Here is a 42726-nt window from a genome sequence, read left to right on the forward strand (position 1 = left end):
TATCTCTCTTTAGAAAATCACCGATTAATGAACAGCTACGATAATAAGCCGAAAAATAAATACCCCAATCATAAATGGCGTAGAAAATTAATATTATTCATGTCATCTATTACATTAATTTATATTTTTATTACCGTCTATTTATTAAGTATTGGTCGGTAAACTCGGAAATCAAACATGAAAAAATTATTTTATGCCATTGGCTGGCTTAGCGTGATGGTTATCCTTTTATTACTCAGTTTAACTATTGCGGTGGCATTTTCATGGCCGACAATAGGCGGTTTATTACTATTTATTTGCCTATTACTGTTGTTATTATTGCTGCGTGTGGCAATGGCATTCATGCCAGAAATAATGAATAAACTGCGCTGGTTAAATAAATTCTGGCGGAAAGGAAATAACCGTCTGGAATATTTACTCTATCAGCACTGGAGACAAGGAGGATATTTACAAAGTTGGCGTCGATTCCGTTCACTGTTACACCGTAACGAACCCGTTCCACCGTGGTTTCTGGTGGTAGGGGAACGGGGCAATGGTAAACAGAAGTTGTTAACACGCTGCAATGTGGTGCCCATGACGGGGAAAAATCTGCCAGCGCTGACAGAAAACACCTTTACCTGTCGCTGGTGGTTCTTCCGCCGGGCAATGTACATGGTTGTTTCCGGCCGTTATACCGAAGGTCAATCCCTGTACCGGCAAGCCTGGTTGCGTCTAATCAGTTGGATCGCACAAGTACGTAAACCCGCTGGCGTACTCGTTTGCTTATCGGTGGAACAGTTGCTAAACAGCGACAATAGAGCGCTCTATATCGCCGCACGTCAGGTACGTGCTCAGTTGGAACCATTACAGATACGTCTGGAACGCCGCTTACCCATCTGGCTGATCCTTACCCACAGCGAAACATTGCCGGGGTTTGACCATTGGTGCACCCAACTGTCAGTAGAACAACATGCTGAATTGCTAGGCGATTTTATCGAGCATCATACGGTGGGTAATGTCACCGACGTGCTGGATAAGAGCATGAACACCATTGTTAACACGTTGAAAATGATGCGCCTTAAGTTGCTCAATCAGCAACGGCAGCAACCCAATGCAGAAATCTTAGCGTTACCAGAAACGGTAGCTCAACTGCAACCTGCACTGGGTTGTTACTTGAATGCACTGTTCGACCAAGACCATTATCTGGAGCATGGTCTGTTGCGTGGCCTGTTTTTTACCGCCGAGCATCAAACTGCTGGCGTTTTCAGCCAACGTTTGTTGGGAGAATACCTGCCAGATCAAGTTCAACATAGCCAAGATCAACGTAGTCATAGCGTATTGCTGACCGGCTGGCGGACATTGACCAAACGCGTATGCGTTAGCCTACTCAGTTTGATGCTGGTGTACGGTGTCGGCAATGCATTGATGACGACCTGGCGTGGCGTTACGCAACTTGAAAATATCCATGAGGCAGACCCGCTTGAGCGGAGTTACTTGCGCTACCAAAAAGTTGAATACTGGTTGCAGGAAACCTTGCCATCTCTGTTTTTCTATCCGGTCACCCATACGATGGAACAACGGATGGCGCAGCAATACCAGCAACAAGCACCTGTTGGTGCATTCAACCCGGAGTCGGTAGCAACACACTTACTAGCACGTTTCCATAACGCGGAAACACCGCAAAAACGACTGTTGGTTTTACATTGGGCACGCTTTATTAACATAGAACAGGCAATGACACATGGCGCTACGCTAGAAACTTTACAGCGTATGCCTGCTTATTCAGCTTCACTATTAAGTGGTGAAAACGATCCTTTATCCGCGGAACAACGCGTCGCACTTCGTCTGGCGCAATATCGCCAAGGCAATGCACAGCAAGCATTTGATCAGTGGCGAAATGTATTGCAAACACTACTAGAAGATAGCAATAACTGGCAGTGGCTATTAGCCGACGAACAACCGACTGGCACGCATTCGCTGACACTGGCTGATTTCTGGCCGCTCGCCAGCGATGATGTTGCCACAATTAACACACGTATTCGTGGTATCTATACCCAAGCAGGTGAGCAAGATATTCAGGCAACCTTAGGAGAACTGGCACAAGCCCTTAACAGACCGGCATTCTTTACTCCTTTACAGCGCTCGTTTTATCAACAGTATCAAAATCAGCGCCAATCAGAGTGGTTAGCATTCGCTCAGACTATGCCTCAAGGAGAGATGTTAGTTCGAGGCAAGAAAAACTGGCAAGCGCTGATATTAGCAGCGGGCCAATATGACAGCCCCTATATCACCTTTCTGACCCAGCTAGAACGTGATTTATCCACGATAGAGCAGGCGGATCGGCAGCCTTGGTTACAGACACAGCAGCGTTTATGGCAACTGCATGGTTATGTGCAAAAAAGTGGCATGATGCAACGAGTCTCGCTAGGGAATTTCTCTGTGCGCCAGCGCATCATGTCATGGCTTGGAATTTCACCGCAGATCTCGGTACGGCTGGATGATACCGCGCTGACACGCTATCGCACCTACCGACAGGCGGTGCAGTTAAATAGCCAACGCGAGTTGCTCAGTGATATGGAAACCGAGGTGTTGGTTAAAAATGCGCTAAATAACGAGAAAGGAGAGTTGGATGATAGCGGTTTACGCGCATTGTTTAACCGTTTCACCCTGTGGCGCCATGAGACTGAAAGCAAACAGAGTGCAGGGGTAAATGAAACCTTATGGCGGCTCTATCAGGGTGATGCGCATCTGGTACTGCGTTACGCCTTCTTAAGTGCTGCCAGCCGCTTGCAAACTCAGTGGGAAAGCAAAGTGATTTGGCCGATGGAAAAATTGAGCAGACAGGAACTGTTTGATGGCCGGGAATTGAACGCGCGTTTGTATGAATACAGCAACGCATTTGTACGGGATACCGCAGAGTATGCGCTGGATATCCGTCCTGAAGGGATTAAACGTCAGGAAATAGAGGATGTAGTCTTTCCGTTTAGCGACGATTTCATTTTCTATATCAATAACCTCATTCAACCGAATGACCTACTTTCAGCGACATCGGATATTCGCCGTCGTCTGCAAGAGAAACTCGCCTTATTGGAAAGCGAACAGCAACTGACGACAGCACAGCAGGAACCGGAGCAAGAACAGAAGCCATCGGCGGAAGTAACCATTGTCAGTCAGCCGGCGACCGCTAACCGGGGGGCAAAAGTATTGCCAGTAGGCAGTTCAGTGACGTTGAGTTGTGATGATGGCGTACAGCAGCTTAAGAGTATGAATTTCAATGACAGCATGACGCTGCACTGGAGCCCAGGAACATGCGGTAAAGTACAAATTGATATCTATTTTCCTCGCTTTACCCTAAGCAAAAGTTACGTTGGCTCCGATGGTTTGCTGCAATTTATGCACGCTTTCTCTCGCGGTGAACTGACATTAGCAGCTCAAGCGTTCCCGCAACGGCGGGATGAATTAAGTGCGCTGGGTATCAATAACATCACTGTGCGCTATCAAGTCAGCGAAAGCACAGCGGTTTCAACACTCTACCAACAATGGCAGCAACATCAGCAACAACAAACGGCGTTATTGGAACAACGCAACCGACTGGATAGCCAGTTGTTAAATTTAAGTGAACCTACAGTGGCAAAGGGAACTCTCTCTACTTTGCCATCACAGATCACCACCCATTGGAACGAATTAAGGAAACCTAAAAGTGAGTAATTATCTTAAACAGATCGTCAGTAAATTAACGGTAGAAGCGCGTCAGTGCCTTGACGAGGCGGTTAATCTGGCAGTACGGCGCACCCATCATGAAGTGGAAATTGAACATTTGCTGTTGGCTTTGTTTGAAAAACAGCTTCCGACGATGGAGCAAGTGTGTCACCACGGCGGTATTGATGGCATGACATTGTTGAATGCTTGCCAACGGTCACTGGCATTATTACGCAGTGGTAATCATCGTCCGCCGGTGCTGGCTACCAACTTAACTGAATGGATGGAACAGACCTGGATGTACGCCAGTACTCACTGGGGAGCATCACAGATTACCGCTCAAGTACTGATTGTGGCCCTGATCATGAATCCGTCACTGCACCATTCTCTTACCTCAGAGCTGCAACAAGCGTTACAGGGTAACACCGATGGGATAGAACCGTGGTTGCGTACACAGACAAATACGACACCACAACACATTACGGCACCTGTTGGGGATAATACTCAATCCGCACTGGCACAATACACGCATCACCTGACACAAGCAGCGCGTGATAACAAACTCGATCCGGTTTTAGGACGTGAACGAGAGATTCGTCAGTTGATTGACGTGCTATTACGTCGTCGCCAAAACAACCCGCTGTTAACCGGTGAAGCCGGTGTCGGCAAAACCGCGCTGATTGAAGGGCTTGCTCAGCGGATCGTGGATGGCCGTGTACCGAAAGTTTTGGCACAAGCCGAACTATTTACGCTAGATATGGGGCTGTTACAAGCGGGTGCCAGCGTAAAAGGTGAGTTTGAAAGCCGCTTGCAAAAATTATTGGATGAAGTGAAGAAGTATCCCACCCCGGTGATTCTGTTTATCGATGAAGCGCATACGCTGATTGGCGCAGGTGGTCAAGCCGGACAAAATGATGCGGCTAATCTGTTGAAACCCGCGCTGGCACGTGGCGAATTACGGGCAATTGCGGCAACCACCTGGTCTGAATATAAGAAGTATTTTGAAAAAGACGCCGCGTTAGCACGTCGTTTCCAGTTGATCAAAGTCGAAGAACCTTCGCTAGAACTGGCAATCGCCATGTTGCGGGCCATAACACCCGCAATGGAAAAGCATCATAACGTCAAAGTACTTGCAGAGGCAGTCACGGAAGCGGTTACATTAGCCAACCGTTATATCACTGGACGTCAGTTACCGGATAAATCAGTTAGCCTGTTAGATAGCGCCTGTGCCCGCGTTGCCGTTTCACAGACCGATGAACCGGCACCGATTGAAGATCTGCGAGCCATGTTGGCAAACATTGCTGCCGAACAGGAAGCCCTGTTACGTGAAGGCGGCCATGAAACTCAGTTACAGAAATTGGCGCAGCGTCAGGCTAAATTGCAGGCATCACTGGCAGAAATTTTGCCGGAATATCACGCTCAACGTCAGTTGGTCAATGACATCCTCGCCCGTGACGAACACGACGAACGGCTACCTGTGTTACGTGCAGAACTGCATCAGCGCCACCATCAGCACGCTTATGTCTTTGACTGTGTTGATGCCGCCTGTGTAGCGGACATTGTTGCTGGTTGGACAGGGATACCCCTTGGTCGAATGGTCGAAAATGAGCGTGATGTGTTGCGTCAGTTGGAAACCCGTCTCGGCCAACGGGTTATGGGGCAAGATCATGCGCTCAGCCAGATAGCACGTCAAATTCGGATTGCTAAAGTACAACTTGCCGATCCGATCAAACCTACCGGAGTATTTATGCTCGCAGGGCCTTCCGGTGTAGGGAAAACCGAGACCGCCTTAGCGCTGGCTCATGAGTTGTATGGTGGTGAACATCATCTGATCACAATTAACATGTCGGAATATCAGGAAGCTCATTCGGTTTCCGGCCTGAAAGGTTCTCCTCCAGGCTACGTCGGTTATGGACAAGGTGGTGTATTGACCGAAGCAGTTCGACGTCAACCTTACAGCGTCGTGCTACTTGATGAAGTGGAGAAAGCTCACCCCGATGTGCTGGAACTGTTCTTTCAGGTGTTCGATAAAGGCATGATGGAAGATGCCGAAGGGCAACAGATTAACTTTCGCAATACGCTAATTATCCTGACCACAAATGCGGCATCAGATTTGGTAATGCGGGCCGCCATGCACGGCGTAAAAGAGCAGGGGGAAAATCGCCCGGCCACCCTGGAAGATATTCAGGAGATTATCCGACCAGAGCTACAACGTATTTTTACGCCAGCATTTTTAGGTCGTTTGCAGGTTATTCCTTATCTGCCGGTACAGGGCGAAGTTCTGCATGCCATTGTGCACCATAAACTGAATAAAATTGTCACACGTTATCGTCAATCAACCCAATGTGAATTGCACTATAGCGACACGCTGGTGGATTTTATCGCTAAAGGATGCCAGATCGCGGAAAGCGGTGCTCGTGAAATTGATAATCTGTTAACCCAGTTTGTCCTGCCGTTGTTATCAGATCAATTGCTATTAGGTGGCGTGCCAGTCAATCAGGATGTCTGGATGGATGTTATAGACGGTCAAATACAGCTACGATCAGACCAAAAGAAACTATCACTATCTAATATTATCAACTAAGGGTAGCAAACACTTATCTCTGCTATTATTATCTTACAATGTAACATCAGTGTTACGAAATGAGATCCCGATGAAAATGAAAAAGATAGTGATCTTCTGGTTTATCTTTACATTGGTCAATTTCGCGCTGGCACTGTTAAACCTACAGGTACGGGATGTGTGGAGTCTGTCATCACTAGTGTGGTTTCCGGCAGGCTTGTTACAAGGCATTTTTTGCGCCAGAGCACCGCGGTACTGGCCTGTCTGGTTAATCACAGGTGCCTTGATTTCGCTGACTGCCAGTCAGTGGTATGGAAGGCCAGTCAACGTATCGCTGACCTTTTCCAGCATCAATATGATGATGCTGGTAGCAACAGCGCTGATCTGGCAGTTTTTTTACGGTGTCATGTGGGCACCGAAGCGGACGAGGGACATCATTAACCTGACCGTACTCTGTTCGTTAAGTGGCATCATTGAGCGATTTATCGCGAAATCGATACTTTATCTATTTGGTTATCCTACCGACATATCGGTTTCATTGCCGATTGTCGTAGGCTCAGTGTTGAGTTATCTACCACTTACGTTGTTTGTTATCTACTACATCACCCACGAGAAAAATGAGGTTGGGAACTGGAAAACCTACGGTTTATGTCTGGTGGCCCTATTTGCCATGACAGCATTGTTCATCAGTCCACCACCGGAAGCCGGGAAAATACACTGGCAAGGTATCGCACTGCTGTTTTCTTTCAGTTTGCCGATGCTGCTAGCATTCAGCGGTAATCTGCTGGCATTAAGCAGCTTTTTATCCCTGTGTACGGTGGGGATCATCAGTGCCACCATTTTTGGTCTTGGCCCATTCTCATCGCCGTTAACCCATCTCCAACAAAATGTGCAGATAGCGGCTTGGTACAGTACAGCGTTAACGTTACCTGCGTTGTTATGCTGTAGCTGTTTATCCAACATAATCAATGCATTACATCGGCGTAAAGCGCGTTTTCTGTTAATGAGAGCGATGCTGGATCAAGAACAGGTTAATTGCTTTCGGTTAAGCGCCAAAGGACATTTGTACTGGCATCATAATAGTGCTGCCTGGATGCGGTTCGGGAAAGCACCTGCCTCCTGGTCGCAATTGATGGCTTGGGTACATCAGGAAGATCGGCACAAAATCGAACAGCTTAAAAATTCTGTCTCGCAAATCCCGCAGACACTAAAAGTTCGGATTGCCGATGGCAAAGGCGAATTTAACCTGATCATTATCGCTTTAATTGTCCATGTGGGAGAAAATGCCGGTTTTATTGAAGGAACGATACGTGAAATAAAGAGTAAATAAAAAATAGTCAATAATCTGGAGAAATAACCCATGCCCAGACAAGTCATTATTGCCGACGATCATCCGGTATTTTTATTAGGACTACGTACGATACTGGCAACATTGCCGGAGAATTACCAGATTGTGGGGGAAGCCCATGATGTCACTTCACTTTTCTCTCTGCTGGAGGAAAAAGAAGCGGATATGCTGATTACGGATTTCATTATGCCGGGTAATAACCAGATCGACGGTCTGAGGATGATTAGCCGAATACGGGAACAGTATCCGAATTTGCCGATTGTGGTGATTACGATGATCAACGACCGAAAAATAATAGCTTCATTGATTGACTACAAAGTAAAAGCGATTTTGAACAAAAACAGCTTATCCCATGAGCTGGTAAAAGGGTTGTACAGTACAACCGGACGTTATGAACCCTATTTAAGTGAACAATTTCTCGAATCACCGGACGAAGAAGTTGTAAAAACGCTAACCAGTAAAGAGTTGGAAGTGATTAAACTGTTGGGACAAGGGTTGAGTGTGAATGATATTGCTGCGCGTTTATACCGGACTAAGCAGACGATCAGCGCCCAAAAAATCAGCGCAATGAAAAAACTCGGGTTAGATAGCGAAGCCGCGCTTTATAATTATTTGCATCAGATTGGGCTGGGGCTGTAAGCCATGAAGTGCCGGTGCAAAGCATGGCGATGGTTTACCCCGTTGGTATTACTGTTACCGCTATCTGGCTGGAGTCTCAACCTCTTCGAATACCGCAATGCGCAAGAATTGCCGGCAAATGGATTACCGGTGGAGTTTTATTCAAATATCACGCAAGAATCGCAGGAATTTTTGCCGTTGCCCATTAAAGAGCAAGCGGTTCTTCCCTCACGCTTCCCGACATTAAAAGTCGGCATTCTCTGCTGTATCGGTGCACCACTGGTGATCCATCGTTGGGACGGCAAGTTGGAAGGAATTTATGCTGATTATCTGCGCTTGATTGAAACTGTGCTGAAAAGGCCGGTGGAAGTACGGCTATTTGGCAACTGGGAATCAGCTTATAAAGCGTTGCAACGTGGCGATATCCAGTTGTTATCGAATTCCGCCTCCTCACAATCAGGAAATGAAGCCAATGACACTTACCCGATTCTGGTACAACCACTTGCCCTGATGATGCGCAAAGAACAAGTCAATATGCCATTTGCCAACATGAATATTATGGCGGCACCCAGCAGTGATCCGAATGTCATTAAGCAATTACGTAAACATTACCGCACTATTTTAATAGCCAAAAATCAGCAAGAGGGGATACAGGCCGTCGTGGATGGCGAAATGGATGCCTATCTGGACGGACAAAGCCAGATTGCCTATTTACTGGCTTTTCGTCCGTTTACCGGATTGACTTACCGCCGGGATATTTCATTCGGGGAACGATATGATTTTCTTGGTCACAGCGGTGATGGCATAGTTGAAGCGGTAAATCTGATCCTGACATCCATTCCTCATGCCATTAGAAATAAAGTTTATGAACGTTGGATTTCTGGACTGGCGTTGGGTAACAACAACGACGCCGCTATTTTTTCAGCTCAGGAAAAAGCCTGGATTAAAAAAAATCCTGTCATCAATGTGGCACTGAATCGCAATACACCGCCTTATTCCTTTCTGGATAAAAACGGTCAAATCACCGGGCTGGATGTGGACATTTTACGCTTGCTGGGAGAAAAAAGTGGCATCATCTTTAATTTTATCCCAACAGATGGTGCAGTAGGCATTAAAAAGCGGTTAGAAGATGGCGAAGCGCAAATGACCTCGATGCTCAACACGCCCGAACGTAACCGTTGGCTCTCTTTCAGTCATCCCTACGGTACCGTGGAATGGGTGATGATCACGCGCAATGAGCGTAATGCGCCTTATGAGTTTGAACAACTTAAACACCATCGGGTGGCAATTCAGCGCGGCAACGCACTTTTATCACTCTTAAAACAGTATCCAGAGATTTTTATCATCGAAGTTGACAGCGTGACACAAGGTATTGATATGGTACTGGCCGGAGCGGCAGATGCCACTTTTGACAGCCTGATCAGTGCTGATTACCTACAAGCAAGCCGCTACGGTGCCAATATTTCTATTCAATTCTTTAAAGGCTCATTGCAACCGGAACAATACGCCGTCATACCGGCCTATCCTCAACTGGTAGACATATTAAATAAAAGCATTGATGCACTGCCACCAAATGAACTGCGGGTATTACGGTTGAAGTGGTTATCCATGGCAAATGTCACGCCTTATGATGACAATAAAATCTCTCCTTGGGTGAAGCTGTGGGGAGGGGCATTATTTGTAATTGCATTAAGCTCGGCTTTTTGGGGCAGTTATCTTGCACACCAGATCAAACGACGTAAAATCGCGGAAAGCAACTTACAGAATTTACTGGCGTACTGGGAAACACTCTTTAATAACATGCCTACGCCAATGTTTGTCTGCGATCCCACCATGTGCATCACGGCGGCTAACCTCTATTTCCGGCATGAAATGGGCTCTGTTGGATCTGAGGTGATTGGCCGCAGTCTTTTTTCCCTATGCTTTTTAAAACCGGTCGATGAGCAAGAGATCAGTCTAATTTTTCTACGCTGTTTGGAAGGTGCTCCTGTACATTTTTCTGATCGCAACATTGTTATTCAAGGACAGGATAAAGATGTCTATTTGTGGCTCGAAAGTTATAGCAATACCGAAGGCGTTGTTCAGGGGATCATTGGCGGCTGGTTTGATGTGACCGAACGTAAATTGTTGGCTCAGGAACTACGCCAGGAACGTGATAAGGCGGAACTCGCCAGCCTGGAGAAATCAGATTTTCTGGCCCACATGAGCCATGAGATCCGTACACCGCTCCAAGCCATTATCGGTATTCTTGATCTGGAGGTAAAAAAGCAAACTCAGCCATCCACGCCATTACATATCGCCTGGCAGGCTGCCATATCCTTGCAAGGAATCATCGGTGATGTACTGGATTTCTCCAAGATAGAATCAGGGCGAATGGTGCTAAATCTCAAGCCGGAATCATTGCAGGTGATTCTGGAAAATTGCGTAGCTACTTTTAGCCATCGGGCAAAGGAAAAAGAGTTATTTTTCACCTATCAGTTTGATTTGCCGTCTGAATATTATCATCTACTGGACGCAACACGCGTAACCCAGATCATCAATAACCTGTTGGGCAATGCGATTAAATTTACCGAACAGGGTGGTGTACAGATCAGCGCCAGCTATCAGCTTATTCCAGAGAGTCAGCAAGATGAAATCACGCTGGTGGTTGCTGATACTGGTTGCGGCATTCCAGAAACCATGTATGAAGCGGTTTTACTGCCCTATGTACAGGTGACACAACATAATGGCGGTAAAACCGGTACGGGGTTGGGATTACCTATTTCTGTACAGCTAGTTGAATTAATGGGCGGCAATCTGAAAATCACGGGTGCGCCCAGTGGTGGTGCGCAGGTTACCGTGGTGTTACCGCTGACGCGCACGATTATTGAAAAAGAGGCGATAAGCGAAAAAACCGAAAACATTGAGACGGAGCTTCATGAATCTTTGAATATCTTAGTGGTTGATGATTTACCTGCCAATTTACAGGTGTTGTCATTACAGTTAGCCCCATCGGGCCATCGTATCGCGCTAACTGAAAGCGGTGAACAAGCCATGAAGCTGGTGGAGGAGGGCTATTTCGATATCGTGCTGACAGATTGCCAGATGCCGATGATGAATGGTTACCAGCTGGCTCAGTTACTGAGAAAACATGAACGATTACGGCAATTACCGCCATTTATTATCCTGGGCTGTACCGCGAACGCGTTCTCTACCGAACAGGCTCGTTGTTTGGAAGCGGGAATGAATGGTGTATTAATCAAACCACTAGTGCAAAGCAAATTGCTGGCAGAAATTACCCGTTATTACCGACAAATCAATGAGGAAGCAACATTAACATTCGATGAGATTCAAGCATTGGCTCAGCAAAATGTGGCTGTAGAGTACCAGTTACTTAGCGCAATACAGCAAGGGATGTCGGAAGATATTGCCGAATTACAACAACAAGAAAATCAACAATGCCATGAAAAAGTCGTGCATCACGCCCATCGTATGAAAGGCGCTTTTGCGCTGATGCAATATCAGCAAGGAATACGTGTCTGCTTGCGGATTGAAAAAAGTGAGCAGTGTGATGTGAAAATAATAGCCGTTTTATTAACTCGTGCGGAATATTTCCAACAGCAAATTAAGCAGAAATTGGGGGAATTGCATAGTTAGAAATCAAATGAAACGACACAGAAAAACCTTAGCTTGAAAATATAAATGCAATTTTTGTCATCGTAAAAATTGGAAAAAACACCATTTTGACGTACATTGCTCTCACATTATCTAACGGGTATACATCTAAGGAAGGTATTCTCTATGAATACAGCCACAGTTAGCAACTTTATCCTGACTAGTGCATTAACACATGCTGAAAAAACCATTCATGAATACGAAGTTATGAGTTTGAATAACCGAGACTCAGAAGTTTTCTTCAATGCATTGGTTAAATCGGTTCGCTTCAATAAAAAGCTGGCAGATGCCTTCGAAGAACATAATCAACGTGTGATCAATAAATAACCGATAATTATTTAAATCTATTATTAGGACAATAATCATTGAGGATTTTTTATGCGTGCTTTATATTTTTTCCCTATTTTCTTATTTTTATCTTCTTGTTCAATAAATCTCCCACCTTATGAACGGGAAGCCCGACATTATGTTTATCGCTCTAATGATGATTTTGACCCTAATTTTGAAACACATGTAAATAATTCTATTAAGCTTATGACGCCATTCTTTGAACAATTTTATCGAGAAGGAGTTAAGGATAGAATGAATAACATCAGTTCACATGAATTTGAGAAAAAAATTAATTATTTTAAGAGTGATAATTTAATTCAAGAAATCGGCATGTCCGAAATATTCATTTCACCCAAAATACACACAAAAGAAATCAACAATAGTCAGATTTCAAATAAGAAGAAAAAAGCATTAATTAACGGAATCATCAATTCTTACGAGGCCGGTTACTATGGCAAGTAAGAAAATTAACTATGAACTTATAAGCATAATGGAAGCGGGGGAGAGGGAATTAACGATGGACACAATAAACTATTCAGCATTTAGAACTCACTTCGCCAGCCCCTTAGATAAAGTGAACGACAATCACAAGCCAATTCTGATTACTCATCAGAATGGCAAGCCAGCGATCGCCCTACGTTTGGAAGATTTTCAAGCCTACGAAGAAACAGCCTATTTAATGGCTAGCCCGAAAAACGCGGCACATTTAAATCAGGCAATTGCTGAAGTGGAAGCAGGGAGAATGATTGAAAAAGGGCTATTGAAAGAATGATTTTATCTTGGACTGAAATGGTAAAGGCAACCCTTTGATGGAGAACCTTTAAAACATAATTGTCGGGTTATTGGTCTAGACGTATTAATCGAGAGCATCGTCTGGTTTACAAGGTAACAGATGATGCAATCATTATCGTGCTCTTATAGGAACTTTGCCTTTAAAATTTTCTTTCAGAAACAGGGGTATCATTAATCTTGTATTCAACATATCAATAATGTCACTCTGTACGTCAAGAAGATATGGGTAAGCAGAATTGCCAATATTGCGATAAACAACATACTGCATCTCAGAACACCCTGTACTTGTCAGACAGTAAACCGTGTTCGTTAGTGATACGATTAAGTTCTTCCATTCCTGCCTTATTCTCACGTTTCCAGCGTTCAGACTCAACGGCTTTCAGTTCCGAAATTAGTGCTTTAGTCAGCACTGCTGATAAGTTAAGCCCTACCTGTCTCGCTTGTTGATACAGTTCAGGTGCAACGGTCACGCTCACTGTTTTCTTTAATCTGATTTGCGTTGCTGGCATGTTAACCCCTGTATGAAACACGTTATTTTACACTTGTAATTATAGCAAGCTTTTTTATATAAGGACGGCAGAAAAGAGTCAATACATCTAATCCAAAGGACATACCCGAATAATATGACCATCGGGATCTTCAACGAGGAAAGTACGACCAAAAATTTCAGTGTGGGGTTCCTTCACAATCTTGATATCGGGTTTCTTCTGCCATTCTTCAAATAAGCGATCTACATCTTCTCCAGATGGCAACATAATACCGATCTCAGAGAACCGAGGAGTAGAGGCATCTGGCGTTGTTCCGCCTGACCAAATAGCGAATAGTGCTTCACCGCCGGCGGCAAATGCCACATAACGAGGGCTCGAAAATACCGGCTTAGCATTGAAAATCGTCTCGTAGAAGACCGTCGAACATTCAATATCAGATACGTAAACAAGTTGAAGGTTAGGCTTGGGGGATACTGTCATCATGTAATTCTCATCTAAGTTAGATTCAATAAGAGAGTAAAAGCAAATCAATATGTAACATTTGTTACCGGATTGCGCTTGTATCATAGTAATATAATGTTAGCAGGCTGTATATACATACATATGTAAATTGATGTGGGAATTCTGGGATATGGAGATGTCTAAGATCGAATCTTGTGGGGAAAACATGAGAGTTACCTCTTGCGCTTTGTATAAGGATTCAACATCCATATCCAAACCGGTAACTCTCAACCTTCCAAAGTGCTTTGTCAGATCTGATAAGACTAGCGACAGTTAATCGTCAAGGGAATTTTTCATCCTATTTTGAGTATATTCAATCAATTCTTCAATTTCTAAGCTAGGGGTTGTACCACAATGAATATCACAGAACAATATCGGGTTAGATCCTTTCGACGAATAAAAACCTTGGATATCTTTTAAATTTGATTCCCTAGCTGCACATAAAGCTCGTAAAATTCTTTTTAACCTTTCTTTATCACTTTCGTTATTAATAAAGTTCTCAAGATTCGCTCTACCACCGTGGGAAATCTGAAAGAAATGATTACCACTATTATTACTGGTATCAATGCGTTTCATCTTAATAATAGTAGCGTCATCATTACGATCTATACCATTGCTACCTTGAAATGAAAATTTAGCATTAAAAACGTCTAAGTATACGCTTGGCAAGCCATAACTACGATCACAGTTTTTAAAAACACTTTTAATAGAATTGTTTAGATTCATTGGCTTATACGCTATATTATCAAGCATATATACATATCCGCCTTTCGCTTCGCGAGAATTTCTTGTTTCTGCTTCGGTAAGATTAATAATTTCACCATTTCCTAATTGTATGTGAGCCATCTCATAATCCCCTTTTACTTGTCAAAAAAATGTGTATTTTCACATAAAAGATAAGAAAAATTCGTATTCATATCACGATTAAATATTCATTTTATGACAAATCAGAAAATATACTGACTTACAGGATTTTATTTAGTGAATAACTGAAAAACAGAAAGAAGAATTAGCGGCGCTAATAGCAATAGCGTACATTCAGGCGGCCTTGGGATCATTGTTAATGTGGGTCAGACGGTATTCGGTTTTTTCACCCGTTTCTACCAAGACGACTTCTATCATCCAGTCACCATCCTCTAGCGGACGGAGCAATTTCCCTACTTCATATTTTGGCCCAAACGCCCCAAAGCTCTTTATCGTGCCAACAGGTATAGATAGTGTCGTTATCATGGCCGTCCCTCGTTATTTAAATTCACTGATAGTGTAGTATTTTGAGAATATTGTTTCAAGAACGACTTTCGAGAATACTAACCCCTTGATGTTGTGTTGTGCTAATTTGACTGTTCCCAACGTAGGACCTGTTAGCCAATAACTAATTTAATCATAAATATAGCGATTAATAAGATTTTCGAGTAATTCCTGTTGCCCACTTCGATGTTTAGGTTCCTGAACCAATGTTTCTGCATAGTAAGCCACTTCATCAAGTGTCATTTTTCCTTCAAGAATATTTCTACCTAACTCACTATTCCAACCAGAATAACGCTGAGCGACATACTCATCTAATTTACCGTCTACTAATATTTTCACCGCGCTCTTTAATGATAAAGCCATCGTATCGATGGCACCGATATGCCCATAAAACAGATCATCAATATCAATACTTTGACGGCGAACTTTTGCATCGAAATTTAAACCGCCCGTGGTAAAGCCACCGGCTTTTAAGATTTCATACATTACAAGAGAATTCTCTTCGACACTATTTGGAAATTGATCGGTATCCCAACCCAATTGAGCATCCCCGCGATTCGCATCAATAGAGCCCAATATTCCCAATGCAATCGCGGTGGCAACTTCATGTTGAAATGAGTGTCCAGCTAATGTGGCATGGTTAGCTTCAATATTCACCTTAATTTCATTTTCTAAACCAAACTGCTTTAGGAAACCATAAACAGTCGCTACATCATAATCATATTGGTGTTTAGTCGGCTCCTGAGGTTTAGGTTCAATTAGCAATGTTCCCTGAAAACCAATTTTATATTTGTAATCCACAACCATTTGCATAAAACGACCGATTTGTTCTCTTTCTTGACGTAAATCTGTATTGAGCAAACTTTCATAGCCTTCACGTCCGCCCCACAGTACATAATTTTCACCACCTAGCTTTTTAGTGATTTGCATAACTTGACATACTTGTGCTGATGCATAAGCGAAAATATTGAGATCTGGATTAGTTGACGCACCGGCAGCATAACGAGGATGTGTAAAACAGTTTGCCGTTCCCCATAATAATTTAACGCCAGTTTCTGCTTGTTTATCTGCAAGAATATCGGACATGACACCCAAATTATAAATATATTCTTTTAAGGAACAACCTTCAGGGGCAACATCAATATCGTGGAAACAATAAAAAGGAATATTGAGTTTGTAGAAAAATTCAAAAGCAACATCAGCTTTAAGCTTCGCCAGTTCTAAAGCATCACCTCCTTTTTGCCAAAAACGCTCAAATGCCCCAGAACCAAACATATCAGTACCATCCCAACAAAAATTGTGCCAATAGCAGACGGCAAAACGCAGATGATCTTTCATCTTTTTGCCTAGAATAATCTCTTCGGGGTTGTAGTGACGGAAAGCTAATGGATTATTACTTTGCCTACCTTCGTAACTAATTCTATTTACTCTCTCAAAATACCGGTGCATATCAGCCTCTCTCTAATATATACCCGTCATCTTTCAAGTTGCTTCTTTGTTGGCTGCACTCTCTCACCCTGGTCACATAGTTTGCTATGCTCCCGGGGATTCGCTCCCTTGCCGCCGCGATGCATCTTGAAATCCATAGGGTATAGACATATGTGTATATAAAATTTTGTTCATCAATGTCGCTATTTTCAATTGCGTTATTTTATTTCTTCATTAAGATTCTTGTTAATTGTGTGATTTATCTCATAAATTGGCATTAATTTAACCCTGAAAATAGAAAAATAATTATGATTAAATAAGGGCATCAATAATGAACAGACGATACCATATAACACTATTATTTAACGCTAATAAAGCTTATGATCGTCAGGTGATAGAAGGAATAGGTGAATATTTACAGGAATTTCAATGTAATTGGGATATCTTCATTGAAGAAGATTTCACTACTAAATTAAATAGCCTGAAAACCTTACAGAGTGATGGAATTATTGCTGATTTTGATGATATAGAAATTCAACGTTTTTTCAGCCCGTTAGAGATTCCTGTTATCGGTGTCGGTGGCTCTTATCACCAAGAAAGTCATTATCCCGCCGCGCATTATATTGCAACAAATAACTTTGCTTTAATAGAAAGTGCGTTTAATCACTTAAAAGATAAAGGTATTAAACGCTTTGCATTTTATGGTTTACCTCAGACAAGTGGTAAACGATGGGCAATAGAACGTGAATACGCTTTCCGACAATTAGTCGAAAAAGAAAAATATCAAGGTGTGATATATCAAGGAATGGAGACGACACCGGAAGATTGGTTTTATGCGCAAAATAGATTAAAAGATTGGCTCCAAACTTTACCCCCAAATACCGGCATTATCGCGGTAACGGACGCCCGAGCTCGACATATTTTAGCCGCATGTGAATATCTAAATATTCCTATTCCTGAAAAAATCTGTGTTATAGGTATAGATAATGAAGAAATAGCCCGTTTTCTTTCACGTACGGCACTCTCTTCCGTTGTGCAGGGGACACAGCAAATGGGCTACCAGGCAGCAAAATTGCTTCATAAACTTCTTAAAGGCTACGTTCCTAAAAAATACCACCGCCAATTAATTCCCCCGTTAAAGGTTATAGCAAGGCAATCGACAGATTTTCGGGCATTAAATGATCCCGCGGTTATTCAAGCAATGCATTATATTCGTCATCACGCGTGTAAAGGGATAAGAGTTGAACAAGTTATTGATGCTATTGGTATGTCACGTTCTAATCTTGAAAACCGTTTTAAAAGTGAATTTGGACAAACAATTCATACTATTATTCATAATGAGAAATTAGATAAGGTAAAAAATCTTTTAATCCATACCTCTATTTCAATCAGTGAAATTGTTACCGTTTGCGGCTATTCTTCTTTACATTATTTTCACTCCATGTTCAAACGAAATTATAATATGACCCCTAAAGAGTATCGAGATAAATATAAAATTACCAAAAAGAGTTAAATAAGCCACCCTCAAACAAATAGGGTAGCTTTTAATTTAATTAGATATCTTCGCCGTTCGTTGCTATAACTTTCTTATACCAAGAAAAACTCTTTTTCTTATAACGTACAAAATCCCCATTTCCATTATCATCAACATTGACATAAATAAACCCGTATCGTTTACGATATTCACCGGTCGAAAAAGAGACACAATCGATACATCCCCATGAAGTATAACCGAGGATATCAACACCATCGAATAAAATAGATTTTTTAATTTCAGATAAGTGTGATGCTAAATATTCAATACGATAATCATCATTGATAACACCATTTTGAGGTAATTTATCAACGGAACCTAGCCCATTTTCAACGATAAAAATGGGTTTTTGATAACGCTCATATAACTCAGATAAACTGTATCGAATACCTATAGGATCAATTTGCCATTCCCATTCAGAGGATTTTAAATAAGGATTGTCTCTTCCTTTTTCGAAGAAGGAGAGGGATTGGCTATTTTTTTCTAACATTTCTGTGGATGAAGAGACGATATTACTCATATAATAGCTTATCGCTAAATAATCAGCGCAACCTTCCTTTAACCAATTTAAATCATCATCTTCAATATGAAGTTCTATCTTTTTTCTTTCCCATTCTTTAATAAGATAAGATGGATAATATCCACGAAGTTGAACATCGCTAAAAAGATATTTCTGACGCATGGCTTGTTGTGCATATAAAACATCTTCCGGCTTACAGCTCGCTGGATATAATGGCGACATATGGATCATGCCGCCAATTTTAAAATTAGGATTTATTTCATGGCCTAATTTGACAACCTTTGCGCTAGCAACAAATTGATGATGAATAGTCTGATACATAACCTGTTCTGGATTGTCATAATCCTGATAAATCACACCTGAATTACAATAACCAAATAGTGGATATTGCCAATTTATTTGGTTATTAATTTCATTAAATGTAATCCAGTATTTGACTTTATTTTTATATCTTTCCATAACCGTCAAACTAAAATTCATGAAAAAGTTTATTAATTTTCGGTTATGCCAACCGCCATATTCCTTAACCAAATGATAAGGCATTTCAAAGTGAGATAAGGTAATAATGGGTTCAATATTATATTTCAATAATTCATCAATAAGATCATCGTAAAATTTTAAGCCAGCTTCGTTAGGTTGTAATTCATCACCATGAGGAAAAATTCTTGACCAAGCAATTGATGTCCTAAAACATTTGAATCCCATTTCTGCAAATAGTGCAATGTCATCTTTATAATGGGAATAAAATTTCACACCTTGATGATTAGGATAGATTTTATTTTCCTCAATACCATGAGTTATGACACGATTAACGCCGTGCTCTCCTTTTGTCATAACATCAGCAATGCTCATTCCTTTACCATCTTGATTCCAATAACCTTCAACTTGATTAGCGGCAACCGCGCCGCCCCATAAGAAACCGGTGGGGAATTTATTCTTCATAAGTAACTCCTGATTATTATCTTCATCAAAAATCTTTCTTAGTTAAAGATAATAGAATTAATCGAGTTAGGTTCCAAATAAATAGACCAAATATCATTATTATAACTAATATTTATTTTTTGCTTTTCTTTATAAGAGTTATTTATATTCACCACAAGGGAACCTGTTTTATTCTCGAAAGCAACGGCATTTCCTGACATACTACCTTCTAATTCAATATGTTGCGCATCAGGCAAAATTAAACCAGAAAAATGACGCATGACATAATACTCTGGATTATATATCACTTCATTTATTCCTTTTGGAATACTTATCATGCTATTCTGTTTCCAGCCCCAACTACTTTCTCCACCTGAATGCAGCACCATATTCCAGTACAAATAACCATTAGCACCATTGGTTAAATAATGCCTGAAAAGGGTAAAGACATAATGAGCATATTCCCAACTATTATGACCATCACCACACTCATTTTCAGTTTGATAATATCTTAATTCTGGATAGCTTTGTACCGTTCTTTGAATAGCATTTTTTCCTTGCCATTGATAACCAACGCCTTTTATATATTTATAGGCGTCTATGTCACGCAATACACAATTTGCATAATCATCATAATCCTGTCCAATTTCTTTAGAGAACTCAGGGGCATTAATAGTACCTAGCCAAATCTCAGCTTTTACATTATTTTGTTCAAATTTCGGACCGAGATATTTTTTTATAAACTCTCTTAACTGTTCACCGCTCCACACACAAGAAGGAAATTTTTGATCCGCAGCAACTTCATTCTGGATATGAATTTGATCAATTGAAATACCTTCTTTCTGATACTCTTCGATAAATTTTGCAAAATATAAAGCATATGCATTCTGGCTTTGAACATCGCTTTTTAATCTGCCAAAATTATAGACTTGGTGAGTCTTAAGCCATACCGGCGGACTCCACGGTGAAGCAGATATTTTTAAATTTTGTTGTCTTTTTAACGCTTCCTTTATATAGGGAATCAGTAAATTTCTATCTCTTTGAATCGAAAAGTGTGCCATATTATAATCATCTTCAATATCATTTAAACTATACCAAGAAATGGCATAATCGCTGGCACCAATAGGTATTCTGGCTAATGTTAATTTGCATTCACCATCTGGCGAAAATAACTTATCTAACACAGTTTTTTTATTTTCTTTATCCAGATCTAATAAAGCTTTCATCCCAAGTTCATTAAAACAACCGCCAAAGCCATCTAATTTTCGACCTCGATTATTAGTGATAATTAAATTAGCCTTCTCATCTGTTTTTATGATCGACAATCCTTCTTTCCATTGTTCTTTATTATTTGTATAGATAACTTTAATCATGATTTATTATTTCCCATAAAAGTATTAATTTATTGAAATTAATTAAACATAATTATCTTAATATTAGTATTATGTTATTTCACAAATGGTTTAACTTAATTGTTTTTTTTGAGTTTCATCACATATCTTTTTTCTAAGTTATTCTTTTATTATATACTAACCACTTTTGCCACCATAAAAAGGAAATTTTATGTCTCTCGTACCATTTAAACAGGTTGATGTATTCACTCACCGACCCTTTAAGGGAAATCCCGTTGCCGTTGTTATGGATGCTCAAGAACTTTCATCAATACAGATGCAGGGCATTGCCAACTGGACCAACCTTTCTGAAACCACTTTTATCCTTCCGGCAGAAAATCCATTAGCAGATTATCGTGTCCGAATTTTCACACCCGGTAGCGAACTTCCCTTTGCTGGTCATCCTACAATCGGTACCGCACATGCTCTTCTTGAAGCCGGTTTAATTCAGATAAGAGAAGGGCGTATTGTGCAGGAATGTGGGGCGGGACTGATTACATTAAACGTTACCGAAAGGGATGGAGGTCAGAAATTAATCACTATCGAACTACCAGAACCAACCATCACACCGCTTAGTTCCGAGCAGATAGATCGCCTCGAAAATATTCTAGGCTGCCAGTTAGATCGCGCGCTAACACCCGCACTTATCGATGTGGGAGCTCGCTGGATTGTTGCTCATACCACTGGAGCAGAAGCTGTGCTGGCAACAAAACCCGACTATGCCAGATTGCTTGAACACGACACGCAAATGAACATAACCGGCGTTTGTCTGTACGGTGCCTATCGTGAGGGAGCAGAGGCTGACATTGAAGTACGCTCTTTCGCCCCATCATGCGGTGTCAATGAAGACCCAGTTTGCGGTAGTGGCAACGGCAGTGTTGCTGCATTTATGCGCCACCACAAAGTAGCAATGATTGACGATAAAATCGTTCATTCATCACAAGGCAAAAAACTTGGCCGTCAGGGAAGTGTATGGCTTAGCCATGCTGATGGTAAGATTTTTGTCGGCGGTAGTGCTGTGACTTGTATCAATGGCACCATCACAATTTAAAAAAATTATCAGCCCTAATATGCACAATATCTTACGTAAAATTTCTCATTAGATAATTCAGAAAGGCCGCTTATTTTGTCGGAAAACAGATGTTTTCCGACAAGCAATATTGATTCCAATTCTCCCTAATTATGCTAGAAAATCGCGTAGAGTAATAAGATTATACCCTATGGATTTCAAGATGCATCGCGGCGGCAAGGGAGCATAGATAACGATGTGACCGGGGTGAGTGAGTGCAGCCAACAAAGAAGCAACTTGAAAGACGGCGGGTATATATATACTTTATTAGTACAGAATAATAATGTTAGGAAGTCAGACCATGACGAAACAAGCTGTTTTTACGATGAAATTAGAACCTGAACTACGTGCCGAATTTATGGCTGAAGCCGAAGCTGCTCACCGCCCAGCCTCACAGGTGCTACGCGAACTCATGCGCGAGTTTATTCAACGCCAACGTGAGGAACGAGAATACGATAAATTCCTATGTCACAAGGTAGAAGCAGGGCGAGCCTCAATGCGTGCTGGTTTGGGCCAACCTAATGATGAGGTCGAAGCCGAGTTTGCCGCACGGCGTGCCAATGTGGTGAACCAAGCGTGAAAGTTATCTGGACACCAGAAGCGAAGCAAGACCGCGCTGACGTGTGGGACTACATCGCAGCCGATAATCCATACGCGGCAGCCAGAATGGATGAACAGTTTAGTGATGCAGCATCCAATCTTGCACGACATCCCATGCTTGGCCGGCCGGGGAAAATGCCAGGCACTCGTGAGCTGTTTCCAAACGAGAGTTATCGCCTGGTATATGAGATCAACGGAGAAATAGTATGGATATTGACGCTTATCCATACAGCCAGACAGTGGCCACCTATGCACAAAATGAAGTAGTAGCGAAAACCATTGACGATAAACGCGAAACTTTACTTATCAATGCCTGTCACTGATAAAAGGTAGAGTAAAAGAGCTAGACCGTAGCGAATATTAAAAAACTAAACAACCACCTACTAATACACCCTATGGATTATTAGATAATTCAGAAAGGCCGCTTATTTTGTCGGAAAACAGATGTTTTCCGATAGTAATTGAATGGTACGGGGAATGGGTCATTAGTAGATCCCTAATTCCTGAGCCTGATTAGCTAATGCCTTCATAGCCTCCATACTCTCAGCATTACGCTGCTTTTTATATTCCATCAGATCAGCAAAACGAATACGCCGATGTCGGCCTGTTTTATGGAAAGGAAGACAACCATCTTCCAGAAGTTTAACCATATGAGGCCGCGATACATTCAATATGTTTGCGGCTTCTTGAGTGGTTAGCTCGGCATGAACAGGAACAATTTGCACTGCATTACCTGAAGCGAGTTCACTCAAGATTTGCACTAGCATAGTAAGCGCAGATGTAGGCACTTCAATTTGATGAGATTTATGATCATCACTAATAATTGAAATCTGCTGAGTTTCAAGTTTTGTTGAAAGGAACGCTGAAAGTTCACGCAGCCCCTTTCCAGCTATTTCACTTTCGCGTTTAGCCGGAAGATTTATATCAGAGAAAGTGGAAGTAATCATGTTGCACCTGTTAGTCATTCATTTTGACTTAGCACATTAAACAAAATAAACGAAAATCGCAATAAACGTAACACAATTGTTTTAAGCAGAATCTGATACGTTTTTCGCAATAACCATTTCCAAGGCAACTCTTCTCGGAGAAAGAACCAGATTTAGCATATCGTTCGAAAAACACCAAACCTGCAATCAATAATGATTTTAAACCCACATTAAATAATTCCATCCTGACTTCAAGCCAAGATTAAATGATAATGAATCCACGTTATTTGATAATGAAAATGCCCTTTTTTGACGGATATACTCAATACCGTAAAACAGATTTTTGAATTAATGGTGATATCGAAACCAACACTCTATAAATATATCGATGCAGCAAGGCCATGAAAACTCTGTTTATATTTTACGGATGTTTAAAAATTATAAGTAACGGATTGAATTAATCACTATTGAATTAATTCACATTGAAATATTCGAATATTGTAATGCTCTATGAAACATAGAAACAAACCCACGACCATTTAAAAATCATCTAATTATTAACTAAACTTAAGGAGTATGTATGAGTAATAAATTTTTTTCTTTATTGCCGGCCACATTATTTTTCTTTTCCTCGTTTTCCATAGGAGCAATTCAGGAAACGAGAATGATTAACTTTGAAAATAAAATTTCATTACCAAAAAGTACAGAAGAGCAACTATATAAACTTGGGAACGAGCTGTATAGCGCATCTGTTGACAAGTTGTATTCTGCAAAATATTGGGGCAAGTATGGTACTTTTTCAAAGGTTGGTATGGAGGTTCAGGGAAGTCTAGCTTATGGAATGGCTCTGGCTAGTTCATCAGATCTTGACATTGCATTTGTTTATAAATACAACAATGGCGAATCTATGAACAGACTCAGCCCGATTGAACTAAAGGCTGATGCTGTCAATGTATTCAAGGAAGTTTTTGGTAGTAGGTATAATTATACTATTAAGATTCCCGTAGTAAATTTAAGTAACAGTGCAGAAGATATCGATATTGCATTTTTCAACGTTCTGAACAAATCAACACTTTTATGCTCTATCGATAAAAGGTGTTCTGAATTGAACTATGGAAAAGATCCTGCCACATCAGAATGGTATCGTTCAGAACGTCTTAGCCTATACTCCGAACTTGATAATGTTTTCAGTAAAAAAACACCTAAAAGAGAGATAATTAATCGTTCAGGAAAAATATTAAAAGTATGGCGGGAGAAAATTTTTTCCGATCAAGATGTGAAAATACCCTCGATTGCCTTAGTGACTATGATTTACGATTTCAGTAAGGACAAGGGCACTACATATAATTACAATAAATCCACAGATACTCTTCGTGATGTAACCAGCTATGGTATTACTAAGTATTTTAAGAATGATAAATGTGAAGGTGCTCCAAATGCAAAGATTGACTTGCCTGTATATCAGCAAGATAGAAACCTCTTAAGTAGATTAAATTCATCACAACGTATGAATACCTGTCTGAAATTAGTTGAATTTAATAAAGCACTTATAAAGGCAACATCGGCTCATGTAAGCGAAGCTGATTCGGTTAAAATTCTTGAGCCTTTTATTGGTCAGTTTTAAATAAGGTGCCCAAAAATAGTTATGCAGGTATGAGATCAGTATAGCAAATAAAACCTCATCTCCGGCTTTGTTGAATAAATCAGTCCAGGAAAACAATTCTTCCTGGACTATACCTTATAGATTTCAAGATGCATCGCGACGGCAAAGGAACGAATCCCCGGGAGCATAGCAAACTATGTGACCGGGGTGAGTGAGTGCAGCCAACAAAGAGGCAACTTGAAAGATGACGGGTATATATATTTTGTCGGGACGACTACCCATGCCCGTATCCTGATGATTCCAGAGTGTTATCGGGCCAATTCTTATCAAATTGGCCTGAAACAGAGATGATGCTTTTCAACAAAAACAGAATTTTTTGTAAAATGCTTCAACGGATGGTGTCACCGCAGTCATATGCATCGCACCATGTATCATTCCCTCAATAGTTTCAATCTGCACGGACACACCGGCATCTCTTAATTGCTGAGCATAAGCTTCGCCTTCACTTCTTAGCGGATCGTATTCGCAAAGCAAAATAGTTGCATCTGGCAATCCTTCAAAATGCGTTAAATGAGAAGGTGAGATAAGTGGATTTGTTCTGCTGTTGTGCTCATTAATGTATGCCTGCCAAAAGAATGCCATCATCTGTTTTGTCAATACATAACCTTCACCATATTTATCGTATGAATCCGTTTCCATTGATGCATCTAAAGCTGGATAGAATAGCAATTGATGGCAAATAGCAGGCCCTTCTTGGTTTCGCGACATCAAACAAGCGGCAACGGCAAGATTACCACCTGCGCTATCACCACCGACCGCAATTTGTTGCCTATTGATACCAAACTTTTCCGCATTATCAGTGACATAGCATAGAGCCGCATAGAAATCCGTTAGGGGTACCGGAAAAGGGTTTTCTGGGGCAAGCCGATAGTCTACCGAGAAAATAACGCAACCCATTGATTCCGCCAGCTTACGGCAAGGGCGATCCCAAGCATCAAGACTTCCTAAACACCACCCGCCGCCATGAGCATAAACCAGCGCGGGTTTATCACTCATCTTTTCTTTTCCATAGGGTACATACATGCGAACCGGAATAGGGAAACCATCCTCTGCGAGGACAGTAAAGCTGCTATTATATGTCGCATCGTTCCATTCGCCCTGTTGCTGGATAAGAGCATGCTCAAGAACGATTCGAAGTTGTTCCAGGGGGGAATCTTCTCCTATTGCAATTTCAGACGTGGAAGCAAGCCATTTTTCAACATTTTTATCAAGTGGCATGATAATGATTCCTCTGTAAAAAGGTGATTGCCTGATGGCAAAATTATTCGGGCATTATTCAGTAACAAAATGCCCACAGTTAGTGATAATTGCGCTGTCTATATTCGATGACACTTTTTTCATTGTGAGATAAGTGCATCTCGTGTCGCGTACTCAGCTCCAATAGTTAAAACCAGCATAGATAATTGTATACGAGCAAGACGCTGATAGTAATGAGAATAAAAAAAGACCACCGGAGAAAAAGACCTTTTAAACGGTCTTTTTTGTTTCTTTTCTCAACAAAGAAAGCTACTATAAGACTTATTAACAAGTCTTTTGGAGTGTTTTTATGGCCAACATAATTCTGTCAGATATTAGCGCAAGCATTAGTGAACTTAAAAAGAACCCTATGGCGACCCTTAGTGCCGGGGCTGGATACCCTATTGCGATCCTAAATCGTAACCAACCCGTGTTTTATTGTATTCCTGCGGAGCTCTATGAACAGATACTTGATGCTTTGGACGATCAAGAGCTTATTCGACTGGTAAATGAGCGTAGAGGGCAGGCATTGGTTGATGTAGATTTGGATAATTATCTATGATCTATAGAGTGAAATTCAGGGAAGATGCACTCAAGGAGTGGAAGAGACTTGATAAATCAGTCCAACAACAATTTGCTAAGAAGCTGAAAAAGTGCTGTGTTGAACCTCATATTCCATCAGCTAAACTTCGAGGCATGCCGAATTGTTACAAAATAAAATTACGCGCTTCTGGTTTTCTCTTAGTTTATGAGGTCATAGATAATGTGTTGATTATCGCCGTAGTAGCAGTTGGTAAGCGCGAACGGAGTGAAGTGTATGAGCTAGCAAGTAAGAGACTAAGATAGATAAGGGAATGTCAGATGCTCTGTCGTTAGTGATGATGCAAAATTCAAATCTGGATTTTCAATGAAACTGAATTTGAATTCAAAACAATGCATAGAATAAATCCATACAACAATATAGAAATGACATAATTAAAACCAAGATAAGAGGTTTATTTATGATCTTAAAAAATATCAATTTGTTGAAAGTTGTACTTATTATTACCTTTGCAACAAATCAATCTCTTGCAGCAAATAATATTACATTTCTGAGTAATCCTTCACCGCAACATGTCAAGGATATCGGTAATTTTGTTGTGAAACAAACTGAAAAACCATTTTTTTCCGATGTTATATTATTCGCAGCAAATATTAACAATAGTATATCTAATAGCCCTGTACTGTTTTACAACGATAAAATAAGCTCGATACTCAAAGAAAATATTTCCCTAGTGCGGAATTTGCAAAAAAAGGGCATCAGAGTTCAACTATCCTATCTGGGCAATCATCAAAATGCAGGTTGGTCATGTAATATGAGTCAAGCAACGGCAACGAAACTTGCCAATGAAATGGTAAATGATGTCGTTAAATACGGATTGGATGGAATCAATATCGATGATGAATATTCAACATGCTATGGTAATCGTCAATCCTTCTATTGGGTAGCGGATGCGATTAAAAGCCATCCAAAATTTGCCCAAAAGGTACTGACCAAAGCCCTGTGGTCAGATTATCTCTACTTCAAGGAACCGACAAATATAGCAAATTTACTGGATGCAGGTTACGAGATGACTTACATCAACACCAGTGCCAGTAAACTGGTTCCATACGTTAACTTCGGGATGAAGAAAGAAAATTTGTTGTTGGGTATCTCCCCCGAAAAAAATTCGATATCCTCAGTGCAGAATATTACCCGCTCAGTCATTAATAACGGATATAGTGGGATGATGGTATGGTCACCTAATACAATATTTACAATTGACCAAGCATCTCAATATTACACCAAAATCATCAAAGCAGAAGAGGGGATAAATAAAGAAGTTATCTATGTCCCGGATACCAGCAAAGACAATGCAAGTAATTATGAATAATTACATTGTTAATACTTTAGTTGGTTATAAAAATAAATACCGTTGAATTTTTGATTTTATTTTGTGTAGCTTGAAAAACAGTTACACATTACCCAGTTTGATGAAAAATAATAAAAGGGAAGAGAACCAGTAATACGTACTGGTATTAACCATCCGCAAGAATCGTGAAGTAAATATTTTGTGAAGCCGTATGAGGTTATCTTATGAAGAGCGAGTTTAAAGAGGGATATTGTACTCTCTGTAGATCAAGATGTGGCACTGTCAACGAAGTTCGTAACGATACACTGATAAAAATCCAACAGAACCCAAAACACCCGACCGGCAACGCCATGTGCATGAAGGGTAAAGCTGCACCAGAACTGGCTCATAGTCCTAACCGGATTCTTCATCCTCTTCGTAGGACAAATCCCAAAGGTGATGCCGATCCAGGCTGGGAAAAAATCACCTGGGATGAAGCTTTGACGTATGTTGCTGAGAAACTGGCTTTCTATAAGGCTGAGTCTGGTGCAGAATCGGTTGCTTTCTCAGTCACCTCACCAAGTGGAACACCTCTTAGTGATAGTCTTGAATGGATAGAGCGCTTCATTCGAAATTTCGGCAGCCCTAACGTCTGCTATAGTACAGAAGTGTGTAACTGGCATAAAGACGAGGCACATAAGTTTACCTTTGGGTGCAGTATTCCTGTAGCTGATTACAGAAATGCCGAGCTGATCATTTTATGGGGGCACAATCCAACAAATACATGGCTTGCGCAAGCGGAAGCTCTTGGCGCGGGAAGAAATGCAGGTGCCAAACTTATCGTTGTCGATCCTAGACATACGGCTCTTGCTAAAGAATCTGATAATTGGCTCAACATCAATCCTGGGACGGATGCCGCGTTAGCCCTCGGGCTAATAAATATCATCATAAACCGAAGAGGATATGATCAGGCGTTTGTAGCACGCTGGACGAACGCCTCATTGTTAGTACGAAATGATAATGGTCTTTTCTTGAGAGAAAAAGATATAAACATTTCAGCTAAGAAAAACAGATATGTTGTCTGGAATAACATAACTCAGTCTCCGCTACCCTATGATATTCACGAAAATGTGCCATGTGATGAAAATGATCATTATGCTTTATTAGGCGAATTTTCGATTAATTCTGCGGAAGATGTAAATAAAAAAATACCATGCAAATCTGCATTCCAGCGACTTCTAAATGAGTGTCAACCATACACACCTGAATATGTAGAAAAAATCACCGGCATAACCAAAGAAAAACTCCTATATGCCGCAGATTTAATCATCTCTTCCAAACGAATTGCTTATCATTCTTGGACAGGTGTAGCTCAACATACCAATGCAACCCAGACTGAACGAGCAATTGCCGTGCTGTACGCATTAACCGGGTGTTTTGACACTCAGGGAAGTAACAGGGTGTACAATAAGCATCCCGTTAATCCTGTAAATGCTCGCAGACTTATGCCAAAGGAACAGCAAGAAAAAGCACTTGGCTTTAAGGAAAGACCGTTGGGGCCACCTCTAGATGGTTGGATAACATCACATGATCTGTATCAAGCAATCTTGCACAAACGGCCTTACCCGATTAGAGCTATGATGGCATTTGGTACGAATATGTTGTCATCTCATGCTGACACCAAAATTGGGATAGATGCGCTAAAACAGCTTGAATTTCATGTTCATTGTGATCTCTTTGAAACGCCTACTGCACATTATGCTGACATCTTACTACCCGTGAATACGCCTTGGGAGAGAGAAGGGCTACGTGTAGGATTTGAGATTTCAGCTAAGGCAGAAGAACTCGTTCAGTTAAGGCAAAAAATGATTTCGCCTCGGGGAGAAAGCCGGTCAGATAACGAAATTGTCTTCGACTTGGCCTGTCGCTTAGGCATGAATGATCTATTTTTTAATGGAAGCGTTGAAGCGGGATGGAATTATATTCTTGAGCCTATTGGCTTAACCGTAGAGGCGTTAAGAGAAAAGCCAGCAGGGATTTCAATGCCATTAATTCAGCATGATAGGAAATACGCAGGGATCGATCCTGTTAAGAACACAGTTAAAGGTTTTGATACCGAAACAGGAGTGGTTGAAATCTATTCTGAAAAATTGTGGCGGCATGGTTATCCGCCACTACCGATATATGATGAACCAAAAGAGAATTTAAACTCTGAATCACATTTCCCTTATCGACTAACTTCGGTAAAAAATGGTTTCTATTGTCATAGCCAACAGAGAAGTTTAACCCGTCTGCGCAAAAAATCACCTTATCCGAAGCTTGAGATAAACAGCAGATTGGCTGAAAAGAAAGGTATTAACAATGGAGATTGGGTAGAAGTCATCACCCGCAACGGCGAGGCACGTTTTAAAGCATCGTTAGATGATAATATTGCTTACGACACGATAATTGCTGAGTTTGGTTGGTGGCAAGCGTGTCCCGACTATGGGAAGGAAGGCTTTCCCGCCATAGGAAAAAACAGCAGTAACTATAATGCGCTTATTTCTGACGACTCTTGTGATCCTATCAGCGGCGCTTCTCCGCTCCGTTCATTCCGCTGTGATATTAAACTCGCAGAAGATATCAACCCGGAGAGAAGGCCGTGGCAGGGCCGTAAGGCATTTCGGGTTGTAGATACAAAACCCGAGGCTAAGGGTGTCAAAACCGTTATTTTTGAGTCACAAGATGGAACAATTCTGCCTGATTATGAACCTGGCCAACATATCACAGTACAAGTTTCCATACCTGGACAGGATGCCCCTGTCATCAGGGCCTATTCTTTGACAGGAACGGCAACACTGGAAGGTAGAAAGAGTTACAGTATTTCCGTACGACATCAGAAAAGCATAACTTCTGACGGAGAAACTTTTGAAGGTGTCATGTCTTCATATATTAACAAGACACTGGTAGCCGGAGCCGAAGTGAGTCTGACGCCTCCGGGAGGAAACTTTATTATTCCGCTTAATGCTAAGCAACCTGTTGTTATGTTGGCAGGAGGAATTGGTATTACGCCATTCATAAGTTATCTTGAATCTCTTCCCGCTAACGGTGAAAAGCCTGAACTCTTATTGTTGTATGCTAATCAAAACAGCAATACACATACTTTCTCCAAAAGACTAAAAGAGCTTGAGTCAAAAATTAAGCAATTGAAGGTAATCAACTATTACAGCAATCCGTTGCCAGTGGATATTGAGGGTATTAATTACCAGCATCATGGATATATTACTGCGGATGCCGTTCCTGAAACACTGATTAAACAGCAAGCTCGTTTTTATATGTGTGGTCCGGCTCCTATGATGAAAACTTTTGAAGAAGGTTTACTCACTCTAGGCGTTCCGCCTTTTGATATCTATAAAGAAATGTTCCGATCGCTAACGCCGGTAAAAATTAAAGATGGGAAGAGTTTTGCTGTTAAATTTGAAAAATCTGGCGTTCCTCTTGAATGGTCCCCTGACAAAGGAACACTCCTTAATTTTGGCGAAAAAAGTGGTATTAAGATGGCAAGTGGATGCCGGGTTGGACAGTGTGAAAGTTGTGCTGTGAAATTAAAAAGTGGCGAAGTACAACACTTAAATGGCGTAGAACCTTCAGAGCAAGGAATGTGCCTTACTTGTCAATGTATACCTATCTCAGATATTTCCATTGATGCCTAAAAAAATACTAAGGTAACTTACAGCGGCGTTCAGGGAGAAATGTACGATGACGACATTTCTCCCTCGCTCATTGTCGAGGCGAGGTCACTGATGCCGTCAAAAGGATAGGGGACTGAATGGCAAAATCAGCAGCCAATAAATTTAATTTATGTTTAGCGAAAATTAAGTCCATAAAATAACTTGTATATATTTAATTGAATTTATTGAAAATAAATTTAAGCTTGGTTTTAGTGAGTTTTTATCATATCTAAGATAGTAAATTCAGCATTCAGCACTATTTAAATCACAGGCTCAAGTATCAGGCATAATCTTAAACGTAATCATATAGTTGATAACCCAATCTCCCATCTTTTAATAACAAAATATGTCAGTTTGTAATAAAATAAATAATGACATGATTAATTTATATTAATTAGGTTAAATTGGATTTTTAAATTCCCTGTACTACTCTTTTATATAGCAGCTTTTGATTTATATAAACCGTCTCTGTCTTTGCAATATAATTAATTGCTGCTACAGTTCTATATTATTATCACGGCAAACATAAATAACCTGATTATGTTATTTATATGATTACTATACCTATTATGTAAGCCAATGAGCTAATCACATAATTTTAATATTTTATTCATAGGATTTATAGGTGAAATTATGTCAACAGAATATAAGATTTATATTGTCAACCAGCAAGATAAAAAGAAAAAGTTTTGGTGTTTTCTCAGTGAACCACAATCAGAAGTAAGTGATAAAGTGTTTGCTAACTCATCAACTTATATGACATTATCTAAGCATGAAATAGGAGATGAAAACGCTTTTATTATTCCTCTTGAATTTAAATTGAAGGCTAGTTCACACAATAAGGTGGTAGGTATTAGTTCAAAAATATCTACTCATTCCCTTAGAAATATAGAATTAGGGAGCGTATGGAAGGTAGAATTTGACTCTAGCGAAGAACATATTAACCCATCCTTAAGTAAGTTGAGTGAGGAAACTGAACCTAACCAAGTCGGAATTAAAATCAATGGTTTCGATTTGACAGAACAAGAAATCAATCAGTGGTATAGCTGTCTTACATTTGGTATTAAATCAGGAGCGGGTTTTATTGGCTACTCCTGGCTCCCATCACCCAGCGACACATATCACATTCAGCCTAAGATAGAGTTTTATGTTAAAACCGGAGAGTATATTGAGAATCAGCTCATCAAAATGAGTGACGTGTCTAGCGATTCTGCATTGATTACAGAAGAAAATTTTGACAAAAGAAAGGAGTGTACAGTTATTTATACGACTACAGGAAAGTGGAAAATTAAACCTGGTAAGCCTTCACAGTTACTCTATGATAATTCATTAGTGAAAAATTTGGTTTCTGCCCATATTAATTTAACTGCATCTCATTCTGCTTTAGTTGAATTGATCGAAAAAAACTATAGTGAGTATAACTCCAGGCAGGAAAAAAGAGTATCCGATATTGAAGAGCCTACCCTTTGGTATATAAGTGCGGTGATTACCCTTGCTGCTGGATTTACTTACAAGATGTTATTGCCCATCTTACAGCAAAAAATAGTGAGTTACTTGTATAAAGACAACTTTGAATTGAAGGAGATAAAGATTGTTGAATCTGGTGTTGAATTTACATATGCCCTAAAAGAAGGAGGCATGTTAAGAGATAATAAAAATAATTCACATTTGATGGATATAACCAAGAAAGCTTTAGACTATGAAAAAGAAGAAGATCACATCCTGAGTTATAAAGTTACAACCTCAAAATTATAAAACGAATTTATTCATCTTATTATAACTTATAGGGCGGCTTCTCCGCCCTATATTCAAATCCATTCTATTTTACAGCATAAAATAAATTTGATTCTCGATAAAGATAAAGTATTTAAATATTTAATTACATCCAATATTATTTGTGATCTAATAATACTCGTCATTGTTGGAAAATAATAGGAAGTTGAACTAAACTCAAATTTCATTCTTTTGGAAGGAGTTATCGATGTCTAAAACCCATTATTCTGAATCATTAAACCTAAAATCTCACTGGATGCCATTTAGTGCCAACCGAAGTTTCCAACGCGATCCACGCCTTATCGTTGCTGCCGAGGGGCAATGGCTAAAAGACGATAAAGGACGCCAGATTTATGACAGCCTATCCGGTCTTTGGACCTGTGGGGCAGGCCATACCCGGACAGAAATTCAACAAGCTGTCGCTGCTCAATTGAGCACCCTCGATTATTCACCAGGCTTTCAGTTCGGTCATCCCTTGTCGTTTCAACTGGCAGAAAAAATTGCCAATTTAACGCCAGGTGATCTCAATCACGTCTTTTTCACCAGTTCAGGTTCTGAATCTGTAGATACCGCGGTCAAAATGGTACGAGCTTACTGGCGAGTGAAAGGCCAACCCGAGAAAACTAAACTGATTGGCCGTGCACTTGGTTATCATGGTGTCAATATTGCTGGTACCAGTTTGGGAGGTATTGGTGGCAACCGCAAAATGTTCGGACAGTTAATGGATGTAGATCACTTACCCCATACATTACAGACCGATATGGCGTTTACGCCAGGTATGGCGGAAACCGGCGGCGCAGAATTGGCCAACGAGATGCTCAAGTTGATCGAACTGCATGATGCCTCCAATATTGCGGCAGTTATTATCGAGCCTGTGTCCGGTTCCGCCGGTGCGATTATTCCGCCCAAAGGGTATCTACAGCGTCTACGTGAAATTTGTGATCAACATAATATTTTGTTGATTTTTGATGAGGTTATTACTGGCTTTGGTCGCATGGGGCGCTGGACTGGTGCTGAATATTTTGGTGTGACACCAGATCTTCTTAACTTTGCCAAACAAATTACCAATGGCGCCATTCCTTTGGGAGGCGTAGTGGCAAGCAGTGAAATTTATGAAGCCTTTATGTCCCAGTCTTTACCGGAACACTCCGTGGAGTTTAGTCACGGTTATACCTATTCGGCGCATCCCGTAGCCTGTGCTGCCGGGTTAGCAACTTTAGATCTGTTGGATAAAAACCATCTTATCCAACGCTCTGCTGAACTTGCCCCTCATTTCGAAACGGCCCTTCATGCTCTCAGACACTGTCCAAATGTGACTGACATCCGCAACTGTGGTTTGGTAGGGGCAATTGAGTTGGCTGCCCGTGACGGTGATACCGCTATACGTCCTTTTGACGCCAGCATGGCACTTTGGAAAGCCGGTTTTTACGTACGCTTTGGCGGTGATACGCTGCAATTCGGGCCTATGTTCAACGCTGAACGAGCCGATTTGGATCGGCTTTTTGACGCCGTTGGAGAAGTATTGCATCACATTGGCTGAGGTAAGGATGTGTATGAATCGTGACGTACCCATAAGGTCTTCAATTTCAATATTGTTAAACTCAAAGGCTTAGAATAAAGCCCAAGAGCACAGCTACTCTTGGGCTCTTTAAGTTTCAATCTTTATACTATATTAGCACGCTGCCATGTCGCTTCAGAGAGCAGAGACAACCCATCCCCATCGGAATTATGTGAGAGCATGACATCGATAAAATAAATAGTTTGAGGAGTGGTTAACATGGTTTCACAATAAGTTGCGTCAAATGTTGCCCAACGCTCACGAATTACCTGTGTTGTTGCATGTGCATCAGGGACAACCTGGACATTAGCAGCAGTAAACAGAGACAAATTACGCGACGGTGCAGCAAGCAAGGTCTGTTTTCTATTATTCGTCGCACTTTGCTTATCGATATATGATCGAATCATCGACAACATACCATTACAAAGATAAAACACAGAAATATTGATCTTCTGCCGATGAGGATTTTGCATCAACGCTCGTTCAATATGGGACTCAATGTTTGGGATTAAATCTCTGGCACCATCACCAATAAATGCCAGAATATTCTGGGATGATGTACGAGCCAAATAAGGCAGTGACATCAACGCATCGCCCATCAGTGCCCGGCCATACCAACCGGAAAATCCTTTCCCTGTTTTCGGTAAATTCCGCATCGCCCCGATTCCGCACCTCCCTACATCATAAACACCGGTATAGACAAATCCCTGCTCACTAATCAGATGATGCAACTGCTTCCCTAAATGGGCATAAAAGTAATTGGGGGACATCGGCACCTGTGGCAACCAATCTATCGGGGTGGTGTTAGGATAATTCTGAACTCGTTCCAGTTCACGACGACGATAAGCAAGTACCTTTTCATCCACATTAAGTCGAGTGAGAACGGTTTTTAAGAATGAGCGTAAATAGCTATGTACAGCTAGATCAGTGTAAGGTGACATGTGCTCTAAACGGCAATTCACCTGAATAATATGACATTTATTTTTAAGTTTACTGGCGGAAAATGGCGAGGATGCTTCATCGACTTTACTTTTAAGGAAAAAAATACTCTGGCTTTCAGGATCAGCAAGCTGCTGCCCCTCATGTAGGTAATGAAATACTTTGCTGCTAAAGCCGTAAACCGACAGAATTCCAATATAGTTACTAACCGGCTTTTGCTGATGGTAATCACTGACCGCCCCCGGAGATACTAGCGTATCTACTAACGCTATCCCTGCTTTTTCAGCAATCTGATAAATCAGTTCACGTTCATGATCCGTTAAATGACAACATTGCCACAGTATACGACGCTTATCATGGTTGATCAGAGACATTACTGCATCCATGACGGACGCTTCATTATCCCCAATCTGTGGAACCAAAAGGCTCCACTGACTCGGATGGGGTAGCTGCTCAGGTTTCAGTGTACATTCCAAAACTGATTGTGTCGCAAGAATAAATACTGGGCCGGGTTGAGACTGTAATAGATCTATTGCCTCATTTAACCGCTCAGGCAAGTTCAATTTATCATTGACATAAACGCACGGAATTCCTTTTGCTTCAATCGACTTCTTACCATCATAATCTCTATGCATCGTACCTTGAAATGGGAACCAGCTATTTCCAAGACTATCTGCACAAATGATGATACCTGGCGCATGAGCACGTTTCAGGTTGCATAATGTGCCACGAAACTCATCGATCATGCCGGAAGTTACCGCAATTACATAACCACGCTGATAGAACTGCCAGCCACAAAGTGCAGAAACTGCCAGACTGTGCTCATTCGGCCCACTTTCACACAGGGTAGATGTATCATCACACAAGCGAAGCATGGAATCGATAAATCCGGAGAGCACCGACCCAGTATAGTAGTGGAAGTCCCAACGCTCCTTGAAGTGGTACTCCATATAATCATGAATAAACTGTGCCATTGATGATATTGTTACTTTAGACGTCGTCGCTCTAACAAGTAATGGATTAATATAAGTGCTATCCAAATGATCCATTAGGTTTTTTAGCACCTGTATCTCCCAAACAAGCGGATCTGGCTGCCAAATATTGAGTGTCACTGAATCCATCTCTTGTATTCGTGCACTACCAGGAATCATCTCTGATAAAAAGAGCAGGAAAGAATAGGGTGACAATTTCCCAGGATTCGACTCAAACAATCGGAAAAACTGATGACTGACCTGCTCATAATGTCCATGTTGTAAAAACAGATTATCAGCAATTACCAGATCGAGTGTTCTGTCCGGATGCCGTGCGATATCGGCCAGAGCTTCATCCAGCGTTTCATAGGTCATGACATGAAAAGAAAATTGATGCTTTTTCTGATAGACAAGTAAATATCCTCTAGCTTGCTGAAGCAAGTACGTCATAATAGAATCAACTGAAACTGTTGAATTAAGTTTCCAAACCTCACAAGGATCAGATTCGGCCGCAATTGACAATTCCAACTTGTTAATCGCTTCTTTCACTCCTTGGCTCACGATTTGGGACTGAGCAACCACACAAATTCCGATGTAATGATGCATTTACTCGCTTCTCTACAATTAATTATCAAAATATTCATCTTGATTCTTATTCAATATTGAGTATACAAATTTCTATTCTTTTTTAAGTTTTATGTGATCTTTGTAGGTGTATCGCAAACACGGAGACAAGTGGGCGCAATAATAGCCCTATTAAAGATCAGTTTTTTCTTGGTCGAAAGTTCTAATCTTGGAACAAGCACTTAATTCTATCTTTTATCTAGAACTCAGTTGTAAACCTGAATAATATAATTACGTAATGGTACAAAGGGGGATACCGATTGGTCGAAAGTGAATCCTCTTCGTATTGGATCTTCATATTCTAAACATTAAACCTTAGAGTTAATTTGGTATAACAAGGAGTAGTTATGAAAATATTAAATATTATAATTTTATCGCTATCGACAGTGATAGCTTCTAATTCTTTAGCCGATGAGATTAGAGCAAGGGATTTAGGCATTCCTTTCTCTGGAGTAACCGGGAAATATAATGCGATTACCGATGTTAGTGGTGTAGAAGTTGGCTATTCAACCATAATAGAAGGCGATGGAAAGCTAGAGGTTGGAAAAGGCCCAATAAGGACAGGCGTAACAGCTATATTGCCAAAAGGCAAGAAATTTAGCCCGGTATTTTCTAGTACATTCTCTTTAAATGGAAATGGAGATATGACAGGCAATCAATGGGTCAAAGAGAGTGGTTTCCTGGAAACGCCAATATTAATCACCAACACTCATAGTGTTGGTATTGTTAGAGACTCAACAATTAGCTGGATGATTGATAACAACCTAACATCACCACTGAAAGATGATTTATTTTGGTTATTACCTGTGGTTGCAGAAACGTGGGATGGAATATTAAATGATATAAACGGTATGCATGTAAAGAAAGAACATGTATATCATGCGTTGAATAGTGCTAAATCAGGAGCGATAGAGGAGGGTAATGTCGGCGGTGGAACAGGAATGAACCTTTTTAAGTTTAAGGGAGGCACAGGTACTTCATCAAGAATTCTAGATAAAAAAGATGGCGGATATACTGTTGGCGTTCTTGTTCAAGGCAACTTTGGTGATAGGGACGATTTGATTATTGCTGGGATTCCAGTTGGTAAAGAAATACAGGATCTCAAGCCGATATATCATGGCGGCAAGAAAAAAATAAAGGATGCCGGTTCTATAATCGCCGTGGTGGCTACAGACGCACCATTAGCGCCTCACCAATTAGAAAAAATAGCTAAACGAGTCTCTCTTGGACTGGCAAAGGTCGGTGGGGTAGCCAGGAATACCAGCGGTGAGATATTTATTGCATTTTCGACCGCAAATAATGATGCTTTCTCCAGAAAAGATGTAAGAACAATAAAAATACTGTCAAATGACCAACTAGATCCTTTGTATGAAGCCACAATAAGTGCAACAGAAGAAGCAATAATTAATGCTATGATCGCCGCCAAAAAAATGGTTGGGAGAAATGGCAATACTTCGTTTTCTATTCCTAAAGATAGAGTTCAAGAGATATTAAAAAAACATCATGTCTTAGCTCAGACTCAATCTGACACTTCAATTTAAAACAAACAAGTTACCGACTGTGATTAAAGGCTCTAAATCTGAAGTTGAAGTCGGTAGCTTTCATGCTTCAACAATACGATGTATGCAGTATCCTTTGTTCGTTATGAAAAACAGGGTTATAAAGATAGAATTATTTTTGTGTTGTCGTTATTTTTAGGAGCTGTAACCCATATTGTCTGAGATGCATTCAACACACGATAACGGTTTTTTTGTCGAGCGAATTCCTCTACTACAGTTCCGTGTTTTAAGGAAAAATATGATTATACATGATAAAAGCAAAAACCCCGTTATTTTAAACGGGGTTTTTCAATGTTCTTAAAAAAATATTTAATTTATTCTACCTTCATAATAAGCTTGGAAAGCGTTATATCCAGTATGAAATTCGCAAGGTCCAATACGACTTTTAAAATACCATGTCATCCTTCCAAATTTAGTATCCTCTGTGAATACATTAGCAAAATTATCATAAGGATTAACAACATATCTATAATACTTACCCCCAGTAATATATTGTGGTTCCTCAGAATTACAAAGTGCTGCCGATGCAGTCCCAATTCCTCCGATTAATGCTGTTGCTAATACCCCAACTGTTAATAATTTCTTGAACATAAAATTCCCCTTAAATAGTTTCAGAATTTACATATTTAAACATATTATTTACAAAATCATATGTGATAATGTATGCAAAATCTAAATCACCACATCGATGATGTTACAATTTTAAAATTCAAAAACTGCTTATATATTTCATCCTAGGTGGAATTAGGTTGGAAACCTAAATTCCATTTACCATAATAGTACCAGAAATCAAAAAGGGCAAATCTAATATATAATGATAATTTATTTTCCTATAGTTTTTCATGAAACTATCTTTAATGTCAGTATATTTAACATCTCTGGAATTTATGATTTATCTCACATATTTAATCTGGAAAGGTAACAATATGGTGGTGTTTTAAATAAGGGAAAATCGGCACTGGCAATTGAGATCGTTTATATTTAATCCACTCACGCCGGATGGATTTTCTGGTAATAATGTCAACTATCTTGACTCTGAATGATATTAATGTGATTAACATCAAACATTTTTACTCATTATTTTTTCAGAATAATCATGGTAAAAAATTCTTTTTATAATTATTGCCTTCAAATGCTATATCTATTAATTATAATATTCCTGAATAAGTACTTTTATCGTAATTATATGACTACCAAATAAAAACATTCATGATTCTCCAAAAATATCATTTTTATTTTTCATAATAAATTCATTTTTTATATTTTCATGTAAAAAGTGAATTTAATTTAAAGGTTAATCGTCAAACATAACCAAACATGAGCTTCAAAAAAATACCAGTGTGTTCATCCAGAAAAGTAGGAGAGGAGGGTAACAACATATCAGGGAGGAGGAGGGCTATCCCGGCAACGCCGGGGCCCAAATCATCGATCAGTCAACGCTGCTACTGGGGGTTCTGTGGAACAACCTCCAGATCTGTAAACTTTGAGAGAAAATCCTGATTAGTCATCCCGCCAAAAAGAAGGCAGAAAGTCTCTGGCAAACCGATAAAGATCTTCAATGCGTAATGCCTTGTCTACTTCCATTCTGACGGCGGTGTACTGAAAATCCTTTTGATCGGTACGGATAATATTGAGGGCGGTGATACCGTCATCCCGCTGTACTAACTATTGCGAAACTGTTCGAGAACAACCCGTTCTGCCGGGCTTAAGGAAAAATACAGGATTTGTTCGTGATCATTATATTTTCCATTGTGAGTCCCGGATTCAATGAGGCCAGACAATCAAATCATTTCGCGTCCGTCCAGATGATTTGCCGGCACCATTCGTTTGTGCAGCACACCAAATATCACCGGTTGCCGTTCGTGGATGAGGTAATAAATGACATGACTGACATAAGGAAAACTCAATACGCCCGTTCCGACGTCTGGCCTGTCTCTTCCCAGTGCAGGGGTAGAAGCCAGCAAACGAAAGGTTTGTTGAAGTCCTGACAGGTATTTTTCTGATTGCACCTCACCCCATTGTTGTACAGTAAAACGGCGAATTTCAATCAGATCGGCCTGGGCATCAGGCGTTAAACGGTAGTGTGATATGTCCATGATGGTTAATGATCCCTGGGAACGTCGATAATGCCCTCAGCAATACCCTGAGCCAGCATTTCCATTAGTTAGGGGAAAACGGGCAGCATAGTCGTGTATACGTTTCACCCACCGTAATTGTTCTGCGCTAAGTCCGGCTACAGACATTTTTTTCTCCTCAATAGGTGAAATTCTAATCGTACTGACCTGATATCAGTTCATTAAAAAAAGCTTCGCCATCGAGGGTGTTACCGGATTCAATATCAACTCTGGCCTGTTCAGCTCTTGACTGCAATAATTTTAACCGGAGTGTTTCAATACTTTCGTATTCATCCATTGAGATAACCACCGCAACGGGTTTTCCGTTTTTATTGATTTGGATTGGGGCACGTTGTGCTTTGAGTAGCATGTCGCCAAACTGGGTTTTGGCTTCATTGGCAGAAAGAGCATCCATAATAGTCCTCTCATTGAATCATAGCATGATTCAAACAATATAAACGAATTGAACGATTCGATCAAATTTAAAGCTATCAAAAAGTATACTTTTTACCGGCTAGCCCGTTCAGTGGATCATCTGTCGCAAATCGCCAGCCGCTTCCAGCAGGAAAATATTGATTTGGTCGTTCTGGATCAAAATATCGACACCCGGACATCAACAGGACGCTTGATGTTCAATATGCTGGCCACCATCGCGGAGTTTGAAAATGACTTACGCAGTGAACGTCAGGCAGAAGGGATCGCCAAAGCGAAAGAAAAAGGCGTCAGATTCGGGCGTCCCGCTAAATTGACCGAGGATATACGCAAGGATATTTATCTCAAGCGTCAGTCCGGGACTACGTAAGCACGTTGATAACTCGTAGCTTTCACAAAGTTTACAGATCTGGGGGTTGTTCCACTGAACCCGTACTGTGTGGCCATGACGTTGCATCATTGCATCAAAAAAAGAGGGGTGTCAAAAATCACCTAGTTCTATGCGAAGTTGTTTATCATCTAAGGTTATTTAACATAATATACATTAGGCGCACCAGTGCGCAGGTAAGCAGGATCTGACGAAAACACCACTACGATGATGTTGAAGGCTTGACTTTGCCATAGAGCCTTTCAAGTGCCCGTTTTGCATCATCCAGCGCCTTAAGCT

Annotated in this window: 36 protein-coding genes and 3 pseudogenes (1 of these 39 cut by a window edge); 25 read left to right on the top strand and 14 right to left on the bottom strand. The window is 40.7% G+C overall.

What is annotated here, in order from left to right; all coding sequences use genetic code 11:
- From AACQ38_RS14045 to AACQ38_RS14090, 10 genes and pseudogenes are all read left to right on the top strand, one after another.
- Positions 1-162, top strand: partial view of a DotU family type IV/VI secretion system protein gene (locus AACQ38_RS14045; protein ID WP_109791564.1) — the final stretch only. It extends 462 nt beyond the left edge of the window; only the last 162 of its 624 coding nucleotides appear in the window; its start codon lies beyond the left edge, outside the window; the stop codon is at positions 160-162.
- A gap of 15 nt (positions 163-177) precedes the next feature.
- Positions 178-3687 (top strand): type VI secretion protein IcmF/TssM N-terminal domain-containing protein, encoded by a 3510-nt coding sequence (locus tag AACQ38_RS14050; RefSeq protein WP_165578397.1) that lies wholly within the window; start codon positions 178-180, stop codon positions 3685-3687.
- A complete protein-coding gene (tssH, locus tag AACQ38_RS14055; protein ID WP_165578398.1) occupies positions 3680-6262 on the top strand; it encodes a type VI secretion system ATPase TssH in 2583 nt (860 codons plus the stop codon). The genes AACQ38_RS14050 and tssH overlap by 8 nt, the downstream gene beginning before the upstream one ends.
- 70 nt (positions 6263-6332) lie before the next feature.
- On the top strand, positions 6333-7571 hold the full coding sequence (locus AACQ38_RS14060; RefSeq protein WP_207631867.1) for a hypothetical protein: 1239 nt from the start codon (positions 6333-6335) through the stop codon (positions 7569-7571).
- 30 nt (positions 7572-7601) lie between these two features.
- Positions 7602-8228 carry a response regulator transcription factor gene (locus AACQ38_RS14065; protein ID WP_011146533.1) on the top strand — a complete coding sequence of 209 codons (627 nt, stop codon included), beginning with the start codon at positions 7602-7604 and terminating at the stop codon, positions 8226-8228.
- 3 nt (positions 8229-8231) lie between these two features.
- Complete coding sequence (locus AACQ38_RS14070; protein WP_165578400.1) at positions 8232-11843, top strand: transporter substrate-binding domain-containing protein; 3612 nt, start codon at positions 8232-8234, stop codon at positions 11841-11843.
- Between the two features lie 144 nt (positions 11844-11987).
- Entirely contained in the window at positions 11988-12188 is a 201-nt protein-coding gene (locus AACQ38_RS14075) for a type II toxin-antitoxin system TacA family antitoxin (RefSeq protein ID WP_011146531.1), read from the top strand.
- Between the two features lie 51 nt (positions 12189-12239).
- Positions 12240-12653, top strand: coding sequence for an Exc2 family lipoprotein (locus AACQ38_RS14080; RefSeq protein WP_113049478.1), 414 nt, complete (start codon positions 12240-12242; stop codon positions 12651-12653).
- Positions 12643-12963 (top strand): type II toxin-antitoxin system Phd/YefM family antitoxin, encoded by a 321-nt coding sequence (locus AACQ38_RS14085; protein WP_228957312.1) that lies wholly within the window; start codon positions 12643-12645, stop codon positions 12961-12963. The genes AACQ38_RS14080 and AACQ38_RS14085 overlap by 11 nt, the downstream gene beginning before the upstream one ends.
- 24 nt (positions 12964-12987) lie before the next feature.
- A pseudogene (locus AACQ38_RS14090) lies at positions 12988-13112 on the top strand (Txe/YoeB family addiction module toxin); the annotation flags it as partial.
- Between the two features lie 7 nt (positions 13113-13119).
- Here the strand turns inward: AACQ38_RS14090 and AACQ38_RS14095 are convergent.
- From AACQ38_RS14095 to xylA, 6 genes and pseudogenes are all read right to left on the bottom strand, one after another.
- Positions 13120-13251, bottom strand: a pseudogene (locus AACQ38_RS14095) (CcdB family protein); the annotation flags it as partial.
- A gap of 1 nt (position 13252) precedes the next feature.
- Entirely contained in the window at positions 13253-13492 is a 240-nt protein-coding gene (locus AACQ38_RS14100; RefSeq protein WP_011146527.1) for a type II toxin-antitoxin system CcdA family antitoxin, read from the bottom strand.
- Positions 13493-13579: 87 nt separating this feature from the next.
- Positions 13580-13951, bottom strand: a complete 372-nt coding sequence (locus AACQ38_RS14105) for a VOC family protein (RefSeq protein ID WP_011146526.1) — start codon at positions 13949-13951, stop codon at positions 13580-13582.
- Between the two features lie 294 nt (positions 13952-14245).
- Entirely contained in the window at positions 14246-14818 is a 573-nt protein-coding gene (locus tag AACQ38_RS14110; RefSeq protein WP_011146525.1) for a hypothetical protein, read from the bottom strand.
- A gap of 192 nt (positions 14819-15010) precedes the next feature.
- Positions 15011-15202, bottom strand: a complete 192-nt coding sequence (locus AACQ38_RS14115) for a DUF5397 domain-containing protein (protein WP_165578403.1) — start codon at positions 15200-15202, stop codon at positions 15011-15013.
- Positions 15203-15349: 147 nt separating this feature from the next.
- Positions 15350-16669: a xylose isomerase gene (xylA, locus tag AACQ38_RS14120; RefSeq protein ID WP_165578404.1), complete on the bottom strand. Its 1320-nt coding sequence runs from the start codon at positions 16667-16669 to the stop codon at positions 15350-15352.
- A gap of 310 nt (positions 16670-16979) precedes the next feature.
- On the opposite strand from xylA, the gene AACQ38_RS14125 reads away from it, so the two are divergent.
- Positions 16980-18161, top strand: a complete 1182-nt coding sequence (locus tag AACQ38_RS14125) for a DNA-binding transcriptional regulator (protein ID WP_207631868.1) — start codon at positions 16980-16982, stop codon at positions 18159-18161.
- A 40-nt stretch (positions 18162-18201) separates the two neighbouring features.
- On the opposite strand, the gene AACQ38_RS14130 is transcribed toward AACQ38_RS14125, so the two are convergent.
- Positions 18202-19644 carry a 6-phospho-beta-glucosidase gene (locus tag AACQ38_RS14130; protein WP_011146522.1) on the bottom strand — a complete coding sequence of 481 codons (1443 nt, stop codon included), beginning with the start codon at positions 19642-19644 and terminating at the stop codon, positions 18202-18204.
- Positions 19645-19682: 38 nt separating this feature from the next.
- Positions 19683-20996: a glycoside hydrolase family 30 protein gene (locus AACQ38_RS14135; protein ID WP_165578405.1), complete on the bottom strand. Its 1314-nt coding sequence runs from the start codon at positions 20994-20996 to the stop codon at positions 19683-19685.
- 190 nt (positions 20997-21186) lie between these two features.
- On the opposite strand from AACQ38_RS14135, the gene AACQ38_RS14140 reads away from it, so the two are divergent.
- The 4 genes and pseudogenes from AACQ38_RS14140 to AACQ38_RS14155 all read left to right on the top strand — a co-directional run.
- Positions 21187-22065 carry a PhzF family phenazine biosynthesis protein gene (locus AACQ38_RS14140; protein ID WP_165578406.1) on the top strand — a complete coding sequence of 293 codons (879 nt, stop codon included), beginning with the start codon at positions 21187-21189 and terminating at the stop codon, positions 22063-22065.
- Positions 22066-22281: 216 nt separating this feature from the next.
- Entirely contained in the window at positions 22282-22425 is a 144-nt protein-coding gene (locus AACQ38_RS14145; RefSeq protein ID WP_165578407.1) for a hypothetical protein, read from the top strand.
- Positions 22385-22663 carry an antitoxin of toxin-antitoxin stability system gene (locus tag AACQ38_RS14150; RefSeq protein WP_165578408.1) on the top strand — a complete coding sequence of 93 codons (279 nt, stop codon included), beginning with the start codon at positions 22385-22387 and terminating at the stop codon, positions 22661-22663. The genes AACQ38_RS14145 and AACQ38_RS14150 overlap by 41 nt, the downstream gene beginning before the upstream one ends.
- Positions 22664-22704: 41 nt before the next feature.
- Positions 22705-22866 (top strand): annotated as a pseudogene (locus AACQ38_RS14155) (type II toxin-antitoxin system RelE/ParE family toxin); the annotation flags it as partial.
- 302 nt (positions 22867-23168) lie between these two features.
- On the opposite strand, the gene AACQ38_RS14160 reads toward AACQ38_RS14155, so the two are convergent.
- The gene (locus AACQ38_RS14160; protein ID WP_165578409.1) at positions 23169-23630 is read right to left on the bottom strand and encodes a helix-turn-helix domain-containing protein; all 462 of its coding nucleotides are present in this window, start codon (positions 23628-23630) and stop codon (positions 23169-23171) included.
- Positions 23631-24189: 559 nt separating this feature from the next.
- On the opposite strand from AACQ38_RS14160, the gene AACQ38_RS14165 reads away from it, so the two are divergent.
- A complete protein-coding gene (locus tag AACQ38_RS14165) occupies positions 24190-25233 on the top strand; it encodes a hypothetical protein (RefSeq protein WP_242685594.1) in 1044 nt (347 codons plus the stop codon).
- A 177-nt stretch (positions 25234-25410) separates the two neighbouring features.
- Positions 25411-25563 (top strand): hypothetical protein, encoded by a 153-nt coding sequence (locus tag AACQ38_RS14170; protein WP_158538244.1) that lies wholly within the window; start codon positions 25411-25413, stop codon positions 25561-25563.
- 6 nt (positions 25564-25569) lie between these two features.
- On the opposite strand, the gene AACQ38_RS14175 is transcribed toward AACQ38_RS14170, so the two are convergent.
- The gene (locus AACQ38_RS14175) at positions 25570-26490 is read right to left on the bottom strand and encodes an alpha/beta hydrolase (RefSeq protein ID WP_165578410.1); all 921 of its coding nucleotides are present in this window, start codon (positions 26488-26490) and stop codon (positions 25570-25572) included.
- Positions 26491-26818: 328 nt separating this feature from the next.
- On the opposite strand from AACQ38_RS14175, the gene AACQ38_RS14180 reads away from it, so the two are divergent.
- From AACQ38_RS14180 to AACQ38_RS14205, 6 genes are all read left to right on the top strand, one after another.
- Positions 26819-27070 (top strand): type II toxin-antitoxin system Phd/YefM family antitoxin, encoded by a 252-nt coding sequence (locus AACQ38_RS14180; protein WP_011146514.1) that lies wholly within the window; start codon positions 26819-26821, stop codon positions 27068-27070.
- Positions 27067-27354, top strand: a complete 288-nt coding sequence (locus AACQ38_RS14185; protein ID WP_165578411.1) for a type II toxin-antitoxin system RelE family toxin — start codon at positions 27067-27069, stop codon at positions 27352-27354. Before AACQ38_RS14180 ends, AACQ38_RS14185 begins: the two co-directional genes overlap by 4 nt.
- A gap of 155 nt (positions 27355-27509) precedes the next feature.
- Positions 27510-28421 carry a glycosyl hydrolase family 18 protein gene (locus AACQ38_RS14190; RefSeq protein ID WP_112872313.1) on the top strand — a complete coding sequence of 304 codons (912 nt, stop codon included), beginning with the start codon at positions 27510-27512 and terminating at the stop codon, positions 28419-28421.
- A gap of 203 nt (positions 28422-28624) precedes the next feature.
- Positions 28625-32071, top strand: coding sequence for a molybdopterin-dependent oxidoreductase (locus tag AACQ38_RS14195; protein ID WP_165578412.1), 3447 nt, complete (start codon positions 28625-28627; stop codon positions 32069-32071).
- Positions 32072-32722: 651 nt separating this feature from the next.
- Complete coding sequence (locus AACQ38_RS14200; protein WP_165578413.1) at positions 32723-33844, top strand: hypothetical protein; 1122 nt, start codon at positions 32723-32725, stop codon at positions 33842-33844.
- A 226-nt stretch (positions 33845-34070) separates the two neighbouring features.
- Complete coding sequence (locus tag AACQ38_RS14205) at positions 34071-35402, top strand: aspartate aminotransferase family protein (protein ID WP_165578414.1); 1332 nt, start codon at positions 34071-34073, stop codon at positions 35400-35402.
- 122 nt (positions 35403-35524) lie between these two features.
- On the opposite strand, the gene AACQ38_RS14210 is transcribed toward AACQ38_RS14205, so the two are convergent.
- Entirely contained in the window at positions 35525-37936 is a 2412-nt protein-coding gene (locus AACQ38_RS14210; RefSeq protein WP_165578415.1) for a decarboxylase, read from the bottom strand.
- A 365-nt stretch (positions 37937-38301) separates the two neighbouring features.
- Between AACQ38_RS14210 and AACQ38_RS14215 the strand changes: the two genes are divergently transcribed.
- On the top strand, positions 38302-39495 hold the full coding sequence (locus AACQ38_RS14215; RefSeq protein WP_165578416.1) for a DmpA family aminopeptidase: 1194 nt from the start codon (positions 38302-38304) through the stop codon (positions 39493-39495).
- A gap of 327 nt (positions 39496-39822) precedes the next feature.
- Here AACQ38_RS14215 and AACQ38_RS14220 read toward each other — a convergent pair whose 3' ends face one another.
- The 3 genes from AACQ38_RS14220 to AACQ38_RS14230 all read right to left on the bottom strand — a co-directional run bounded on the left by AACQ38_RS14220 (position 39823) and on the right by AACQ38_RS14230 (position 42042).
- Complete coding sequence (locus AACQ38_RS14220) at positions 39823-40104, bottom strand: hypothetical protein (RefSeq protein WP_165578417.1); 282 nt, start codon at positions 40102-40104, stop codon at positions 39823-39825.
- Between the two features lie 1190 nt (positions 40105-41294).
- Positions 41295-41609 carry a type II toxin-antitoxin system RelE/ParE family toxin gene (locus AACQ38_RS14225; RefSeq protein ID WP_113049483.1) on the bottom strand — a complete coding sequence of 105 codons (315 nt, stop codon included), beginning with the start codon at positions 41607-41609 and terminating at the stop codon, positions 41295-41297.
- Between the two features lie 172 nt (positions 41610-41781).
- Positions 41782-42042 (bottom strand): type II toxin-antitoxin system Phd/YefM family antitoxin, encoded by a 261-nt coding sequence (locus AACQ38_RS14230; RefSeq protein ID WP_023043807.1) that lies wholly within the window; start codon positions 42040-42042, stop codon positions 41782-41784.
- Positions 42043-42090: 48 nt separating this feature from the next.
- On the opposite strand from AACQ38_RS14230, the gene AACQ38_RS14235 reads away from it, so the two are divergent.
- Positions 42091-42429 carry a recombinase family protein gene (locus tag AACQ38_RS14235; RefSeq protein WP_207631869.1) on the top strand — a complete coding sequence of 113 codons (339 nt, stop codon included), beginning with the start codon at positions 42091-42093 and terminating at the stop codon, positions 42427-42429.
- The last annotated feature ends 297 nt before the right edge of the window (positions 42430-42726 follow it).

Origin of the sequence: Photorhabdus sp. RW14-46, assembly GCF_963887965.1 — a bacterium.
GTDB classification, from domain to species: Bacteria; Pseudomonadota; Gammaproteobacteria; order Enterobacterales; family Enterobacteriaceae; genus Photorhabdus; species Photorhabdus laumondii.

Excerpts from the sequence above, each read along its gene's own strand:
- AACQ38_RS14060 (WP_207631867.1), top strand. The coding sequence starts at position 6,333 with ATGAAAATGAAAAAGATAGTGATCTTCTGGTTTATCTTTACATTGGTC.
- AACQ38_RS14230 (WP_023043807.1), bottom strand. The coding sequence starts at position 42,042 with ATGGATGCTCTTTCTGCCAATGAAGCCAAAACCCAGTTTGGCGACATG.
- AACQ38_RS14140 (WP_165578406.1), top strand. The coding sequence starts at position 21,187 with ATGTCTCTCGTACCATTTAAACAGGTTGATGTATTCACTCACCGACCC.
- AACQ38_RS14205 (WP_165578414.1), top strand. The coding sequence starts at position 34,071 with ATGTCTAAAACCCATTATTCTGAATCATTAAACCTAAAATCTCACTGG.
- AACQ38_RS14075 (WP_011146531.1), top strand. The coding sequence starts at position 11,988 with ATGAATACAGCCACAGTTAGCAACTTTATCCTGACTAGTGCATTAACA.
- xylA (WP_165578404.1), bottom strand. The coding sequence starts at position 16,669 with ATGCACCGGTATTTTGAGAGAGTAAATAGAATTAGTTACGAAGGTAGG.
- AACQ38_RS14225 (WP_113049483.1), bottom strand. The coding sequence starts at position 41,609 with ATGGACATATCACACTACCGTTTAACGCCTGATGCCCAGGCCGATCTG.
- AACQ38_RS14115 (WP_165578403.1), bottom strand. The coding sequence starts at position 15,202 with ATGATAACGACACTATCTATACCTGTTGGCACGATAAAGAGCTTTGGG.
- AACQ38_RS14165 (WP_242685594.1), top strand. The coding sequence starts at position 24,190 with ATGAGTAATAAATTTTTTTCTTTATTGCCGGCCACATTATTTTTCTTT.
- AACQ38_RS14135 (WP_165578405.1), bottom strand. The coding sequence starts at position 20,996 with ATGATTAAAGTTATCTATACAAATAATAAAGAACAATGGAAAGAAGGA.
- AACQ38_RS14130 (WP_011146522.1), bottom strand. The coding sequence starts at position 19,644 with ATGAAGAATAAATTCCCCACCGGTTTCTTATGGGGCGGCGCGGTTGCC.
- AACQ38_RS14160 (WP_165578409.1), bottom strand. The coding sequence starts at position 23,630 with ATGATTACTTCCACTTTCTCTGATATAAATCTTCCGGCTAAACGCGAA.
- AACQ38_RS14150 (WP_165578408.1), top strand. The coding sequence starts at position 22,385 with ATGACGAAACAAGCTGTTTTTACGATGAAATTAGAACCTGAACTACGT.
- AACQ38_RS14190 (WP_112872313.1), top strand. The coding sequence starts at position 27,510 with ATGATCTTAAAAAATATCAATTTGTTGAAAGTTGTACTTATTATTACC.
- AACQ38_RS14050 (WP_165578397.1), top strand. The coding sequence starts at position 178 with ATGAAAAAATTATTTTATGCCATTGGCTGGCTTAGCGTGATGGTTATC.
- AACQ38_RS14080 (WP_113049478.1), top strand. The coding sequence starts at position 12,240 with ATGCGTGCTTTATATTTTTTCCCTATTTTCTTATTTTTATCTTCTTGT.
- AACQ38_RS14070 (WP_165578400.1), top strand. The coding sequence starts at position 8,232 with ATGAAGTGCCGGTGCAAAGCATGGCGATGGTTTACCCCGTTGGTATTA.
- AACQ38_RS14200 (WP_165578413.1), top strand. The coding sequence starts at position 32,723 with ATGTCAACAGAATATAAGATTTATATTGTCAACCAGCAAGATAAAAAG.
- AACQ38_RS14215 (WP_165578416.1), top strand. The coding sequence starts at position 38,302 with ATGAAAATATTAAATATTATAATTTTATCGCTATCGACAGTGATAGCT.
- AACQ38_RS14185 (WP_165578411.1), top strand. The coding sequence starts at position 27,067 with ATGATCTATAGAGTGAAATTCAGGGAAGATGCACTCAAGGAGTGGAAG.
- AACQ38_RS14110 (WP_011146525.1), bottom strand. The coding sequence starts at position 14,818 with ATGGCTCACATACAATTAGGAAATGGTGAAATTATTAATCTTACCGAA.
- AACQ38_RS14220 (WP_165578417.1), bottom strand. The coding sequence starts at position 40,104 with ATGTTCAAGAAATTATTAACAGTTGGGGTATTAGCAACAGCATTAATC.
- AACQ38_RS14100 (WP_011146527.1), bottom strand. The coding sequence starts at position 13,492 with ATGCCAGCAACGCAAATCAGATTAAAGAAAACAGTGAGCGTGACCGTT.
- AACQ38_RS14175 (WP_165578410.1), bottom strand. The coding sequence starts at position 26,490 with ATGCCACTTGATAAAAATGTTGAAAAATGGCTTGCTTCCACGTCTGAA.
- AACQ38_RS14105 (WP_011146526.1), bottom strand. The coding sequence starts at position 13,951 with ATGACAGTATCCCCCAAGCCTAACCTTCAACTTGTTTACGTATCTGAT.
- AACQ38_RS14195 (WP_165578412.1), top strand. The coding sequence starts at position 28,625 with ATGAAGAGCGAGTTTAAAGAGGGATATTGTACTCTCTGTAGATCAAGA.
- AACQ38_RS14210 (WP_165578415.1), bottom strand. The coding sequence starts at position 37,936 with ATGCATCATTACATCGGAATTTGTGTGGTTGCTCAGTCCCAAATCGTG.
- AACQ38_RS14180 (WP_011146514.1), top strand. The coding sequence starts at position 26,819 with ATGGCCAACATAATTCTGTCAGATATTAGCGCAAGCATTAGTGAACTT.
- AACQ38_RS14085 (WP_228957312.1), top strand. The coding sequence starts at position 12,643 with ATGGCAAGTAAGAAAATTAACTATGAACTTATAAGCATAATGGAAGCG.
- AACQ38_RS14065 (WP_011146533.1), top strand. The coding sequence starts at position 7,602 with ATGCCCAGACAAGTCATTATTGCCGACGATCATCCGGTATTTTTATTA.
- AACQ38_RS14125 (WP_207631868.1), top strand. The coding sequence starts at position 16,980 with ATGAACAGACGATACCATATAACACTATTATTTAACGCTAATAAAGCT.